At 69.3% G+C, this 55,408-nt stretch carries 62 protein-coding genes, 6 tRNA genes and 2 pseudogenes (2 of these 70 running past the window's edge); 55 read left to right on the top strand and 15 right to left on the bottom strand.

Features of this window, described 5'->3' with window-relative positions; all coding sequences use genetic code 11:
- From OP04_RS09000 to OP04_RS08975, 6 genes are all read right to left on the bottom strand, one after another.
- A protein-coding gene (locus OP04_RS09000; protein ID WP_051797293.1) for a ParB/RepB/Spo0J family partition protein crosses the window boundary here: on the bottom strand, positions 1-1,344 show its 5' portion. It extends 504 nt beyond the left edge of the window; the window shows 1,344 of its 1,848 coding nt (coding positions 1-1,344); its start codon is at positions 1,342-1,344; its stop codon lies beyond the left edge, outside the window.
- 167 nt (positions 1,345-1,511) lie between these two features.
- Complete coding sequence (locus OP04_RS08995; RefSeq protein ID WP_157239557.1) at positions 1,512-1,871, bottom strand: hypothetical protein; 360 nt, start codon at positions 1,869-1,871, stop codon at positions 1,512-1,514.
- 292 nt (positions 1,872-2,163) lie between these two features.
- Positions 2,164-2,589 carry a hypothetical protein gene (locus OP04_RS08990; RefSeq protein ID WP_033339016.1) on the bottom strand — a complete coding sequence of 142 codons (426 nt, stop codon included), beginning with the start codon at positions 2,587-2,589 and terminating at the stop codon, positions 2,164-2,166.
- Positions 2,590-3,207: 618 nt separating this feature from the next.
- Complete coding sequence (locus OP04_RS08985; RefSeq protein WP_033339015.1) at positions 3,208-3,819, bottom strand: hypothetical protein; 612 nt, start codon at positions 3,817-3,819, stop codon at positions 3,208-3,210.
- A gap of 135 nt (positions 3,820-3,954) precedes the next feature.
- Positions 3,955-4,542: a hypothetical protein gene (locus tag OP04_RS49395; RefSeq protein WP_157239555.1), complete on the bottom strand. Its 588-nt coding sequence runs from the start codon at positions 4,540-4,542 to the stop codon at positions 3,955-3,957.
- A gap of 104 nt (positions 4,543-4,646) precedes the next feature.
- Positions 4,647-5,792 (bottom strand): hypothetical protein, encoded by a 1,146-nt coding sequence (locus tag OP04_RS08975; RefSeq protein ID WP_033339014.1) that lies wholly within the window; start codon positions 5,790-5,792, stop codon positions 4,647-4,649.
- A gap of 693 nt (positions 5,793-6,485) precedes the next feature.
- Between OP04_RS08975 and OP04_RS08970 the strand changes: the two genes are divergently transcribed.
- The 6 genes from OP04_RS08970 (at position 6,486) to OP04_RS08945 (ending at position 15,087) form a co-directional block, all read left to right on the top strand.
- The gene (locus OP04_RS08970; RefSeq protein WP_157239553.1) at positions 6,486-7,457 is read left to right on the top strand and encodes a hypothetical protein; all 972 of its coding nucleotides are present in this window, start codon (positions 6,486-6,488) and stop codon (positions 7,455-7,457) included.
- Between the two features lie 160 nt (positions 7,458-7,617).
- Positions 7,618-8,844, top strand: coding sequence for an IS110 family transposase (locus tag OP04_RS08965; RefSeq protein WP_033339012.1), 1,227 nt, complete (start codon positions 7,618-7,620; stop codon positions 8,842-8,844).
- A 78-nt stretch (positions 8,845-8,922) separates the two neighbouring features.
- Positions 8,923-9,342, top strand: a complete 420-nt coding sequence (locus OP04_RS08960) for a hypothetical protein (protein ID WP_033339011.1) — start codon at positions 8,923-8,925, stop codon at positions 9,340-9,342.
- Between the two features lie 75 nt (positions 9,343-9,417).
- Positions 9,418-9,771, top strand: a complete 354-nt coding sequence (locus tag OP04_RS08955; protein ID WP_033339010.1) for a hypothetical protein — start codon at positions 9,418-9,420, stop codon at positions 9,769-9,771.
- A 482-nt stretch (positions 9,772-10,253) separates the two neighbouring features.
- Positions 10,254-13,988: a YobI family P-loop NTPase gene (locus tag OP04_RS08950; RefSeq protein WP_157239550.1), complete on the top strand. Its 3,735-nt coding sequence runs from the start codon at positions 10,254-10,256 to the stop codon at positions 13,986-13,988.
- A gap of 616 nt (positions 13,989-14,604) precedes the next feature.
- Entirely contained in the window at positions 14,605-15,087 is a 483-nt protein-coding gene (locus OP04_RS08945) for a hypothetical protein (RefSeq protein ID WP_157239548.1), read from the top strand.
- Between the two features lie 761 nt (positions 15,088-15,848).
- Here OP04_RS08945 and OP04_RS53115 read toward each other — a convergent pair.
- Together OP04_RS53115 and OP04_RS54550 are read right to left on the bottom strand one after the other, a co-directional pair.
- On the bottom strand, positions 15,849-16,373 hold the full coding sequence (locus OP04_RS53115; protein WP_157239546.1) for a hypothetical protein: 525 nt from the start codon (positions 16,371-16,373) through the stop codon (positions 15,849-15,851).
- A 63-nt stretch (positions 16,374-16,436) separates the two neighbouring features.
- Positions 16,437-17,096, bottom strand: coding sequence for a hypothetical protein (locus tag OP04_RS54550; protein WP_063746568.1), 660 nt, complete (start codon positions 17,094-17,096; stop codon positions 16,437-16,439).
- A 539-nt stretch (positions 17,097-17,635) separates the two neighbouring features.
- Between OP04_RS54550 and OP04_RS08930 the strand changes: the two genes are divergently transcribed.
- Complete coding sequence (locus tag OP04_RS08930) at positions 17,636-18,118, top strand: hypothetical protein (protein WP_157239544.1); 483 nt, start codon at positions 17,636-17,638, stop codon at positions 18,116-18,118.
- 136 nt (positions 18,119-18,254) lie between these two features.
- Here the strand turns inward: OP04_RS08930 and OP04_RS55495 are convergent, their stop codons facing one another.
- The 4 genes and pseudogenes from OP04_RS55495 to OP04_RS08915 form a co-directional block, all read right to left on the bottom strand.
- The gene (locus tag OP04_RS55495) at positions 18,255-18,443 is read right to left on the bottom strand and encodes a hypothetical protein (RefSeq protein WP_232323514.1); all 189 of its coding nucleotides are present in this window, start codon (positions 18,441-18,443) and stop codon (positions 18,255-18,257) included.
- 872 nt (positions 18,444-19,315) lie between these two features.
- Positions 19,316-20,238, bottom strand: a pseudogene (locus OP04_RS51510) (transposase); the annotation flags it as partial.
- 221 nt (positions 20,239-20,459) lie between these two features.
- Positions 20,460-21,125 carry a hypothetical protein gene (locus tag OP04_RS53110; protein ID WP_157239541.1) on the bottom strand — a complete coding sequence of 222 codons (666 nt, stop codon included), beginning with the start codon at positions 21,123-21,125 and terminating at the stop codon, positions 20,460-20,462.
- A gap of 28 nt (positions 21,126-21,153) precedes the next feature.
- A complete protein-coding gene (locus tag OP04_RS08915) occupies positions 21,154-24,990 on the bottom strand; it encodes a hypothetical protein (RefSeq protein ID WP_157239539.1) in 3,837 nt (1,278 codons plus the stop codon).
- 388 nt (positions 24,991-25,378) lie between these two features.
- Here OP04_RS08915 and OP04_RS08910 point away from each other — a divergent pair, with 388 nt between their 5' ends.
- A complete protein-coding gene (locus OP04_RS08910) occupies positions 25,379-25,582 on the top strand; it encodes a hypothetical protein (RefSeq protein ID WP_157239537.1) in 204 nt (67 codons plus the stop codon).
- A 1,387-nt stretch (positions 25,583-26,969) separates the two neighbouring features.
- On the opposite strand, the gene OP04_RS08900 is transcribed toward OP04_RS08910, so the two are convergent.
- Positions 26,970-28,502, bottom strand: a complete 1,533-nt coding sequence (locus OP04_RS08900; RefSeq protein ID WP_085066315.1) for a recombinase family protein — start codon at positions 28,500-28,502, stop codon at positions 26,970-26,972.
- Positions 28,501-28,674 (bottom strand): annotated as a pseudogene (locus OP04_RS55490) (thiamine-binding protein); the annotation flags it as partial. The gene OP04_RS08900 and the pseudogene OP04_RS55490, both read right to left, overlap by 2 nt.
- A 54-nt stretch (positions 28,675-28,728) precedes the next feature.
- Here OP04_RS55490 and OP04_RS08895 point away from each other — a divergent pair.
- Positions 28,729-29,076 (top strand): DUF6204 family protein, encoded by a 348-nt coding sequence (locus OP04_RS08895; RefSeq protein ID WP_033339001.1) that lies wholly within the window; start codon positions 28,729-28,731, stop codon positions 29,074-29,076.
- 532 nt (positions 29,077-29,608) lie between these two features.
- Positions 29,609-31,558 (top strand): Hsp70 family protein, encoded by a 1,950-nt coding sequence (locus tag OP04_RS49390; RefSeq protein WP_198153768.1) that lies wholly within the window; start codon positions 29,609-29,611, stop codon positions 31,556-31,558.
- A gap of 4 nt (positions 31,559-31,562) precedes the next feature.
- Here OP04_RS49390 and OP04_RS08885 read toward each other — a convergent pair whose 3' ends face one another.
- A complete protein-coding gene (locus OP04_RS08885) occupies positions 31,563-32,123 on the bottom strand; it encodes a hypothetical protein (protein ID WP_033339000.1) in 561 nt (186 codons plus the stop codon).
- A 306-nt stretch (positions 32,124-32,429) separates the two neighbouring features.
- Here OP04_RS08885 and OP04_RS08880 point away from each other — a divergent pair.
- The 45 genes from OP04_RS08880 to OP04_RS08660 all read left to right on the top strand — a co-directional run.
- Positions 32,430-32,502 (top strand) — tRNA-Trp (locus OP04_RS08880).
- A 68-nt stretch (positions 32,503-32,570) separates the two neighbouring features.
- A tRNA-Pro gene (locus OP04_RS08875) sits at positions 32,571-32,645 on the top strand.
- A 4-nt stretch (positions 32,646-32,649) separates the two neighbouring features.
- Positions 32,650-32,720, top strand: a tRNA-Gly gene (locus OP04_RS08870).
- Positions 32,721-32,753: 33 nt separating this feature from the next.
- On the top strand, positions 32,754-33,191 hold the full coding sequence (locus OP04_RS08865) for an HNH endonuclease (protein WP_033338999.1): 438 nt from the start codon (positions 32,754-32,756) through the stop codon (positions 33,189-33,191).
- A gap of 39 nt (positions 33,192-33,230) precedes the next feature.
- Positions 33,231-33,302: transfer RNA gene (locus OP04_RS08860), tRNA-Gln, on the top strand.
- A 17-nt stretch (positions 33,303-33,319) separates the two neighbouring features.
- Positions 33,320-33,413 (top strand) — tRNA-Ser (locus OP04_RS08855).
- 1 nt (position 33,414) lies between these two features.
- Positions 33,415-33,487, top strand: a tRNA-Arg gene (locus OP04_RS08850).
- 195 nt (positions 33,488-33,682) lie between these two features.
- Complete coding sequence (locus OP04_RS08845) at positions 33,683-33,925, top strand: helix-turn-helix domain-containing protein (protein ID WP_085066312.1); 243 nt, start codon at positions 33,683-33,685, stop codon at positions 33,923-33,925.
- A complete protein-coding gene (locus OP04_RS08840; protein WP_033338998.1) occupies positions 33,922-34,257 on the top strand; it encodes a hypothetical protein in 336 nt (111 codons plus the stop codon). Before OP04_RS08845 ends, OP04_RS08840 begins: the two co-directional genes overlap by 4 nt.
- Positions 34,258-34,328: 71 nt before the next feature.
- On the top strand, positions 34,329-34,766 hold the full coding sequence (locus OP04_RS08835) for a helix-turn-helix domain-containing protein (RefSeq protein WP_033338997.1): 438 nt from the start codon (positions 34,329-34,331) through the stop codon (positions 34,764-34,766).
- Positions 34,763-35,197 carry a hypothetical protein gene (locus tag OP04_RS08830; protein ID WP_033338996.1) on the top strand — a complete coding sequence of 145 codons (435 nt, stop codon included), beginning with the start codon at positions 34,763-34,765 and terminating at the stop codon, positions 35,195-35,197. Before OP04_RS08835 ends, OP04_RS08830 begins: the two co-directional genes overlap by 4 nt.
- Complete coding sequence (locus tag OP04_RS08825) at positions 35,194-35,556, top strand: zinc finger domain-containing protein (RefSeq protein ID WP_033338995.1); 363 nt, start codon at positions 35,194-35,196, stop codon at positions 35,554-35,556. Before OP04_RS08830 ends, OP04_RS08825 begins: the two co-directional genes overlap by 4 nt.
- On the top strand, positions 35,553-35,834 hold the full coding sequence (locus tag OP04_RS08820; protein WP_033338994.1) for a hypothetical protein: 282 nt from the start codon (positions 35,553-35,555) through the stop codon (positions 35,832-35,834). The genes OP04_RS08825 and OP04_RS08820 overlap by 4 nt, the downstream gene beginning before the upstream one ends.
- Positions 35,831-36,022, top strand: a complete 192-nt coding sequence (locus OP04_RS08815) for a hypothetical protein (protein WP_033338993.1) — start codon at positions 35,831-35,833, stop codon at positions 36,020-36,022. Before OP04_RS08820 ends, OP04_RS08815 begins: the two co-directional genes overlap by 4 nt.
- Positions 36,019-36,303: a hypothetical protein gene (locus tag OP04_RS08810; protein ID WP_033338992.1), complete on the top strand. Its 285-nt coding sequence runs from the start codon at positions 36,019-36,021 to the stop codon at positions 36,301-36,303. Before OP04_RS08815 ends, OP04_RS08810 begins: the two co-directional genes overlap by 4 nt.
- Positions 36,300-37,289, top strand: coding sequence for a YqaJ viral recombinase family nuclease (locus OP04_RS08805; RefSeq protein ID WP_033338991.1), 990 nt, complete (start codon positions 36,300-36,302; stop codon positions 37,287-37,289). Before OP04_RS08810 ends, OP04_RS08805 begins: the two co-directional genes overlap by 4 nt.
- Positions 37,286-38,353, top strand: coding sequence for a recombination protein RecT (gene recT, locus OP04_RS08800; protein WP_063746567.1), 1,068 nt, complete (start codon positions 37,286-37,288; stop codon positions 38,351-38,353). Before OP04_RS08805 ends, recT begins: the two co-directional genes overlap by 4 nt.
- Entirely contained in the window at positions 38,353-39,069 is a 717-nt protein-coding gene (locus tag OP04_RS49385; RefSeq protein ID WP_051797289.1) for a hypothetical protein, read from the top strand. The genes recT and OP04_RS49385 overlap by 1 nt, the downstream gene beginning before the upstream one ends.
- Positions 39,066-39,539 (top strand): ASCH domain-containing protein, encoded by a 474-nt coding sequence (locus tag OP04_RS08790; RefSeq protein WP_051797288.1) that lies wholly within the window; start codon positions 39,066-39,068, stop codon positions 39,537-39,539. Before OP04_RS49385 ends, OP04_RS08790 begins: the two co-directional genes overlap by 4 nt.
- Positions 39,536-40,360, top strand: a complete 825-nt coding sequence (locus OP04_RS49380; RefSeq protein ID WP_051797287.1) for a phage antirepressor N-terminal domain-containing protein — start codon at positions 39,536-39,538, stop codon at positions 40,358-40,360. Before OP04_RS08790 ends, OP04_RS49380 begins: the two co-directional genes overlap by 4 nt.
- Positions 40,357-41,169: an adenine nucleotide alpha hydrolase family protein gene (locus OP04_RS08780; protein WP_198153767.1), complete on the top strand. Its 813-nt coding sequence runs from the start codon at positions 40,357-40,359 to the stop codon at positions 41,167-41,169. Before OP04_RS49380 ends, OP04_RS08780 begins: the two co-directional genes overlap by 4 nt.
- Entirely contained in the window at positions 41,169-41,522 is a 354-nt protein-coding gene (locus OP04_RS49375; RefSeq protein WP_051797286.1) for a helix-turn-helix domain-containing protein, read from the top strand. Before OP04_RS08780 ends, OP04_RS49375 begins: the two co-directional genes overlap by 1 nt.
- 112 nt (positions 41,523-41,634) lie before the next feature.
- Positions 41,635-42,180 carry a hypothetical protein gene (locus OP04_RS08770; RefSeq protein WP_157239535.1) on the top strand — a complete coding sequence of 182 codons (546 nt, stop codon included), beginning with the start codon at positions 41,635-41,637 and terminating at the stop codon, positions 42,178-42,180.
- Complete coding sequence (locus OP04_RS08765) at positions 42,177-42,371, top strand: hypothetical protein (RefSeq protein WP_033338989.1); 195 nt, start codon at positions 42,177-42,179, stop codon at positions 42,369-42,371. Before OP04_RS08770 ends, OP04_RS08765 begins: the two co-directional genes overlap by 4 nt.
- On the top strand, positions 42,368-42,559 hold the full coding sequence (locus OP04_RS08760; RefSeq protein WP_033338988.1) for a hypothetical protein: 192 nt from the start codon (positions 42,368-42,370) through the stop codon (positions 42,557-42,559). Before OP04_RS08765 ends, OP04_RS08760 begins: the two co-directional genes overlap by 4 nt.
- A complete protein-coding gene (locus OP04_RS08755; RefSeq protein ID WP_033338987.1) occupies positions 42,556-43,065 on the top strand; it encodes a hypothetical protein in 510 nt (169 codons plus the stop codon). The genes OP04_RS08760 and OP04_RS08755 overlap by 4 nt, the downstream gene beginning before the upstream one ends.
- Entirely contained in the window at positions 43,058-44,014 is a 957-nt protein-coding gene (locus tag OP04_RS51500) for a DUF5131 family protein (RefSeq protein ID WP_051797285.1), read from the top strand. Before OP04_RS08755 ends, OP04_RS51500 begins: the two co-directional genes overlap by 8 nt.
- Positions 44,011-44,427: a hypothetical protein gene (locus OP04_RS08745; protein WP_033338986.1), complete on the top strand. Its 417-nt coding sequence runs from the start codon at positions 44,011-44,013 to the stop codon at positions 44,425-44,427. Before OP04_RS51500 ends, OP04_RS08745 begins: the two co-directional genes overlap by 4 nt.
- Positions 44,428-44,513: 86 nt before the next feature.
- Positions 44,514-45,602, top strand: a complete 1,089-nt coding sequence (locus OP04_RS49370) for a GIY-YIG nuclease family protein (protein WP_051797284.1) — start codon at positions 44,514-44,516, stop codon at positions 45,600-45,602.
- A 14-nt stretch (positions 45,603-45,616) separates the two neighbouring features.
- Positions 45,617-46,624: a hypothetical protein gene (locus OP04_RS08735; protein WP_157239532.1), complete on the top strand. Its 1,008-nt coding sequence runs from the start codon at positions 45,617-45,619 to the stop codon at positions 46,622-46,624.
- A 38-nt stretch (positions 46,625-46,662) separates the two neighbouring features.
- Positions 46,663-48,033: a replicative DNA helicase gene (locus OP04_RS08730; RefSeq protein WP_051797283.1), complete on the top strand. Its 1,371-nt coding sequence runs from the start codon at positions 46,663-46,665 to the stop codon at positions 48,031-48,033.
- Positions 48,030-48,251 (top strand): hypothetical protein, encoded by a 222-nt coding sequence (locus OP04_RS08725; protein WP_033338984.1) that lies wholly within the window; start codon positions 48,030-48,032, stop codon positions 48,249-48,251. Before OP04_RS08730 ends, OP04_RS08725 begins: the two co-directional genes overlap by 4 nt.
- A complete protein-coding gene (locus OP04_RS08720) occupies positions 48,248-48,997 on the top strand; it encodes a DNA-methyltransferase (protein WP_198153766.1) in 750 nt (249 codons plus the stop codon). Before OP04_RS08725 ends, OP04_RS08720 begins: the two co-directional genes overlap by 4 nt.
- A 209-nt stretch (positions 48,998-49,206) precedes the next feature.
- The gene (locus OP04_RS08715) at positions 49,207-49,689 is read left to right on the top strand and encodes a hypothetical protein (protein ID WP_157239530.1); all 483 of its coding nucleotides are present in this window, start codon (positions 49,207-49,209) and stop codon (positions 49,687-49,689) included.
- The gene (locus OP04_RS08710; protein ID WP_033338982.1) at positions 49,682-49,972 is read left to right on the top strand and encodes a hypothetical protein; all 291 of its coding nucleotides are present in this window, start codon (positions 49,682-49,684) and stop codon (positions 49,970-49,972) included. The genes OP04_RS08715 and OP04_RS08710 overlap by 8 nt, the downstream gene beginning before the upstream one ends.
- On the top strand, positions 49,969-50,184 hold the full coding sequence (locus OP04_RS08705; RefSeq protein WP_033338981.1) for a hypothetical protein: 216 nt from the start codon (positions 49,969-49,971) through the stop codon (positions 50,182-50,184). The genes OP04_RS08710 and OP04_RS08705 overlap by 4 nt, the downstream gene beginning before the upstream one ends.
- Position 50,185: 1 nt before the next feature.
- Positions 50,186-50,401, top strand: coding sequence for a DUF397 domain-containing protein (locus tag OP04_RS08700; RefSeq protein WP_232323517.1), 216 nt, complete (start codon positions 50,186-50,188; stop codon positions 50,399-50,401).
- A complete protein-coding gene (locus OP04_RS53105) occupies positions 50,398-50,694 on the top strand; it encodes a hypothetical protein (protein ID WP_033338979.1) in 297 nt (98 codons plus the stop codon). Before OP04_RS08700 ends, OP04_RS53105 begins: the two co-directional genes overlap by 4 nt.
- The gene (locus OP04_RS08690) at positions 50,691-51,101 is read left to right on the top strand and encodes a hypothetical protein (protein ID WP_033338978.1); all 411 of its coding nucleotides are present in this window, start codon (positions 50,691-50,693) and stop codon (positions 51,099-51,101) included. Before OP04_RS53105 ends, OP04_RS08690 begins: the two co-directional genes overlap by 4 nt.
- A gap of 52 nt (positions 51,102-51,153) precedes the next feature.
- Positions 51,154-51,939, top strand: a complete 786-nt coding sequence (locus OP04_RS08685) for a hypothetical protein (RefSeq protein ID WP_157239528.1) — start codon at positions 51,154-51,156, stop codon at positions 51,937-51,939.
- Positions 51,936-52,259 (top strand): hypothetical protein, encoded by a 324-nt coding sequence (locus OP04_RS49365; protein WP_051797282.1) that lies wholly within the window; start codon positions 51,936-51,938, stop codon positions 52,257-52,259. Before OP04_RS08685 ends, OP04_RS49365 begins: the two co-directional genes overlap by 4 nt.
- A gap of 229 nt (positions 52,260-52,488) precedes the next feature.
- On the top strand, positions 52,489-53,604 hold the full coding sequence (locus OP04_RS08675; RefSeq protein ID WP_033338975.1) for a hypothetical protein: 1,116 nt from the start codon (positions 52,489-52,491) through the stop codon (positions 53,602-53,604).
- Positions 53,601-53,876 carry a hypothetical protein gene (locus OP04_RS08670; protein ID WP_033338974.1) on the top strand — a complete coding sequence of 92 codons (276 nt, stop codon included), beginning with the start codon at positions 53,601-53,603 and terminating at the stop codon, positions 53,874-53,876. Before OP04_RS08675 ends, OP04_RS08670 begins: the two co-directional genes overlap by 4 nt.
- Positions 53,877-53,885: 9 nt before the next feature.
- Positions 53,886-54,563 (top strand): hypothetical protein, encoded by a 678-nt coding sequence (locus tag OP04_RS08665; RefSeq protein ID WP_033338973.1) that lies wholly within the window; start codon positions 53,886-53,888, stop codon positions 54,561-54,563.
- A protein-coding gene (locus OP04_RS08660; RefSeq protein WP_033338972.1) for a hypothetical protein crosses the window boundary here: on the top strand, positions 54,560-55,408 show its 5' portion. 57 nt of this gene lie beyond the right edge of the window; 849 of the gene's 906 nt are visible here — the first part of the coding sequence; its start codon is at positions 54,560-54,562; its stop codon lies off the right edge, out of view. The genes OP04_RS08665 and OP04_RS08660 overlap by 4 nt, the downstream gene beginning before the upstream one ends.

Below are 55,408 nucleotides of genomic sequence, written 5' to 3'. Positions count from 1 at the left end.
GCGCTTGGACCAGGACTCCAGCACCTCGCAGTGTGTGGTGAGCATTTGGGCGACCAGCCGTCCGACGCCCTTCGGTGCCTTCCGGGCCGCCAGCATCTGGGCGACGAACTCCCGGCGGACGGGGCTGGCGGCGTCCATGCGCCGGTTGTTCTCCTTGGTGATACGCAGGTCGGCGCGCTCGGCTTCCGACATCTTGCCGCGTCGCGCGCCGCTGATGCTGCTGTAGAGCTGGTGGCGGTGCTTGGCGTAGTCGGTGCAGTAGTAGAACTCTCGGGGCCTCGGGTCACCGGTCGTCAGGTAGATGGCGTGGCCGGGGCAGCTGCGGTGGCTGTCGGCCGTCACCGTGCGGCCGTCATGGTTGCGCAGCTCCACCAGCGGCTTGTGCGTCTTGTCGGACCAATCGGGCCGCTGAGCGAGAAGCGCCACGCCCTCGGCGCGCAGGGCGGCCCGGCGCACCTCGCATTGACGTGCGGCCTCGCGGGCGTTGTCCGCCCGCAGGGCGGCGCGGGCGAACTCGTGCGGGCCGTCTTCTGCGGCAGCGATGAGCGCCGCAGCCGCCTGCTCGTCGTCGGCGTACTCGGCGAGCTTGGCGAGCTGGGTGAGGTCGAGGCCGGTCTGGGCGGCGGAGGCGGTGAGGCTGGTGCCCATACGTGCTGCCCGGCGGCTGGCGGTGACGACCTGAGGCAGGTAGCCGGTGCTGTCGGCGATCTCGTCGTCGGACATGCCGTCCAAGGCCAGCAGCTCGAACGCGCGGGCCTGCTGCATCCCGGACGGGTCGGTGCGGTGCGACTGGCGCAGCATCGCGATGATCTGATCTCGGTCACCGGCCAGATCGTCACGGATGATCGCTTGGATCTTCTTCTGCCCTGCCTCCACGGCGGACAGGTACCGCTGTTCGCCATCGATCAGCAGGTACGTCGTGGTGTCCTCGTCTTCGCTTTCGTCTGCGTCTTTGCCCTCGCCGCCGTCGTGGTCCCCGTCGCCGCTGTCGGCCTGCGCGACGATCTCCGGGTCTGCCTCCGGGGCGTCGCTGGTGCCGAGAGAGACGACGATGACGGGCGCGAGCATGCCCTTCATGCCGCTGGTGCGCAGGTTCATCACGATGCCGGGCAGGGCGACGGCATCGGTGCGGACGTTGCGTTCGTTGACGATGACGCTCTTGACGGGGATGGACCTGTACCGGCCGGGAAGCTCCTCGTCCTGGTCCGCTTCGCCGGGCGTGTGCTGGACGGTGTCCCGGTCCTCTGTGACCGATGAATCGTGGGAGTTCGCCTCACCCTCGTCGGCGAGCAGGTCGTCATCTGCTGGCGAGGTGAGGTCATGGGGCAGTGCGGTGATGCTCACGGTGTCTCCTTGGAATCGGTTTCTTGCTGGCCGGACTCCGTCACGGGCTTGCCTCCCGATCTGGGCCGGTCGTCGTGGGGCGGTGGCGGACATAGGAGCTTCCGCCAGGAGCAGCGAGCCGAGCCGGGGGGCGTCCGGGCCGTGCTGGCTCGGACGCCCGGCCGCTGTCAGCTGGTGAGGGCGTGGATGCTGTTGGAGGCCCACCGTGCGTGCTGCGCGGTCCGCTCGGCCGCGTCCGTGACCTCGGCCCATGTTCGCCACCGGTTGTGGTGGTGCAGGACCAGGGACACCAGCGCCCGGAGGTCGGCGACGAGTCCCGCCGCGATGGGGGCCTGCGGGCAGGCGGGCTCACTGAGCCGGACGAGAAGAGTGATCGACTCGTCCGTCCAGAATCGGGTGACCCGTTCCCAGTCGGTGAGTGGGATCGCCAGGCACTCTGCCGCGAGACCGTCGCACAGCAGCTCACGGACCGCGTGCGTCACCTGCTCGCGGGCGCTCTCGATCAGCTCCAGCGACCGTGTGTCCAAGGGCCTGGGCATCGGTTGCGGCCCGCGAATCAGGTCGGCGAAACCGCGATCGCCGGAGAGGTCGGTCGCCGGGTCGTGTTCGGCGCTACCGGGAAGTAAATCGATGACCGTCAAGACGCGTTCCTTTCGGCGGTGGCTTGCCGTGTCGGCGGGGCTTGCCTCCCCGTCAATAACTAATAATATACCTTGTTTTTGATTTCGTGTCCACCTGGAATATGGAGACCCCAGGTGGATGGTCCGGTGTGGTGGGTGGTGCCGCGTCCGGGGCCCGCCCCGGACGCGGCGGCGATGATCAATGCGCCGGGCGTGAGCGGGCGCTCGCCAGGTAGACCGGTACGTGATCGGTTCCCAGGAAGACGGGGCCGTCGGGACTGTCCCAGGTGCCACGGTGCGTGTGCGGGTCCTCGCCGGTGGCCGCGATGTGTGCGGCCACGGCGTCCACGGTGCGGGCGAACTGTATCCAGGGCCCGCGACGCAGTCGTGACTTGTCCGCCAGCACCTCGTACTGCTCCCGCTCCGGGTCGGTCAGTTGGGCGTGGACGCCGCTGAGCTTCAGGCGGGCGTCAAATTCCGGAGTCACGTCGAAGTCATGAACTCCGGTCCACTCCATCTGACCATTCGGGTCCAGGCACAGCATGACCCAGCGAAAGTACGTGGACTTCGGCCACGGGTTGTTCCACGGGCTGCCGGGCTGGTGCGGGTTGGTGGTCTGCGCCATGACTCTGTGCTGCTGCCGCTTTGGGCCGCGCGTAGCGGTCTCGACCCAATACCGGATCTTGCTGACCCGGACGCCGTACCGGTGTCCGTCGATTTCGTATGCGGTGCTGCGACTGACGTGACCTCGCAGAACCCGCAATGGCGGTACGTATGCGGCGATGGAATTCGTGCCCTCGTCCATGGATGTCCTTCTCTGGTGGTCTCCTGCTGATGTCGGCTGGGCTTGCCCTCCCTGCCGAGCTGCTACTAATATACCTTGTTTGTGGGCTGAGGTCCACCTTTCTATGCCTGTTCGCCTCTTTTGTCTGAGTCGGGCGGCGTAAGGTGCCGACGAAACGCTCGCACTTGGGGCTCGTGGCCTCGCCCTTTTTCGGCCGGCGGGGGGCGAGCGTGCTCGCTCCGGTGCTGGACGGCGGCTGTCACATCCGGGACGGGGGTTTCGAGCAAAAGATCATGTGTTCTTCCGCATGATGTTTTGCTCGCCCGTCCCGGATTTGACTGACGATGGCCAGCACCCACACTTCCGGCGCAGCCGGTGGCCGAGAAAGGGTAAGGCAGCGCGGCCGAAGGCCGCTCCGGTCTACGGGACTGACTCGTTAAAGGAGCCGCGCCAGCCGGTTCATGCCGCCATGTCATCCTGCGAGGACGGGATGTCTGTCAGCGCGCCGGCCCACGTCTGCGCTGCGGCGGCGACCTCGTGCAGTGCGGCTCCAAATGGGTACGCCACGCCGATCCGCGCGGCCAGCTCGTTGCCGTCTCGGGCCATCAGCTGCGCATCGTCGAATACCCGCGCGAGCGCGCGCAGCGCGTCGGCGGTGATGCGCGCTGCGCGGGTGAAGGGGGTGAAGCAGCCGTCGAAGTGGCCGGCCCCCTGACTCCAGCCGCAGTCGGCGCACACGCCCGGGGCGTGAAGCAGCGTGTGCACCCGGGCGGCGATGGTGGAGGCGGTGTCCTGATCGGTGAACGTGATGGCGTCCTCGGTGGTGCCGTCGTTGTCGCGCATCGCGGCGACGCCCTCGCCAAGCGCGACGTATGGCGGGTCGCCGAGGTGAACTCTGCCGAGAATCACGCGGAAGTGGCCGGAGGGCGTGCGCGGGCCGATTGCCAGCATCGGACATCCCGGGGGCTGTTGCCACACCTCCATGACGTGCTCCGGAACCCCTCGCGCGGCCAGCTTCGCGATGATGTCCGGCACCGTGATGCACCTGTTCGTACCGATGACGTGCTGCATAGTGACTCTCCGAGAATCGGTCCGCCATGATGGGCGGATGAGGCATCGGCGGGCGGGGCTGCTGGCCGAGTGGAAGCGGCAAGCGGCCAGCAGCCCCTTTCGCCACTGGGGGAAGTCGGGGGCGTTCCGGGTGCCTCAGGCGGCGTCGGGTACGACCGTCAGGTGCCGCGTGGCCGGATCATCCGGCACCGGCTCGACTCTGGACTGCGATGGCGTCTCGGGGGCGGGGATCCCGCAACGGACACACCTCGACTCTGCGAACTGGTGCGCTTTTTCGGCCGCGGTGGCAGGGCAGCGCGCCTGCTGGAGGGTGCCAAGGTCGGTGCGCACCAGGCACGAGGCGCAATGACTCCAGGTCAGATCGGGCGCGGCGTCCAGCGCGGCACCGCACGCGAGGCATTCCAGACCCGCCTGCCGGACGGCCGCATCGAGCAGGCCCGCCTCGACGACGGCGCGGATGCCGACCCTGCGTACCGACCGCCAGGCTGCGGTCTTCCGCACGCGGCGCCACTGCTGCTCGCTCAGGCGATGCCGGGACTTGCTTTCCGCCGGGTGGTCGCGGTTGACGGCCAGGTGCTCTTCGACGACGCCTCGGCCAAAGAGCTGGTATGACCATCCGTAGTGTTCTGCGAGCCTGCTCACCAGGTCGACGGCGTCGGCTTCGGTCAGGGTTCGCGGTAGCTGCACGCCGTGAGGAACGGCGATGCGTAGAGATGTGGGCACGGTAACTCCGATGATCGAGGGTGGCCTGTTCAAGGCCATGCGTGACGGCGACGGGATGGGCGCGGGCCACCCCCGGAGCGCACTGGCTCCGGGGGTGGCGGCGTTCAGGCGGTCGCGGCGATCTCCATCGCCCGCACGCCCTGCATCTCCATGGCGAAGGCGGCGTCAGGATCGGTCAGTGTCTGCGCGGTGCTCGTCACCGCGTGCATGACCCCGCCGGCCGTCCGGTCTCCGCCAGCGATGAAGTGGTTGAGGATCTCCCGCTGCTCGTCGGCGGTGAACCGCAGCCGCTGGGAGACGACCTGGATCGCGGCCTGGGGGTCGCTGATCTCCCGTCCTGCCTTCCTCTCGATCTCGGTCAGCTTCCGCGTGACGTAATCCACGTCCAGGAAGCTGCGCACGGCGTCGCGGGCCTGCTTCACGATGAGCGTCAGGTTCGCCGCCCGCGTGTCCTCAGACCAGGCGATCACACCGGTATCGGCCAGCTCCGCGCCGAGATGGACAGCACCGATCATGTCCTCGTTCATGGTCATGCCGTTGGAGCAGACCCGCACCACGATCCGCGGCGTCACGGTCCATCGGCTCGCGCCGGTCTCGCCGTTGGTGAACACGAACCCGGCGAACACCGTGGGATCGTCGGCGCCGGTGGCGTCGCTGAATGGCGACCGATACCGGCGCAGCAACGCCGGGGCGAGCGCTCGGATCTCCTCCGACTGCACCCTCACAGTCATCCGCCGCTCGGTCAGGTCCGCCGTAGCGGTGACCGCCATCCCCGATTCCTTGATGCCGCGTAGCACCGCGAATAGCACATCGGTGTGATCGATGATCTTGTAGTTGGTCGAGAGGACGGCGCGGGCGACACCGACACCGTCCGGGCCGTCGGAGAAGCAGCGGACCAGGAAGCGGCGGTCTTCGAGACGGCGAAGCCACGTGTTGATGTTGGTATCGAGCAAGCCCGTGTCCTCGGCGCGCATCTTCCGCAGGTACGGCAGCGGAATCGCCAGCTTCGAGGACAAGGTGCTGTCGCAGATGCTGGTGGGCGCGTACAGGCCGCTGGTACGGGTTACGCCCTCCGGGGTGAGCAGGCTTTCAGTGTCCCGGAGCCGCAGATCGCCGTCCTCGGCGCAGATGGCGCTCGCGGGGAGCACGGCATCGATCTTGCGCTCCTGCCGGATGCGCAGGGTCTCCACGAGGGTTGGCAGCGCGGCGAGCCGCAACGGCTGCTGGAGTTCGTGCAGAAGGGCCGACATGAGGTTGCCTTTCGGTCGATGGTGTCTTGCTGGTCGCGCAGGGCTTGCCATCCCGATGCGATAACTACTAATATACCTTGTTTTGGGTCGGGCGTCAATTTGCACCACGTAGCGACCCGAGGCTGTTGATCTTGCATTCTTGTGCTGGGTGAGAGATCCATCCCGTCGGCCTGATCTTCGATCTACCGCGCCAGCGTCAGGGCTGCCGGGATCGCCGAAGGCGACCGCGAAGCGGCGCGTAGCGTCCTGGTTGCCCTGACGCTGGTGTGGTAGCCCTTTGGCGGGCCGACAGGATGGATCGTCCAGTTCGCCACCACGGACGAGGTGTGGAACGTGAAGTCGTCCATCCCGGAGGCCTGCCTCGCCGGCGAGGCGCTCCGTCGATAGGGCGGAAAGGCTGCATCTGGTCCCACGATGGCAGCTGAACGGCGTCGGACGAATCGACGGCCAGGGCGAGCGCTGACGGGTAGCGCGAGGGGCGCCGGGATCGAGGGGCGCCGGGATCGCTATGGTGGCGGCGTAGCGCGGTGGAGTCAGCCGCGAGGATATTTATGCGTGCTCTGCGGCCATGGTGCCGATAGCGGCCCAGACCCGGTGACGGTCTGACGCCGAGGATCCCTTGTCTGATCATGGTGGTGTAGCGGTGTGCTGTGCCACCAGCTCGTACGCGAGTACGCCCAAGGGGAGCAGCACGTGACCATCCTCCACCCGACCCGCCCGCCCGCCGATGCGCTGCCGGACGGGCACTGTCCGATCGTGCAGCGGGTGACGATCGCGGAGGTCCGCGATCCGGTCACCGGGCGGCCGCGCACGCTGGAAGCGGTCGACGGCAGCAGCCTGGAGATCGAGATCTTCCGGTGGCAGCTGCAGCAGCTGATGACCGGCGGCGGACCTCTACTCGGGCCGGTCCGCTACCGACAGCAGCACCGGGCACGCTGCCCACTGTGCGGATTCCGGCGCCTGCCCGGCCCGCGCGTGTTCGGCTGGTGGATCCCCGAGACCTGGCAGGCGGACACCCGCTACGACAGCGTTTCGGCCGACCGCGGCCTGGAGACGTTCGCCAATCTCGCCGAGGCCCACGCACGTACCTCCGGCCGGCTGCGGGTGATGACCCGCCAGCGCCGGATACCCGGGGCGGGTGCGGTCGTCGTGCAGGACCTGCAAGTGCCGGTCGACGGCCGCCAGCCGGACATCGGCCCGGTCTTCGTCTCCGGCACCACGCAGGTGTGGCTGTGGGACGACCTCGAGGCAGCCCGGCACCGGGACCAGCCGGATCGCATCATCCTGTCCCGCGCCGGCCGGGCCGCGCCGGTCACCGGGAGCACGGAGATCGCCCGCATCGTCGCGGCCGCGCGCCGGCCCGCCCCGTGCCCTGCCAGCACCGCGTCGGACACCTTCCGTACGACGCTGCTGGACGGGCACACGATCCGCTGGATTCCCGGCGACGGCACGCTCATGTCGATCCAGGCCCCGGACAGCACCCGGCCCGCGTACCGGCTGCGCCCCGACGGCAGCACCGAAGCACTTCCCGACGCCCCGCGTGGTCTGGTCGTGCTCGGCACCCACCGCGGCGACCGCCCGGCCCTGCACCGGCTCGGCGACTGGCTCCCCGACTACGCGCCGCTCGCCGGCCGGCTCCGTGCCAGCCACGGCACCACCATCTAACCCCTGCGGCGGCCCGCCACACCAGGAAACGGCTGCGGCGGCACCGCGGGTGGTGAGACGTGCCGGTCCGGGAGACGCCTATTGAGATCCCGAGCCCTTGAGCTCTTCCGTGAGATCGCGCGCCCGGACCGGCACCCCACACGACGACAGGACCACCATCATGAGCAGCGCACGGCAGCTGTGGGCCGGGATCGACTGGTCCACCACCCACCACGACCTCGCCGTCATCAGCCCCACCGAACCGGTCCTGCAACTGCGGGTACCGCACACCACCGACGGGCTCACCCAGCTCATCGACGCCCTCGCCGGCGTGCACCGCATGTGGCGGCGCATCCCGATCGGCATCGAGACGAACGACGGTCTCCTCGTGACCTTCCTGCGCCAGCACGGCGCCCGGATCGTCCCGATCCCACCGCAGCAGGCCCACGCCCACCGGACCCGGCACGGCAACCCGGGCCGTAAATCTGATCGCGGCGACGCCGTCCTGCTCGCCCACGTCGTCGCGACCGCCCCCTGCCGGCCGGCCCCGGACATCACACCCGCGGTCCGCGCGATCCGCACCGCAGTACGCGCCCAACGCCGCACCAGCCACAACGCACGGCTGCACACCAGCCAGCTCCGCGCCCACCTGACCACGTACTTCCCCGCCGTGGCCGTCGCCTGGCCCGGCCGCAGCGCTCTCCAACGCCCCGCACCCCGGCTCATCCTGCGGATCGCGCCCAGCCCGGCGGCGGCGCGCCGCCTCACCGTGCGCCGCCTCGAGCGCCTGCTGGAGCGCTCCGGCCGGGTCCGCGGGGTCGCTGGCGAAGCTGTCCGCCTGCACGAGGTCTTCCACGCCCCCGCCCTGCACGAGCACGCCGAGGTCACCGCGGCCAGCGCGGCGATCACCGGCGCACTCCTCGACCAGATCGCCACCGCACTCGACGCCGGCGACCGTCTCCAGCAGCACACCAACCGGCTGTTCGACAGCCACCCGCACGCGCCGATCTACACCAGCTTCCCCGGCCTCGGACCGCACCTGGCCCCACGACTCCTCGGCGAACTCGGCGACGACCTCACCCGATTCGCCACCGCCCGCGCGCTGCGCGCCTACGCCGGCGCCGCCCCGCTGACCTGGGCCAGCGGCAGCCACACGCGCATCCGCCACCGCCGCCACACCAACACGATCCTCGCCGAAACCGGCCACCTGTGGGCCTACGCCTCCCTGCGCGCCTCACCCGGCGCCCGTGCCCTCTACGACCAGCGCAAAGCCGCCGGTGACCGGCACGCCGCCGCGCTGCGCCGCGTCTACAGCCGCTTCCTCGGCCAGCTGCACCACTGCCTCGCCCACCAGATCACCTACGACGAACACGCCGCATGGTACGGCCGGGACAGCGACGCGTCGTGAACACTTCTGCTGGTCACGCGGTGGGCGGGGTCGTGCGTCACCTGGTGCGGGGACGGTCGTGTCTCGTAGGGTCGGTTCATGATCAAACCGGGGGATGAGATCGAAGGCGCCACCGAGCAACTCGCCGCGGCCGCGCTTACCACGCTGCTCGCGGATGTCCGCGCACGCGAACAGGACATGGACGTCACCGTAGTCAAGCATCGTGTGGCAGAGATCGAGGGAGATCCGGAACGGGATGCCGGCGCCGACGCGGGTGGATGGTTCGCCTGGCGGGTACGGATGTCCGACGGCCGCGACATTTTGGTGCTGATTCCCGGTGTCGAGTTGAAGCGGATGCGCGGCCCCGGACTGTCGGCTGAGGCGCCGCGCGTAGGGATCGGCACGGGGTTGTGGTGGTGGGCGGACGCCGTCGGATCACTGGCCGCTGAAGGCACGGCACTACGACCGGACCTGGTTTCACCGAAGGCCGGACCGATGAAGCCCACACTGCCGAAATGACCTGCACACCACCGTGCTCGGCGGCCACGCCGCTGCCCGACGACGGCCGGGTCAAGTACGACGACGACCCCGTACATGCACGCGACGTGGCATCCGCAGCACGTGCACCAGCTGGACGGGCAGGACCGGGCCGATCGGAGGGCGGCGGCCCGGCTGGAATCCCCACAGCGGGTCGGGATGCGCGACTGCGCGCTGCTGGCCGGTGTTCCCTCGGCGGCCACGATCCACGATGCGAAGGGCCGCTACCGATCGGGCCGCCGGATCGACCGCTGGTACGCCACCTACCACCTGCCCGGCGCCGCGGTGACCGGCCTGCCGGTCACCGGCGCAGACCACGACGGCTTCGGCGCCGGCAGGCGGGACACGGCGCCGGTCTCGGATCACCGCCCCGTGAAGGTCACCATCGGCTCGCACCAGCTCGATCTCTGAGGTGGGCAAGTAGACCGTGCGCGAGGATGGCCAGCGGCTGACCCGGTTGGTGCAGGATGCCCAGGCCGGGCATGCCGGAACGTGAAGGTTTATCGTATTGTCCGACTAGGGCGTCGGGATCTCGTTCGAGTGAAACCCGGGCGTGCCCCTCCGGTCCAGCTCTCGGTGGGCGGGCGGCGCTCGGCGCCGGGTCGAGCTGGAGCCGGGCTTCGTCCGGGTCGGGCGGTCTGGGCCGGGGCTGTTGATCGACTCGCCCCCCCCGCCGGGTCGCTATCCCGCGGGTTGGGTTAAAGGTCCTGCTGCGCGTGCTGGCCGTCCGATCGGCCGCGTCCACGACGACCGCTTGCCGAGCGCGCCATCCTCTGCGCGGGTGCTCGTGCTGGAGACCTGGCCGGCCTCCGGGGTGCGCCGGGCGCGCGGGGCCTCGTCCCGGCATGGGCTCGTGGGCACGGTCTGGGGATCACCGCGGCGGTGACAGCCGCATGTGGACGATGCCGGGGTCTCCCTTAGTCTTTGCTGGTCACGGAGGGAAAGGGGAGAAGGTGCGCGGGTGGAAACGGCTGCAGGCGTGGTGGGCCGGCTCGCCGAAGCCTGGAGAGGAGCATGTCGCCCTGCTTCCGCTGACGCCACAATTCCAGCCGGAGCAGCACGACGAGTACCTCGTACGGCTGAACGCCGCCTTGGAGCGGCCGGACGTGCGCAACATCGCGCTGACCGGCCGGTACGGCGCGGGCAAGTCCAGCATCCTGAAGAAGTTCACCGACCAGCATTCGCGACGCGCTCTCAACCTCTCGCTGTCGACCCTCGGCCCTTCCTCGAAGGGGGAGGAGAAAACGGAGGGGGAGGAGGAGTCGACCACCAACCGGATCGAGCGAGAGCTCGTCAAGCAGCTCCTGCACAGCCAGCCGCAGCGGGTGCTACCCCGGTCGCGCTTCCGGCGCATCGACAAGCCGCACCTTCTCCGGGGCGTCATCGTCGCGACGGCACAGGTCACGGCGGTCGGGCTGATCCTGTTCCTCCTCGGCGACTTCCCCCGTCTGACGGGCGCCACCAAGAACCATCCGTGGCCGGTGAGGGCCGGTGCGGTCCTGCTGTTCGGGCTGCTGATCGTGGCCGCGCTGACGTGGGTCAGGCAGGCCCTGCACAACCGGGTCCTATCCTCGGTGTCCGCCGCCGGCGCGACCATCGCGCTGGGGGCGCAAGAGGTCAGCTACTTCGACAAGTACCTCGACGAGATCATCTACTTCTTCGAGTCGACGACGTACGACGTAGTCGTCTTCGAGGACCTCGACCGGTTCGACGACCCGCACATCTTCGAGGCGCTGCGCGAGCTGAACACACTACTCAACACCTCGCACGCGGCGCGGCGCCGGACGTTCCGGTTCATCTACGCGCTGAAGGACAGCATCTTCGAGGGCCTGGGCGCCGACACTACGGGGCCGGACGACGCCGCCTCGGCGGAGGCGGTGCGGGCGAACCGGACGAAGTTCTTCGACCTGGTCGTGCCGGTGGTGCCGTTCATCACGCACCGCACGTCACGGGATCTGCTCACCGGTCTGCTGGCCGCGCAGGGCGTCGTTCCGGTGGCTCCGGACCTGGTCGACCTGGTCGGCCGGCACATCGTCGACATGCGGCTGCTGACGAATGTTCGTAACGAGTACGTGGTGTTCGCCGCCCGCCTGATCACCGCGAAGCAGGGCGTGCCCCAGCTGCGCGCCGACGCGGTCTTCGCGATGATGGTCTACAAGAACATCCACCTCGGCGACTTCGAGCAGATCGCGTTGGGCCGCAGCGACCTCGACATGCTCTACTTCCTCAGCCGCGCCCTGGTGAATCAGTCCATTGCGAAACGGCGCACCCGCCTCAGCGAGATCGCCGGCTCCGAGACGCTCGCCCGCGCCCTCCAGGACAAGCCTGAACAGCTCGGCCGGCGCCTGAACTGGTACGTCGACGCCCTCCGGCGCTCCACCCCCTATAGCCACTACACCCGCGCTGACTATGCGATCGGCACTCAGGCTTTCACTCCCGCCCAGGCCGGCACCGCGTCATTCTGGCGGGCGGTGATCGCCGACGGAAACGGGCTGACCGTGACCCTCACGCATCATTACGGCTCGCCTCAGCAGGTGCACATCCCGGTGACCGACATCCGCGAGCTCCTCCTGCCCGAGGTTGACCTGGACGACTGGGACTCCCGCGAGCGTCAGGAACTGGACGCCGAACGTGAGCAGGTGAACGCCGAGATCGCGGAGCTGCGGAAGGCCGACTTCGCCGACCTCGCCGCGAACCCCGCCTTCACCCTTGTCCGCGGCGACGTCGAGGTCCCCTTCCAGGGACTCCTCAAGAAGACGATCGGCTCCGAAGTCGCCCGTGACCTGATCCGGCGCGGCTTCATCGACCAGAACTTCGCACTCTACGTGGCCCACTACTACGGTGAGCGCGTCTCCGCCCGCGCCCTGAACTTCATCGTGCAGCACGTCCAGCCCAACGTCCCCGACACCTACTACGCCTTCGGCGGAATGGCCAACGTCGCAGGCGTTCTGCGGGAGACCAAGGCGGACTTCCTCGACCTGCACAGCGCCTACAACATCGAAATCCTGGACTATCTGCTGGCCAACCAGGACTCCGGCGCCCGGACCGTCCTCGGCCGCCTGACCGGGATCGACGGCCCAGCCGAGCGCGACTTCCTCCAGGCCTACCTGAGCGGCGGAGAGCAGGCCGCGGAGGCCGTCCGGTACCTGTCCGGCACATGGTCGCCGATCCTGAGCCGGATCCTGGAGGCGGCGGATCTGCCGCCGGACCGCCGTCTCGATCTGGTTGACGTGGCCGTCGCGCACGCCGGCCCGGACCTCGGCTGGCAGATCGATGCGCCTGTGACCACCTACCTTCAGGACAACTACACCCGCCTGCCCTGCCTGACCCAGCCCGTTGACCCGACCTCGGCAGGCAACGCGGTCGCGCTGCTCGGGCAGGCCCGGGTGGTGATCGACGACCTGGCCGTCCTCGACGATGGCGTTCGAGCGTTGGTCGTCGCCGACAGCATGTACACCATCACCAGCGGAAACCTGCGTAGCGCGCTGCACGATCCGCCGACTCTGAGCCTGGACACCATCAAAGCGATCGACTCCACCGTCTACGACTACTGCGTCGCCCAGCCCGCCGACTACCTCGACGCGGTCGACACCGACGCGCCCACGACGGTCACGGTCGCGGACCCCGGCACGTTCGCAGAGATCGTCACCGACATCTCCGACTGGGAGACCGGCCTGACGGAGCGTGCCTGCCGCCAGGCGGCGCAGACGTGCCGGATCGAGGACATCGCCGACGTACCCGCGCAGGTCTGGCCCGCGCTGGCCCGCTCCCGGCGGTTCCCCGCGACGGTGACCAACACCGCCGCCTACATCGACCAGACCGGTGAGGTCGACACCGACCTTGCCGGGCTGCTCGTCGACGCGGGCGCGATCACGGCTCGCGCCGGTGAGCCCGATACCGTCGGCGCGCAGGAGATGCAGGTCGCGGTCGCGATCCTTCGCAGCCGCAAGACGATCCCCGACCCCGGGACCCGAGCCGCGCTGGTCGCCTCGCTCGACCTGACCGAGTGGGTCGCCGCGAGCGACATCGAGCAGGAGAACGGCCCGCTGCTCGGCGAACTGCTCCGCCAACGGATCTGCAACGACACCGCCGGGGTGTTCCAGCGATTCGCCACCAGCGACTGGGAGACCATCCGGCACGGCATCGAGTCCTCGGCGAACTTCGCCGACTTCGTCACGCCCGCCCTGCTCGACCCAGACATGACGGCCCGGTTGCTGGGCAGCACCTCTATCAGCAAGACGCTCCGGCAGACCGTCCTGTCCCGGCTGGACGAGTTCGTCCCGACCGGCCACCACGATGCGCTGCGGGCCGCCGGGCGCTTCGCCGCGACAGCCCAGGTGCCGGTGACGCCCGCCCACCTGGAGCGGATCGCCCAGGCAACCCACGATGCGCAGCTGGTGGTTCCGCTGGTCGACCAGCCCGAGAACACCTTCTCGGCCGATGAGATCCTCACCGTCCTCGCGCACCTCGGCGGCCCGTACGCCGACCTGTCCACCCCTGACGCGACACCGACGTTCCCCAATGATGCCCACCACCTGCGGATCCTCAAACGGCTCGAACAGGATGGACGGCTGTCGAAGGTGACCCAGCGTCGGGTCAAGCCCCAGATCGACGTCACGGTCGCCTGAACGCTCGCCCGACGGGAGACTAGGTGCCCGAGAACACGGGCGAGGACCTGAACGGGGCGCTGCATCCGCCGTGCGGCACACGCGCTCACCGACATCGATCACGATAAAGATGCTGTCAGGAACAGAGCGGCGGAACACGTCATGTGGGATCGAATGCCGCGATGCGTTAATCTGCCGCGTGGATGCGCGGCGATTGGCCACTTGTGCCGCGAAGGATCACGTCGGCAGGACGTGCGTCAGCCTGTCGGCAGGCAATGTGTCGCCAACCTTATGCGCTCTGGCGATTGTCTATCCGGGCTAATTATTCTAGAACGGCCCAAATCCGACACCGAAACGTACGAGTGAGCAAATTTATGCTCTCCGCGATGCGATCGTGACAGATTGTGTGCGCAGGGAGCTGATGCGGAAAACGGGCGTAGTGCCGCGCGGTATCCGACTGTCGGTCATGGCGTGTCGGGATCTACCGTGAATCCGGAGACCTGAGAATGTCGATGGGGTGAGAGCGATGCCTGCCGGGTATGAGCCGACGACGAGCCAGGCGGCGTCTCCACGCGACCGCGGACCGACTCCCCGCCCGCCCGCGCCGAGTACCGGTGGCTGCGCATGTGGTGGCGCGTTGATCGGTGTGCCGGTGCTGTACGAGCGCAGCCGGCTCGCCTACTCCTCCCGGACCTCCTCCGTGAGCGCCACCGGCATGAGCTGGCAGCACACGCAGACCGGCGTGGCGATCACGGACCTCGGCGCGCGGCTCGCACCGCCACGAGCCCCCGGATCATGGGTGCTGCCGGCGATCGTCGCGCTCGTGGGCGTCAGCGGGCTCGCGCTGGCCGCAGTCGTCTCTGCCCTGTCGGTGCTGACGGGTGAACACACGGGTGGCGTCGGCCTGCTGGTCTGTATGTCTCTTGGGCTCGTCCTGCCGTGCGGCGCGATAGGCGCCCTTCTGTGGCGAACGGAGCGCGGGATCGGGCCGACGATGATCGCCGCGCGGCGGCTGTGGGCAGCCAGCCACTTCTGCGAGAAATGCGGTTGTACGACTCTTCCCGACGGCCGCAGAATCGGACCCGGTCGCATTGCGCCCGCGCTCATCCGTGCCGTGTGAACACCGGCCTGACTGGGCCGGCGAGAGCGGGCCCGCCGCAACCGTGCAAGCCGTTCGGACGGAAGGACGGTTTCGCGCTCGTTCCGGGATACGGCCGCGTCACGTAAATACAGCCGGCACCGCGGGAACGACGCTCGCCACACGAACAGTCGGGCGACGGCGACGTTCTCGACCGCGAGTAGCCCGCGAATCAGACACGGTAATATTGCACAGGGGCGGCGCCCTTTACTCAGTCTCCCGCAAAGACGTCGGCGCCGTCCCGCCACCGCACCAATCTGGCGCTCAAGACCACTCACCGTGCGGTGAGCGTTACACCCATATACGTCTCCGTCATGTGGTCAACGTATCGTTGACCACATGGCAGATCCGACAGGTCCGGTCCGCGTCGGCCGACGGGTGCGTATAGAACCTGACGGCCGGCGCGGCTCCGTCGCCGGCGCGATCCCCGGCACGGAAGATGCCGAGATCATGGTTCTCCTAGATGCCGGCACGATAGTCGCCGTGCCGGCATCTGAGCTGTCATCGCCCGAGCACCTGGTCACCAACCCCGCCGACACCGCGGGTAGTAGGAGCGATTGTCGGAGGGCCGAAGGACCGCATCGATTCTTTCGCCGCGCGGCTCCCGCGATCCTCGCAAGCAGGCTAGCGGCATGATCACGGCGGTGATCGGCACTATCTCCGACGTGCTGCCCCCGATTCCCTTGCGAGATCGAGGATGTGTGGCTGCTGGCTCCTGGTCACCAGGGTCTCCCGGTAGGGGACTACGGCGAGCGGATCGCGCGGTCGACGGACATAACACGATCGAGTATCGTCTGCGCGCCGCTGTTGGCCCGGCAGCCGGGCATGACCGGCCCATCCGGATAGAGGATCGCGGCCCGACCCGGCACGGCGGTCCATGCTGATGTTCCTTGCCGCCAGCGCCGCAGACCTGAAGGGACCATGGCGACGGGGTAGGCGACGAGCGTGCCCAGGTTCGCGTGGACGCGGTGTTGCAGGACAGGGTCTCCGATGGCGAGATCGCTGATGCGGACCACCGGACGGACGCTTCGAATGTGGGCGTCGGCGCGATCGTCACGCTGCTGTGGTGGTAGGAGAACTCCTGCACCACGGCTCGGACTCGTCCGAGGTCGCCGGTGCGGATCGAGACCGCCTGCGGCGGCCGCGCGGACATCCACGATCGGCAACGGCCGCAACGGCTCGACTTGCCTCCACCCGATGTATGCCCGCACGTCGACACCGGGGCCGGCCAGGCGCGGCCCGAGTGGTGAGTGCAGCAGCATGGCCATGTGTCGCACCCCGGTCGCCAGCCCAGTGTCCTGGCCGGTGACCGATCGAGGCGAGGCGACGGTTCAGTTGGTCGGGCTGGTGCTCGGCGTCGCACTCGGGTCGCTGTCCGGCGTGCCCTGCTCCGGGCCGTGGCCCTTGCCCGGCCAGGCCGTCTGCGAGGTGACGGTGCCGAGGTCGGCGGAGACCTCGAACATGACCTTGTCGCTGTTTTTGGTGCCGAAGACGTCGTAGGAGCCGTCTGGGTCCTTGCGGACGCTGGTGACGGTGACCGTGGAGTCCTTCGCGGTGACCGCTGCGGTGACCTTGGTGGCCTCGTCGCCGGTCACCGCCGTGTCCGTCGATCCGTCCCGGCCGCCGCCCCCGCCGCCGTGGCCACGGCCGGTGCCCTGCGTGACCGTGCTGAGGTCGGCGGAGACCTCGAACATGGCCTTGTCGCTGTTTTTGGTGCCGAAGACGTCGTAGGAGCCGTCTGGGTCCTTGCGGACGCTGGTGACGGTGACCGTGGAGTCCTTCGCCGTGACCGCGGCCGTGACCTTCGTGGCCTCGTCGCCGGTCACGTCGGTGTGCTCGTGACCCTGGCCGGGCGTGCCGTTCGACGAGTCCGCGGACGCGGACGGGGTGGGCGTCGCGGTCGCGGCGCTGGCCAGGGTGGCCCCGCCGAACACGAGGATTCCGGCCGCGGCGGTGCTGGCGGCGACGAGACCGATCTTCTTGAGCTTCAAAAGGTGCCTGCTTCCCTCAGCCTGGGACCGGCACCGTGCCGGTCGAGCTGATACCCAGATTCGCGGCTCATCCTGTGCCTGAGCTGTCACGGCGGTGCCGTTGACCTGGAAGAACAGGTGCGATTCGGGTGCCGGGGACTTGAGACCGTGCTTCGGCCACGGTCGACGCGGACATCCACGGTGCGGCCGAACGCCGCGCAGAGCGCGCGACGGGGCTGGGCCGTGGGTCACGAAGAGCATCTTGGACGACCCCATTGCCCGCTGGGCCGACCGCCGCCGCGGGTGAGCTGCATCCGGTTCACCCGCCCGGTGCGGAGCCGCGCCTGCCACGGTATGTGGCCGGCAAGCGGCGGGAGTCGTGGCTGTGTGCTGTGGGCCGAGACGGTAGGGCAGCGGTTTCGCCGACCGGGTCGTCGACGCCTCAGCGCGTCCTGGCGGCATGGAATACCGCGTCGGGTGACTGTTCGCTCTTCTTGGCCAGGGCACGGTGCCGTCCGGGCCGATGCCAGGGTGCAGGGTCCGGGTGCTCTGCTGTGGACATGGACCAGGCTGGTGTGAAGCGCGCGCTGCTCTTCCTCTTCGCCGGTGGCGCCTGCGTGGTGGGTGTCGTCTTCGCGGTGCGGCATCCTGATCAACTCGCCTGGGAGCTCGTACCCGGCGTCCTCGTCGCGGCGTTCTGGCTTTTCCTCCGGGTGGTGGCCCCGCCCCGGCTGTCCTGCCCGCAGTGCGGCGACCACACGAAGATCGTGCGGGGAACCTCGGCGGCGGGTCATTGGCGCAACTTCGCCGGCGTCATGCTGGTGATCTTCTCCTCCCTGTTCGGGCCGATCGTCACCATCGGCGGCTGCACCGATCTCCAGCAGGGCAATCATGACAATCTGCCGCTGCTCTTCACGCTCGGCCCGACCGTTGTTCTCGGCTTCCTCCTCGGCCTGCACTGGGTCCGCCACTACCGCCGTCAGCCGCCGGTACGGTGCAACGCATGCGGATACCAGTGGCCGGCTCTGCGCCGTACCAGGTAGCGCTCTCACCCACGGGCCGAGCTTCTCCGCCCGCCTCCGGCGAGCTGCGACAGGCTATGGCTTCGCGGACGGCGCGCGGACAGGCCGGAGGGTGCGTGCTACGAGCGGATGCGGTGTGTGGGCACGCTGGCCGCGGTCAGCATCGACGCGAGCGGCCGGAGGTATGCGTGTAGAAGACCGCGACGTGGTGCACGTCGGCGAGGGCACAGACTGCGGCGAGGGTGCCGATGCTGATCGAGTCGATGGTGCCGATGTCGGCCAGCGCGACCTCCAGCCGTAGCGGGCGTGTCCTGCGTACCGCGTGGACAAGAGTCTGCCGGAGCACGCCGCGTCATCGGCGCCGACGTCGCCGTGCGGGGCGATGACGAGGGTGCCGTCCGCGGCTGTTGTCACGTCGAGGGCGGTGTCCACGGGTAGTTCCGCCTTCCGACGCCGGACGTCCACAAGGGTTCAGGCTAGGGGCTCGGCATCGACGCGTCGACCGGCCCGGCCGTCGAGTGTCATACCGGATCGGTCACGGCACACGCCGTCCCGCTCGCCCGACGCGGTCTGCAGCCCGAGGTCGGCCGCGGGTACGGTCGCCCATCGTTTGTGGGTTGGCGGATAGTCGTTCGGCCTACACGATGGTCGATTTTGCCTACGCTGTGGCCGAACCCCTCCTTGGATGTCCTCGCCTGCATCCCCCTGCACGCCGAGGGCGTCCAGCTGTGGCCCCTCCACCAGATTCGGCGGAGGGACCACAGCGCAAGGCCGCATCCACAGTGGGACCGGCCGACAGCCCGCAGGCGGATAAATCCCGCACGGTGGGCACTTGCATCGGAACTCGCGCTGCTCACGGGACTGAATGGGCCGCGGCGGCAGAACCGGCCCGGCGGCCGTCGGTGACGGCGTCATCGTGCAGGACGCGGTACCAGCGGTGGTCGCCGCGGGAGGCGGCGTGGACCTGCCAGCGCCCGTCCGGCTACATGTGCTGAGGGCCAGGCTGGATCTGGAACCAGCGGTGCCGTTATGGGCGCTCCACCACGGCTCCGTTGCCTGACCGCTGAACGCGAGACAAGCCCAGACTGGATGCATCGAGCCCGGCAGCACCAGCGACGCGGCATCGCTGCTGGATTGACCCTTCGCAGGTACCTCACCCGAATCGTGGGGTCCCGCGACTGCTGTAACAGGTCCTGCCCTGGCCGGATGACAACCCGGTCTGGTGCCCTCAGGCCAGCCATCCGGATCGAGGAGGCCGGTGATCTCGCAGACCTCGGCGTGTTCACGCATGTCATCGTCGGTATCGATGGTGGGAACCCAGTCGGTGGCGGCCTGGATCGCTTCCCGGACGGGGACGGTGATCGCGGCACCGACGCTGAACCGAATGTCATGATGCTCCTGGCGCAGCGACCGGGTGTGGGCGAGGAGCCGTGCGTGGACCCGGCCGCATCCGAGCGCAGCAGGATCGGGGTCCCGTGCCGGACGTCATCGGGTATCTGGGCTAGGGCCTGGTCCAGGACGGTGATGTGGTCGGTGGTGTTCGATCCGGCCCGGCCCTCACATAGCAGGCTGGCGAGGGCTTCACCGGTGTTGTCCAGGAAACATAGCAATGGATGGAACCCGAACGCCTCCTTCCAGGTCTGGGTCGCTGCTTCCTTCTCGGAGTGACAGATGACCATCGTCGCGTCGATATCCAGGACCAGCCAGTCAACCTGCCGCCCGGCGACCGCAGCCTGGGGCAGGTCACCGCGGACGTCGGCGTGCTGGGCCCAGGTAAGTTTACGAGCCTGGGCACGGGCGGCCCGCAGCGCGGCCAGGGAGGTCTCGTCGAGCCGGGACAGCAGCCGCCACGCGGCCGGATCCGACGCGACCGGCCCGAACAAGGCCCGCTGATCCCGCAGCACCGTCAGGTCCGCGATCGCCTTACCGCCATCGGCGAGCGTCACGGCGAGATCGACAGCGATCCGGCCTGGGTCATGCCCGCCCTGCCGCTGCCGCAACCCGGCGAGAGCATCACCGAACGCGCTGGCCAGACCGGTCGCGTCCGCCAGATCGGTGAGCAGCCGGGCACCTGCATGACCGACCACACCCCGGCCGCCGCCGGTCACCGTAACCTTCGGACGCGTTGCGGTAGTCTGCACCCTGCAAGTGCCTTTCGTGACAGAACAATGTGGACCCTCAGCAAGCCCTATTGCCTGATCGGAATGCACTTCTTCATTTCTGCCCGGCCCTTGGATAAACCCTTAACGAAGGGGCCGAGGCTAGCCCTCGTTTTCTGGTCATGATCAAGAATGGCGGCCGTGCTACTAAGTTCGATGCAGGCCGGGGTGCGCGAGCGTGGGCCGGCCTGCATCGTCAATCGTTAGTCGGGTGGTTTCAACGTTCCGCCGCTGATATTCCTCCATGATTCAGACGACCACTCGCGCAGCAATACCTTTGCGAGGTCCGGGCTCGATTCGGCAAGAGACATTACGCGCGACATGCGTTTCTTTAGCTTGTTTGCGGCTTCTGGCCACCGATTTGTTGCGGGACTGTTGACCGCCCGCAGGAAAGCCTCTCTTGCACCGGTGACATCATCTTTTAGGAGTAAGATGTAGCAGATCTTTTCTAGATGGTAAAAATTGGCAGGAGCGGAGTGGCTTCTCTCCCAAATTTCTGTTAGATATCCGTCGATTGTGGCGATTGACTTGAAGTAGGGCATGGCCTCGGCTTGGACAATGTTCAGCACTCGGGTCATGACTGGTGCCGCTAGTTCGACGTTTTCTGGAACTACTAGTGGCTCATTTTCTGGGCCATTCGTGAGGGTATGAAAGAATGGCCCTTCGAGTTGTGTTGCCGGAATCGGCAGAAGTTGTACTAGGCGCTCGACGGTGAACCAATTCGCCTTGCTGTATTGGCTCACGTACAGCGCGCAGATGATCCATTCGTTCTGGCTGTGGTGGAGCAGGCTGCCAGATACCGTCCAGCTTCCGGGTAGGTGTGGGGCGAGGTACTGCTGTGCGCAGGCGCGCCACAGGTCGGTGCGCAAACGAGTCTCCGAAATTCCGATTCTCATGTTACGGGCAGTAGAGTCTTACCACGGGAATGTCGTCGAATCCGAACGGCAACTCCCTGAACAGGTCCCTGACCCACTCCCTGCGGATAAGCCCAAGGCCGGATTTCAGATCAAACACAACCTCTGGCGTGTCCTCCGTGGCACCGAATATGGCATCTGGATACCTGTGGTCGTACTGGCGGGGGCCTGGTGGTTTGGGAATCCCTTTACCGCTGAAGTAGGCGGTTTCGCCGAACAACTTAGGGTTTGTCTTTCTGGCAATCTGCACGAGGTCCTCGAACTCTTCGTGAACGAGTTCACCCCAGGCTGATTTGGACAGCGATCCGCGCGGTACCGATCTGCAGGCCTTGGCGGCCAATCCTTGGAGCCGGAACTTCATGGCGAGCTGCTCTTCGTTGAGCATCGGTTGGCGCCCACCTGGGAGGGTGTGCAGAAATTGCAGGATGGACGTCGTTATGTCAACATACTTGAGTACGGTCTCCGCGGCGGACTCTGTCTTGGCCGTGTCGCAGTCGTTGATGTCCCTGGCATTCTCGACGCAATATGCCTCGATGTAGGATGCGGTGAAGTCTTTCCTGACGGTCCCGTCAAGATTGAATATTCGCTGCCAGTCGACAATAGTCTTGACAAGATCGGCCTCGAAATATTCCGGCGTCCGTCCGGTTATTTCGCTGCGCAGGGCGTGCCACCAAGTGTAGCCCCCGCCCTCATTCTCGTAGAGGCGGTGCGACAAAGTGTATATTTCGCCGCAATTGGAGGTGCAGAGCTGTGTTTGCGGGTCCCATGTCAGAACCTTGCCGGAGGGGCCGGGTACGTACGCCGCCTCGAAGCCCTCCGGTATCAAATCCATCGGATTTCCCTCGGGTACCAGGGTGTAGTTGTTCCTGATGTCGATGGAATTCATCGGGGCATCTGGCTGGGTAGGGCCGCCTATATCGATGGACCGTGTGCCGGCTTTCGGTACCGAGTTGGTTGGAGGAGTTAAAAGGCGATCGATTGCAGTGAACGGATCCTGTGCGCGCCGGATCACTGTCTTGGCTTCAGTGGAGTCGGCAATCAGTAGGGTGTCGCCCGCAGTAGTTAGGCCAACAATGCTGGAGAAGCCGGCGTGGTCTGCGCCTCCATCTTGCTGCACGGACTGTTGAGTGCCGGCAACCTCATTGACGATTAGGCTGCTCTTGCCAATCTCGACGAGAGTGGTGAAGCCATAGGGGGCGGATGCACTTCTGATTCCTGCGTACAGCGAGTTTCCTGCCGAGACGAGGACAGAGGGCGGCCGGTATCTGCCAGGTCCGTCGCAGGCCCAGTATCCCCTGCAGACGGGAAGCCTGGCGGCAGTGGTCTGCGCCCGGAGGGTGTCGAGGGCGATGCTGTAGAGCGTGCCGCCACGGCCGTCCAGATGCCAGACGTATTCGCTGTCAGCGGCGATCGGTCCGGGATAGGGCGTCGTGCCGATCTCGGTGCGCTGATTGGGGCTGCGTAGGTCGTGCCGGTAGATCGTTCCGCTGTTTGAGATCGCGTACAGGAACTCGCCGGCTACCGTTCCGTAGTCGTACCTGTCGGGTGCGATGTAGGTGGTGGCACCGGTGGTGGAGTCGATTCTGCGGGGCCCGCATTCGGTGTCGACGATGTAGATGTAGACGCCGTCGGTGCCCATCATTCTGAGGAAGTGGCTTCCGAACCGGACGGCGGAGCCGGTGGAACTATTGGTGCAGCCGGTGGCTGCTTGGTCGCCGGCAATTGGTGTCACCGCGCCGGTGGCGGGGTCTACCCGGACTACCCGGCGGCCGTCGATGGCGACCACGCTTTTACCGAGCATGGCGATACCGCCGGTCTGCAGCGACAGGTATGGAGACGGCAGTAGTGAAATCCCTCCCACGGTGGACACGACCGCTGCGTCGAGCTCAGGCCCTGCGGCCGGGGGCGCGAAGGTGCGGATATCGGTGGGCGTGATGACCTTCAGATGCGTGACCGTCGGCTGGCTGTCGACGATGTAAAGCTTGCGGCCGTCGGCGGCAATGCCGGCGATCTTGTTGAAGTTGAAGCCGTCCTGGCCTCGGTCGCCGCCATCGATGTGCTGCACCTTGCCGTCGGCTTTGGCGATCCGGACGAGCTGGTGCGGGCTGGAGGAGTCGCGGGCGAAGTGCAGGTTGGCGTAGAGGTAGTCGCCGATCGACTGCAGGCGGTTCAGCCCGCCGGGGAACGCGGACGGGATGGTTACGTCCTGGCCGGTGGCGATGTTGAGGCGGTGGAGGCCGTCGGCTAGCAGGTACCAGATGCTGTCGGTGTCCGCGGTGATCGCGGTGATCGGGAAGCCGGTGCTGAGGCGGCGGCGGTTGGCGATGTGTCGTAGGTCGTGTTGGAAGAGTTCGTTCCGGGTGGTCATGCCATACAGGTAGTGCCCGGCTACGGTCGCGTACCGGTAGCCGCCGGCGAAGGTGCTGGTGGCTCCGGTCCCCGGGTCGACGCGGTGGAGCCCGCACGGGCCGGTGAGGTAGATGTAGGCGCCGTCGGTGCCGGCCATGCGGAGTTCCTGCGCGTTGGTGAGCCGCACGTCGCCACCAGTGGCGCTGTCTCGGCAGCCTTGCTCAGCAGCCGATCCGGCGGCGGTGGTGACCTCGCCGGTGGTCAGGTTGACCCGCGCGAGGCGGTGGCGGTCGATGACGTAGGCGGCGCCGCCGGCCACGGCCACGCCACCGGATGATTCCCAGGTCTCGGTGCCGGCGAGGTCTCCGGAGCGGGTGAGGGTTTCCGCGATACCGGCACCGAGCTGCGGGCCCGAGATGTTGGCGAAGGTACGCACTCCGGTAGGCGTGATCGTCTTGAGGTGGGTGGCCGTGGGCGCGCTGTCGACGAGGTAAAGCTTCTGGCCGTCGGCGGCGATACCGGTGATCTTAGTGAAGTTGAAGCCGCGCTGGCCCTCGTTGCCGCCCTCGATCTGCTGGGGTTCGCCGTCGGTCTTCGAGATTCGGACCAGCTGGTACAGGCCAGCGTAAGACTGCATGACAGCGGCGTAGAGGTAACCGCCGATTGTCTGGATGCGGTGTACCTGGCCCGGCAGCCCCGTGCGGGTGGTGACGGTGACGTCCTCGCCGGTGGCGATGTCGACGCGGCGCAGCAGGGTGCCTTGGGAGTACCAGACGCTGTCGTTGTCCGCCGCGATGGGGGTGATCGCGTTGACCTGGCCGATCTGGCGCCGGTTGGGGAAGTCCTGAAGGTCGTGCTGGAAAAGCTGACCAGAGTTGTTGACCGCGTAGAGGTAACGCCCGGCCACCGAGGCGTGCTTGTAGTACTGGGGGAAGGTGACGGTCGCGCCGGTGTCGGGATCGACACGCTGCAGGCCGCAGTAGCCGACGGTGTAGATGAATGTGCCGTCGGTGCCGGCCATGCGGAATTCGCCCTGGTTGTAGAACCGGACATCCGCGCCCGTGGCGGCGTCGCGGCAGTCTTCCTGGGCGGCGACGCCCGCCGTTGTCGTGACCTGCCCGGAAGTGAGATTCACGCGCGCGATGCGGCCTCGGTCGATCACGTATGCCGCGCCCTTGACGACAGTCACGCCGCCGGACCAGTCATAAGTGCCCGTGCCGGGGAGATCTCCGGAGCCAGTGACAGTCTCCGCGATGCCGGCCTCGAGTTGCGGCTCCGAAGCCGGCGTCGGGAACACCTGGGTGACCGTCGCGCGCGCAGGTGTTGCCAGCAGCGTGGCGAGCAGGGCCGCTGATGTCAGCGCGGCGATCGACATCGCGAAGCGCCGGCGGCTGCTGGGGGGCAGCAGCTTTCTGGTGGATGCCGATATGTCGGCATGTGTAATCCGCGGCATTTCCGCAGTACCTCCCATGATCGCCGGTGATACTACGGTCTTCTATCGTAAATCCGACATAAACGATTGATCGGATGTACTGCCCATTCACCCGATGGCTTTCACATCCGCACCGCTGACCCCAAGGCGGGCGCAGGTGGGGGGACGGCAGTAGGCAAGACCGCATCGACGCGGTGCGTAACGCCCTGCAGACGGCGTCCCTGCGGGATGCCGCTTTCGTGTCCCAGTTGGCCCATCTGTGGGAGGCCGCGTGGTGGCCGCGGGTCGGCAGGCGGCGAGGTGCACAACATACGTCGGTGGACATCTCGCCTACGCCTATACGTCGCCGGGCGGTCCCGCCGACGCTCGCTGAGGTCGGCTACCTGACCGGGTGCGATGGGGCGGCCGCGCCGACGCTGCCGAGATCATGCGGCGGGTCGACGGCCACGGCGAGGTGGTCAGAAGGCCGTGGGAGACCGTGCTGGCGATCGCCGCGCTCGTACGGTGCGCGCCGCTGCTTGCCGTGCGCGGGCTGCTCTTCGGAGCCTTCACCGACCTGCTCAACCGTGAGTTCCCCCTCCCCGCCGCGCTGCTCGGCACGGCCGCGCGATCGGGCTCATCGCCACGGTGATCACCCTGGTGCTCCTCGCCCACGTCGAGTCGAAGAGCGGTGACGGCGGCCCACGGGCGAGGCCCTTGATCACGATGGACTCGCCCGGCATCGAGATCAGCTACCAAGGTTGTCGGGCAGCCAGGCGGTGATCGCGCCAGTGGCACCGGCGAGAAGGCCCGTGAGCGCGGCCAAGGCGGCACATCCTTTCTTGACGTTCGGTCCGTCCGGGCGCCGCAGGGCTGGGGCCATCAGGATGCTCCGCCCGGTGTCTGAGCCGAGATACGGAAGCCGACGCCAGCTTCTATCGCAGGCGGACCCAGCGCTCCAGGTCCCCGAGGGCCGGCACCTCTGACGTGTCGTACCAGACGGCCAGGCTCATCCGCTGGACGTAGTCGAGGCGGTGGTAACCACCCTCCGCCCCAGTCTCACCCAGCCGCAGACACGCCCGGCGGCACCTCGCCCAGGTGAGTGACGTGCGGTCATCGAGACCAAGAACCCCGCGCGCCAACGGGCCACCAGCTCCGGACCGCCCTGCGCGATCCCGACCTGCCAAATCCGACATCATCCGGCAGGCGCTCGGTCTGCTTGCGCCAGACCGCCGTACGTTTCTTCTGCCGGTAAAAGTCGACTGACTACCACCTCGTGCCGGATCCGGGCGGTGATCTCGAGCGGGCCGCGGTTGACGTCCCCGATAGACGGAGCGGCTGAACTGCGAAAGGTAGCCCAGATGGCGCGCTTGTCCGCCATCTATCCATTTACCACGGGCCGGAGGCGGGAACCAAAATTCGTTCCATTTGATTTGCACCGCTGGTCTTCTTTTGTGGCCCTGTGTTTAGCTCGGTGTATAGCGGCGTGGAACTGAGGCTTGCTGCGGGGGTGGAGAAAGATAGTGGACTAGCCTCCTAGGAGGCTCTAGGCATGATGCCCGGGACGACTCGACGGGCATAGGGGCCCCTGCGGACCGTGCCATGGCGAGGAAAACGCCGGAGATGCCGTAGGGCGCCTTACCAAACAATTGAAATTGGGGAATCAAACTGCACTACGCGTACTTTCAGGTCAACACCCTGCTCGGAGGGTTGAGGACGCGCCGAAATCAAATGACCAAGTGTTCCAAATTCAAAGAGTCGCCCATGTTGAAGGACGCAAAGTCGAACCGTTCCAGCCGGCCATCTGGAGAAGATCGCCGACGGCGAGCCCTGCCTGACGCAGGCCGCGCCGATCCGAAAAATCCCCACAAGACCCGGGAGCAGGCTGTAGCCGATTTCTGGAGAATCGCCGCTCATGCCCACCTAGAGACCTGCTTACGCGAGGCTCATGCTGCCCAGAATTTGGCGACGCGCCGCAGGGGCGCCGACGCCGCCTGAACGGCATCGGTCACAGATATCGTGGCGGCAAATTGGAATAACTATCCCACCTCGCCGGTTCTATCCCATATTGGAACAACGACGAGTCGCTTAGATTCGTTCGCACTCTTCGGGAGAACCGTCACACTACCCACCAACTGAAGCAATGCCTCCCGCCGCTTATCCGGTTCCCAAAGATCCCACTCCTGAGCCAGTGTCGAAAAGGCCCGGACATAACTTACCCCCGAACGCCGCTCATCCTCTCGCGCCTCAGCGAGGGCAGCCTGCACCACCTCCAACTCCACCAGAAGCGATGCACGCCTCTCCTCAAACTCCTCGCGCGTCACCAAATCATCGGAGTACAGGTCGATCAGCTTCGCTCGCCGCCCCTTGATCTTCTTGTCCTGCTCGGACAGCCGGGCCACGCGGTCACGTGCCACACGACCTCGCTCCAGCCGACGAGCCTCCTCCGTTACCGCCCCACTAGACTTCTCCGGCACATTGGACAACAACCAGTCCAAAGCCTCTTGACTTGCCCGGACGTCCGAAATGTAGTTCGGCTCGTGGTGCCGGGACGCTCGTGCCTTCGAACACGACCACTGACGCCCGTTCCTTCCATGCATCACTGTCATCGACGCTCCGCACAGTGCACACCGCATGACAGACGACAAGGCGTACTTCGGCGACCGAGACCTCGGAGGAAGCTTCGCCTGTTGCTTGCGGCGTTCGAGATACCGAACCCAGACCGGCTCTGAAATCAACGGCTCATGTGCGCCTACGCGCCAGATATCGTACGAGTCGAGCGTGCGCCTGGTGGCCTTGCCCTCACGGCGACGCTGTTGGGAAGACTTCTCTCGAATCAGCCCAGCCGCGAAACCCGTATCCATGAGAACCGAGAGCGCCGTCTGACTCCAAACATCCGTCTGGGGCGGCTGGATGCCGCTGCGGTTCAACTCCAGGACGAGCTTGTAGAAGGACTCCCCGGCAACATACCGCTCATAGAAGCTCGCCAGCAGTGGCCCGGTTTCAGGATGAGGGGTATAGCCGGTCTTCCGGCTGTACTCGTACCCGAACCGAGGCCGACCGTTATGAGGTAGGCCATTGCGGCGACGACGGTCCTGGGTATCACGCCAACTGTCACCGATCATGTCCGATTGCAGTTGCGCGAAGGACAGCATCTGGTCTCGGCTGAAGCGGCCGATAGTTGTTCCCGGGTCGAAATCCTCCGTCGCTGCGCGTACGACGCCGCCAGCGTCCTCAGCCCGACCCAGGTACAGCTGAGACTGGCGCATGTTGCGGCCCCAGCGGGACCACTTCCAGAGCAGGACGTACTGCCACTTGCCGTTCCGGATTCCGTCGATGATCTCCTCGACGCGACGTTTGGTGAAGTCGCGTCCGGACCGGTCTAGATCCTGCATCTCCTCGACGATCTTGATCCCTTCGCGCCGGGCAAGCTCATCGATCTGGAATCGCTGCAACTCCGGAGAGATGAGGTCATCGTCCCGTCCGCCCACCCGGGACACCCGTATGTAGGCCACGGCGTACTTGGGAGAGCCGCTGTCAGTGCTACCTGCCCAATCCGAGGGATTTCGCATCACACGATTCGCTCTCTATCTGGGGAAACATGAGATGCAGTTTAGGCGGCATTGCGTCGGTCCGGTTCGGCAGCCCGGAGGCGCGCACCACGCGTACCGCCTCCGCCACGATCGTCCCGACCTCTTCGCCCGCTCCGAGCGGCGACACACTGAAAGCCACGAGCACAGACATGCCGACGACGATAATCGGATGCGACCGGCCTCCGGGGCTCGATAGGGTCGCGCCATGAGCCGTGGCATCCGAGTGACCGTGCGTGGCGCCTTCGACCGACTGACCCCGGAGCAGACCGCGGCCCTGACCGCCGACGCCGCCGGCCGTGACTTCCTCACCACGGCCTACACGCCCGAGGGCCACCTCGCCTACGACCTGGCCGCCCGCCCGTTCTTCACGTTCCGCTACCTCGTCGAGGCCGACGACGACGAGGACCTCGACGTCACCGCCACCCGCGCCGAACTCCTCGCCGACGAGTGGCTGACCTCCCGCGGCTACGCCTACAAGAACCTGACCTCGGTCGCCGTCGACCCCGCTCAGATTCCATTGGGCGCCCGAGGCCGCAAGATCCAGACCCGATAGGCCGCTTTCCCGCTTCCGGCGTGGTCCGGCAGCGTTGCTCCCGCGGGCGCTGTGTTTCCCCGGGGCCCGAGCCCCGGACCCCACGACGTGCCCGCTTCCGGCGTGGTCCCGCAGCGTTGCTCCCGCGGGCCAACCTCCGGGGTTCGGAAGACTCCGCTGGCGCTCCGCTTCCGATCCCCGATCGGAGCCGGTGCCGCCGCTGGTCACCGAAGAGCACGCGACTCCCGCCGCCGCTCACGTTTGCTGCCGCGCGTGCCGGTGCGCGGCGGGATGTCGTACCCCCTGGTCAGGGCTCTGGTCCGTGCTTGAAGATCTTGACGGGGTGGACCGGGCGAGGCCGACCCACGCCTACGGCACCGCGGACACCGTGCCGGACCGGCGGTCCGCGATCACCGAGGGCATGCCCGCTGGATGCTGCCGCCGTCGCAGCAGGTCAGCGACGAGTCGATCGTGGGTGCAGGACCTGCGGGACGGCCGGGGAGGGCGGTCCACCTGGGACGCGCGTGGGGCGAGGGGCCGCTATCTTGGTTCGGTGACGCACCTCTGCATAGATTTCGGCACCTCCAGCACGGTGGCAGTGTTCGATGGTCCGCTGGGGGTACGCCCGGTGCTGTTCGACGGCGCGCCGTCGCTGCCGTCGGGGGTCTGTGCGGATCCGGGCGGCCGGCTGCTGGTGGGGCCGGATGCGGCGCACGCGGCCCGGACGGCGCCGGAGAGCTATGAGCCGTACCCGAAGCAGCGCATCGACGAGCAGTCCGTGCTGCTCGGGGGCGTCGAGGTGGCGGTGCCGGACATGTTCGCGGCCGTGCTGCGGCGGGTGGCGGACCAGGTGCAGGGCACGCCGGACCGGGTGACGATCACGCACCCGGCGGCCTGGGGCAAGCGGCGGCGGGACGTGCTGCTGGACTCGGCGGCGCGTGCGGGCCTGCGCAACGTGCGGCTGGTCAGCGAGCCGGTCGCGGCGGCGGCGTACTTCGCGAGCACGGCCGGGACCACGATCCCGGTCGGCGGCAGCGTGGTCGTCTGTGACCTGGGCGCGGGCACGTACGACGCGTCGGTGATCCGGCGGACCGGGGACGGTTTCGCACTGCTGGCCACGTCGGGGCTGTCCGACGGCGGTGGCCTGGACCTGGACGCGGCGATCGTCGCGCACCTCGGCGCGGTGTACGCGCCGAAGGACCCGGCGGCCTGGGCGCGCCTGACCGCGCCGGCCGACGCGGCGGACCGGCGGGCCTCGCGTGCACTGTGGGCGGACGTGCGTACCGGCAAGGAGATGCTGTCCCGGTCCTCGGCCACCCACATCCACCTGCCGCTGCTGGAGGTGGAGGCGCCGCTCGGCCGCGAGCAGTTCGAGGCGCTGGCCCGGCCGGTGATCGACCGTACGGTGGCGACCACGCGCCTGGTGCTGCGCGAGGCCGGCGTGGAGGCGTCCGCGCTGAAGGGTGTGCTGCTGGTCGGCGGCGCGAGCCGGGTGCCGCTGGTCGCGTCCATGCTGCACCGCGCGCTGAGCGTGGCGCCGGCCGTGATCGAGCAGCCGGAGCTGGCGGTGGCGAACGGCGCGGTCACGGCCGAGACCGTGGGTGGCCTGGACGCGGACCGGACCGCGCGCGTGACGCGGGAGCAGGTGGCCGCGGCGCTCGCGGGCCAGGTCTCCGCGCCGCCGGCCTATCCGGCGTCGCCGTCCGGTCCGGGCCTGGCGAACGTGCTGCACGCCCCGCCGGTCACTATGGCGCCGTTGACACCCCCGCGCGGTGCGCCGGCCCAGCCGGTGCCGTCGCGGGCCCCGCAGGCCGACGACGGGCTCGCGCCGACGCGGCCGTACTCGCAGTTCGAGGTGCCGGGCAGGCCGGGGCGCAGGGCGACCGGGGCCGCGGCGGTGCCGGCCGGTCCGCCGCCGAGGAAGAAGCGCCGCTGGCCGGTCGCGCTGGTGATCCTGCTGGTGCTGGCCGCGGCGGGCGCCGGATATGTCGCCTACGGGAACCGTGGCGACGAGAAGATCGGGTCGCCGCAGAACGGCCCGACCAGCGGCGCTCCGTCGAACACGCCCGCCGCCACCCCCAGCGCCACGCCGGTCGGCACCGGCCCGCGGAACAACCGGGGCGAGCCGCTCGACCCGCGCGTGGTGCAGGCCGTCAAGGAGGCCAACCCGGACGACCCGGACGCGTACCTGGAGCTGCCCGGCACCGACTACAGCGGGCCCGGCCCGTTCCTGATGGTCGTCGACTCCGCGAGCACGGCCGGCGGCCACCTCAAGCTCCGGATCCGCGAGGCGGCGGACAAGAACGCGGGCAACAGCGACGGGCTGGGTCCGCTGTGGATCGCGCCCGCGGAGGAGGCCGAGATCCGCACGATCAACGGCGGCCCCTACGCGCTCAACGACTTCGCGGCCGACATGGCCGATCCGTCGGATGCCGAGCGGTCTCAGGTGTGGTCGGTCACGTTCGGTAACGGTCTCGCGATCGCCACCATGGATCAGCAGTAGCGGCTCACCCGGCCACGACGAGCGGTAACACGGCACCACGGAGGCCCGGGGCGGCGGTCGCGACGACGCGGCCGCCCTCGGAGCCGGGCAGGATGTCGTGCCGGGCCGGGTCGAGCGCGACGCCCCCGGCCGGCCAGAGCCACTCGTGCACGGCGACGGCGTCGCGCAGCGGTGTGGCGCCGTCACGAGCCTCGATGAGGGTACGGACGAGCGCCGCGTCGTTGCGCCACGAGGTGTCGCCCAGCAGGTCGGTGACGGTGTCGCCGACCAGGCGGTGCCGGGTCTCCGCGTCGGTGGCCGGGGTCAGGAGCACCCGGCAGAGCGCGTGCATCGCGGCGCCGCGGGCCGGTGCGGGCGCGTCGGACCCGGCGCGGCGGGTGAGCACCTTCGCGAGCCGGAGCAGCGGGCCGTCCCGCCAGGTGCGGTAATCCTGTGCGAGGTCGTCGGCGGGCGGCGGCGGGGACGGGCGGAGCGCCGCCACCTCGGCGCGGAGCGCGGCGACCTCGGCGCGCAGGGCCGCGAGCTCACTGCTCCGGCGGGCGCGCATCTGCTTCCCGAGCCGCATGATCACGCACCCTACCAGCGATTGTCGGGTGCTCCCGCGGGCGTACCGTGGGAATCGCGTTTAATTGGTTGTGCGTGTTGTGCGGGGTCACTAACGTGTATTCCAGCACCGAGCGAGACGGACGAAACGAAGGAGGCGATGGCGATGTCGAAGAACGTAGTAATGGCGAAGAGTGTTGCCTGGCGCCTGCAGCCGAGTTCATCCGTCCGAGGTCCCGACAAGCGGCGCCGCCTGGGGTAGTACGCCTACCCGGCTAGACGCGCCGCCTGAGTCCGACATCGGACCGGGCGGTTTTTCGTATCCCATACGGGTGTAGCTCAACTGGTAGAGCAACGGCCTCCAAAACCGTAGGTTGCGGGTTCGACTCCTGCCGCCCGTGCGCTTTGTCCTGCGCATTTTATGCGCACGGAAATGATGATTGAGAATTCCATAGCGGATGGTTAAGTACGGGATGTGGCGCAGCTTGGTCAGCGCGTCCGCTTTGGGAGCGGAAGGCCCCCGGTTCGAATCCGGGCATCCCGACGATGCGGTTGTAGCACAACGGCAGTGCGGCTGCTTGCCATGCAGCAGACCGGGGTTCGACTCCCCGTAACCGCTCTCACCTCGACAAACCCATGAAAGGAGGATCCGGTGGACGTGCTGGTGCTGAACGCCGACCTCGGCCCGTTGCACCGGGTCAGTCTCCGCCACGCGGTGCGGATGCTGGTGCGCCGCGTGGCGGAGGTTCACGAGTCGCACCCCGACTCGCAGATAGGCGTCTGGCCGGTGCCGACCGTGGTGCGGCTGGTCAGCTACGTGGTGACGCGCTGGCGGCACTCGCGTGGCCCCGGCTGGTCGCGGGCCGGCGTGCTGGTCCGGGACGGCCGTCGCTGCGTCTACTGCGGCGGCCACGCCTCGACGATCGACCACGTGATGCCCCGCTCGCGCGGCGGCCGCAACTCATGGGCGAACACGGCCGCCGCGTGCGGCGCCTGTAACCAGCGCAAGGGTGACCGCACGCCTGTCGAGGCGCGCATGCCCCTGCGATTCCGGCCGGTCGCCCCCACCTGGGCGGCAATGGCCCTGTGACGTCCCGGGCCGTGTCGATCACGGCCCGGGACGCCCCGGTGCGGGCTGGTGCAACCGGCAGCACATCCGGCTCTGACCCGGACGATGGAGGTTCGAATCCTCCGCCCGCAGCGTTTCTCGCAATGCAAGGAGAGTTGGCCGAGCGGTCCAAGGCAGCGGTTTGCTACACCGTAGCGGGGGCGAACACCTCCGCCGAGGGTTCGAATCCCTCACTCTCCTCCACGCCTCTGTAGCTCAGCGGATAGAGCACCGGATTACGGATCCGGGTGTCGGGAGTTCGAATCTCTCCAGAGGCACCTGCTAAAACGCCGTGCCCTCATGGGGCTCCTAGAAACTCTAGGGGCACCGTGGGGGCACGGCGTTTTTTGCTGCCCTGGTTTCTGCTGCGCAGAGCTGCCTGACTGCAGCGCGCGGCCGGCCGCAACACGCTCGGGCGACAGGCTGGCGACAAGTGCTGCTCAATCCTGCTCAATCCTGTACGCTTCTGCTTCATGGAGCCCATGCACGCCAGCCCCCGCGTCGACGGGGCGAAGATGCGCCAACAGCGCCAGCGGAAGCGCCTCACGATCACCCAGCTCGCCGACACGATCGGCCTGTCCGTCTCCTACGTCGCGCAGATCGAACGCGGCCAGCGGCCCACCGTGAAGCCCGCGACCTACGGCCGCATCACCGACGCCCTCGGCGTCAGCTACGACGACCTCCTCAAGGCCGGGCCGACGGCGGCCGCGGCATGACCGACGTCATCGAGCAGCCGCTATTCATCCCCGGCGCCCCGGACCCGTTCGTCTACACCCTGGAACAGGTCGAGTACCTAACCGGCTGGACCGTCCGCTCCGTCATGGACGAGTGCAAGGCCGGCCGCATCGACCACGTAAACCGCAAGGGCACGTACGGCATGACCCGCGAGCAGATCTACAAGGCTGCCGAGGCCTACACCCGGCAGGCGACCGAAGCGGCCAACGCCGCGGAAGCGAAGCGGATCGCGGACAGCAACACCATGCGCCAGGTCGCCGCCGGCATGCGCACCCGCGGCCGTAGCCGCGCCAAGCGCGTCGCCACGGCTTAACGCAAGGAAGCCCCGGCCGTCCGACCGGCCAGGGCTTCACAGCTCAACCGTCCACCTGAGAGGACGCCGAGATGCTCGCTGAGCAGACTACACCGACAACCACCAATATCACCGGGCCCGACCCGCTCTGGCGCCTCGTCGCCGAGCAGCGCGAAGCCCGCGGCCTGTCCATCAACAAGTTCGCCGCGATGATCGGCAAGCTCGCCCCGACGCACCGCTCCCACGAGGCCGGCGAGCGCCGCGCCTCCATCCAGGACCTACGGGCCGCACTCGCCGCCGTCGGCCTGCAGCTGTCCGCGATCCCGAAGGGCTGGGCCGCGACGCCCACCCCGAACGGCTCGACCACCCAGGTCGAGTGGGCGGCCATCTTCCCGAACGGCGTCGTTCGGCCGCAGCAGGACGAGCGGGCCGCACGTGACTTGGCCGTTCTGATCCCGGGCGTGGTCGCCGTGTCTCGCAGTGTGCACGCCGGCCCGTGGACCGCCGACACCCAGGAGGTGGCGGCATGACCGCCCCGAAGCACGCCCGCCGTCCCGCCACCCCGGTCGAGGTCCGGTGTGTCGCCTGGCACCCGAACCCGGAGATCGCCGCGGACCTCGCCGCCCGCCCGGCCGGGACGATGATCGTGTTCGCCGACGACCTCTGCCAGTGCGGCCGCCAATTCCTGGACGCGACCGACGCCGACCTGTCCGGGCACGACGGGCGGACCGTGTTCGAAGACCCGGCCGGGATGCTGTTCGGGTCGCCGAAGTGCGCCGGCGCCTACTTCGACGGCGGCCCGGACGACCGCGGCGAGCCCGCCCCGGTGCCGTCGGCGCGCGAGCTGGCGTTGGAGGGTATCGTCCGCGAGTTCGTCGCGGCCCGGTCCGGTCCGACGTCGTGGGCTGACGACGAGGTGCTGTTCGTCCGCGCGCAGATGCTCGTCGGCGGTGCGGCATGACGATCGCCCCGGAGCGCCCGAGCGCCGCATTCCTCCTCTACCGCCGCGTGGCCGCGGCAGCGCTGGCCCCGATCACCGAGACGTGCAAGACCTGCAACGCCAGGCCGGGTATCCACTGCCGCAGCCGCACCGGCTATCAGGTGCAGTTCCACAAGCCCCGCCGTGACGCGGTTGCGCACCTGAACGAGGACGAGCGGGCTGCCGCCGTCGAGACGCTGCAGGCCGGGCAGGCAAAGCGGCGCGCCGACGCCGAGCAGGCCCGCGCCGAGCTGGCCGCGGACCCGGCCCGGTCGGCGGCGCAGGCTGCCTCGCACGCCCGGATCCAGGCCGCGTGGGACGCGACGGCGGTGGCGCTGTGACCGTCGAGCTGAAGAACCCCGCCACCGCGCAGGACGCCGCGGACGCGTTCAACGAGATGGCGCCGGTCGGCATGCTGGTCCGCTACTGGCGGAGTGGCCGCCAGGGCCCGCCGTCCGGCGTTGGTCGGGTCTACCACCCGTCCACGGTCCTCGGTGGGCACACCGCGGTCGCCTGGATCTCGGGCTGCTCCGGCGCGGTCAGCCTCACCCACGTCGAGGTGCTGGACCGGGCCGCCCTGGTCGAGGAGACCGCTGCCGCGCTGGTGGTGGCGCTGTGACCGCGCTGACCACGGCCGTCACCGGCCTGATCGAGCGGGTCCGGACCGCGCGCGCCGCCCAGCAGTCGGTCACCTGCCCGTACTGCCAGCGGCCCGTCGCCGGCCTGCTGTCCGGGTGTGAGCAGCCCGCGTGCGTCAGCGCCGAGATCGCCGCCGACGCGCGCTTCCAGCGGGCGGTGGACCTGTGACCCGCCTGCCGTCCCTCGCCGAACGAAAGCCCGTCCGTACCGACACCGTCACGTTCTCGGACGGCTCGACCAGCGACTACACGCCGCCGGTCAACACCCTGGACCCGCGCTACACGGCGTGCGCCGACCACCGCGTCGGCTGTGACTGCCGCGAGGCGGACCTGCGCGAGGACATCGCCGACCTGCGGATCGAGGTCGAGTCGCTGCGCGCTGAGAACCGCCGGCTTCGGGCGCTCATGGTGTCCGTCGCCGACGGTCTGAACCAGGAGGCTCGGCGATGACCGCGACCATGCCCGCCCTCGCAGTCCCGGTCTCCAGCTGGGACGCCACCGACGACGAATGGCGCCTGGCCCGCACCCGCGGGCTCGGCGGCTCGGACATCTCCGCGGTGCTCGGCTTCTCCAGCTACCGGACGCCGTGGGACGTGTGGGCGGAGAAGACCGGCGTCCGGTCCTGGGCCGACGACGACGCGACCGCCGCATCGGATCTCGGGACCGCGCTGGAGCCGTGGATCGTCGACCAGGCCGCCCGGCTCATCGGCGCCCCCGTCGGCCGGACCGGCCATCGCATGTACGCGCACCCGGTCCACGGGTGGCGGCTGTGTTCTCCTGACGCCGAGGTCGCCGACGGCCGGCTCGTCGAGGCGAAGACCGCCGGGCTCGCCTCGGGCTGGGGTGCGGCGAAGGGCTGGGACGACGGCGGGATTCCGCTCGGCTACGAGTTCCAGTGCCGCTGGTCCATGCACGTCCTCGACCGGCCCGCCGTCGAACTGATCGCGCTCGCTGCCGGCCACGGCCTGATCCGGCGCACGGTCGTCCGGGACCTGGACGTCGAGGCGGACATGGTCGAGCAGGTCGCCGCGTGGCGTGACGAGCACATCGTCGACGGGATCGAGCCGCCGCTCGGCGCGGTCGACAACAAGGCACTCGCCGCGCTCTACCCGGTCCCGAACGGCAAGCAGGTCGACCTCGACGGCACCGATGCCGAGGAACTCCACGCCGCCTACCTCGCCGGCCTTGAGGCCGAGAAGGCGGGCAAGGCCGCGAAGGAGACCGCGGGCGCCGGGCTGAAGAAGCTCCTCGCCGAGAACGAGAAAGGCCAGCTCGGCGGCCGGGTCGCCGTCGCCTGGTCGAGCAAGACCGGGCACGTCGACTGGCCGCGTCTCGCCGCCGACCTGGCCGAGGCCGCCGGCGTGCCGATGCCGAACCCCGAGCTTTACCGCAAATCCCCCAGCCGCTCCCTCTCCGTAAAGGATCTCGCCAAATGACCAACGCTGCTGCTGCCGCCCTTGCTACCCGCCGTGAGAACGGTGGTGTCGCCACCAGCTCGATCTCCGACCGGATCCGGTCGATGGAGTCCCAGTTCCAGGCCGCGATGCCGAAGGGCGCAGAGGCCGTCCAGCTCGTCCGGGACGCCCTGACGGCGATGCGGATGACGAAGAACCTCGCCAGGTGCGAGGAGACCTCGGTCCTCGGGTCGCTGATGACGTGCGCCCAGCTGGGGCTCCGGCCGGGTGTGCTCGGGCACGCGTGGCTGCTGCCGTTCTGGGACGGCAAGAACAAGGGCTACAAGGCGCAGCTCGTGATCGGCTACCAGGGCCTGATCGAGCTGGCCCACCGCTCCGGGAAGATCCAGTCGCTGATCGCCCGGACCGTGTACGCGAACGACGAGTTCGACGTCGAGTACGGGCTCGCCGACACCCTGAAGCACAAGCCGAACCTGTTCGAGGACCGCGGCGACCCGATCGCCTACTACGCGGTCGTGAAGTTCGTCGGCGGCGGGCACGCGTTCTTCGTCATGTCCCACCGCGACATGCTCAAGTACCGGGACAAGAACGCGACCGCGAAGAACAAGGACGGCAAGGTCTTCGGCCCGTGGGTCGACCACTTCGAGGGCATGGCCCACAAGTCCGTCGTCCGGCAGCTCGCGAAGTACATGCCGAAGTCGACCGAGCTGGCGGTTGCCCTCGCTGCCGACGACGGTGTCCGTGTCGACATCAACCCCGGCACCGACCCGGCCGAGGCCACCGACCACCCGGTCTTCGAGGGTGAGGTCATCGACCCGGTGTCCGGACCGCCCGCGGCAGACCGGCCGGTGTCGGGCCCGCCGGCCGCGCCGGGACCGATCCAGCCGCAGCAGAAGGCCGCCCTGACCCGCCTGTGGACGAAGCTCGGCTACGCGGGCGACGACAACCACGCCGCCCGGATGGCGATCGTCGCGAAGGAGCTCGGCGGGCTGTCGGTGGAGTCGACCGACGAGCTGACCCAGGCCGACGCCGACCAGCTCATCCGTGCCCTGAACCGGGCTAGCGAGCAGCAGGCCGACGCCTGATGAGTATTGAGACGGGGTCCGCGCACCACGGCGCGGCCCCGCGCACCTGGACCATCACCGTCAACGACCCCGGCTGCGGGTTCCTGACCGCGAACGTCCGCGGGCACTCGCGCGAGAAGGCCCGCGTGACGAAGGCCTGGCGGGACGTGACCTACCAGCTCGCCCAGTACGCGAAGCTCCCGACCGGGCTGCACCGCATCCGGGTCGACGCGATCATCCGGCCGACGACGAACCGCGGCCGGGACATCCTCGGGAACTGGACCGATGCCGCCAAGCCGTCCGTGGACGCGCTCGGGCCGGCGTTCGTCCGCGGCGGGAAGAAGCCCGCCCACGCGCCCGGCATCGGCATGATCCCGGACGACAACCCAACTCACCTCGACGGGCCGTACCCGCATCTTGGGTCGATCTCCAAGCCGGTCGGGTCGCTGACCCTCGTCATCGTCGACCTGTCGCAGCTCCACCCGACCCGCACCTGGTCCCCGGACCTGCCCGTTGATGTAGCCGAGGACCGGCGGATCACCGCCAAGCGCGCCTGCAACGGCTGCGGCCTGCCCGTCGGTGACGTCCTCAACGCCGAGGTCGAGGCCGCGCTCGCCGGACGGCCGCTCCCAGACGTACGCCGGCACTGCCTCGTCTGCAAGGTCCCGACCGCAGGCGCGCACCGCGACGAGCAACTCCCGCACGGGGCCGACGTAATCACGGTCGGTGCCCTGTGAAGGCGCTGACGGTCAAGAAGCCTTGGGCGGACTGCATCATCCGCGGCGAAAAGAACATCGAGAACCGCAGCAGGTCCACCAGCCACCGCGGGCTGATCGCGATCCACGCCAGCCTGCGCATCGACCGCGACGGCATCCGCGACCCGCACGTCTCCGCCCTGTTCGGCGACGACCTGACGCCGGGCGTGCCCGTCGGGCACGTCATCGCCGTCGCCGAGATCGTCGGCGTGTGCTCGGCGTCCCGCGCCGATCGGTACGTCGTCTGCCGGTGCGGCATGTGGGCCCGCCCGGGCGCGCACCACTGGCAGATCGCCAACACCCGGCCGCTCCCGGAGCCGATCGCCGCCCGCGGCGCGCTCGGCCTGTGGACGCTGCCCGCCGACATCGAGCACCAGGTGCTCGCACAGCTCGGCGCCACCGACACCAGCTCCGCCGGCCAGCCCGGCGACCTCACCGAGGAGACCTCATGACCACGCCCACCGCCGAGATCGTCCTGATCCCATTCCACGGCGCCCAGATCCACAGCGTCATGTTCGACGGCGAGCCGCACGTCGTACTCAAGCCGACGCTCGAAGAGATCGGCATCGACTACTCCACCCAGCTCCGCAAGATTCGCGGCCGGTCGTGGGCAACTGTGGGCCAGTGCCCCACGGTTGCCGAGGACGGCAAGGTCCGGGACATGGCCGTCATCGGCCTCGACGCCTGGGCCATGCTCCTCGCCAACATCCACGAGGACCGCGTCGCCGCCGAGGTGAAGCCGCTTCTCGTCGAGTACCAGAGCAAGAGTGCGAAGGCTCTGCGCGAGTTCTGGACCAAGGGCGGCGCGATCAACGAGGCGGCCAGCGACGAGCAGCTCGCCGACCTCGCCGACGAGATCGAGGCGAAGCGCGCCGACCGCGCCCGCCGTCGGCTGGAACTGCTCGCGCTCATGGGCGGGATCGCCGACCCGGTGTGGCTCGACGGCCGCGCCCGCCACGAGTACGCGCTCGTCGTCGGCGAGAAGCCCGACATCGCCCCCGAGGACCGACTACTGACGGTCGACGGCTACCTGGTCGACCGCGGTGTGCCGAAGGCCGACCTGGTATCGATCCGGTCGACGTTCGGCAAGAAGCTCAAGGGTGCGTACGTGCTCGAGCACGGCGAGAACCCGGGCGAGGTCCTGGCGCTGGTCAACGGCCGCGAGCGGTCCGTGAAGGCGTACTACGAGCGTGACCGGCACCTGTTCGACCAGGTCTTCGACGCGGGCTACGCGCACCTCGCGCCGGCGATGCTCCCAGGGGTGGCGGCGTGACGCGGCACGTCGTGCAGATGTCGGGCGGCATGGGCAGCTGGGCGACCGCCCGCAGGGTCGCCGACCGGTACGGCACCGCCGATCTGACGCTCCTGTTCGCCGACACCCTCGCCGAGGACACCGACCTGTACCGGTTCCTTGACCAGGCTGCCGCCGACATCGGCGTGCCGGTCACCCGTGTCTGCGACGGACGTACTCCTGAGCGGGTCGACGTCGACCGCCGGTGGCTGTCGAACTCTCGGGTTGCGCAGTGCTCCCTCGAATTGAAGATCAAGCCGTGTCGTAGGTGGCTGGAGGCGAACTGCGACCCGGCCAGCACCGTCCTCTACGTCGGCATCGACTGGACCGAGATGCACCGCATTCCTGGTATCGCCGCCGGGTGGAAGCCGTGGACGGTCCAGACCCCGATGTGTGAGCCGCCGTACGTCGACAAGCGGCAGATCGAGGACCAACTGCGGCGGCGCGATATCGAACCGCCGCTGCTGAACCGGATCGGCTTCCCGCACAACAACTGCGGCGGGGCGTGCGTACGGGGCGGACAGGCCCAGTGGGCGCACCTATTGCGCACCTTTCCCGACCGTTTCGCGGCAAAGGAAGCCCACGAGGAGGAGATGCGGGCGGAACTTGGCACCGACGTGTCGATTCTGAAGGACCGTTCGGGCGGCGAGTCACGGCCGCTGCCGCTTCGTCTCTTCCGGTCCCGGGTCGAGGCGCAGGACGCCGCGCTGGCGCAGCAGGGCGACCTGTTTGACGAACTGGACTGGGGTGGCTGCGGCTGCCTCACCAACTTCGAGGCGGTGGCCGCCTGATGGCCACCACGACGACGGTGAGCGGGTCCACGTCCGGCGTGCTCACCTCCCGCCAGCACGAGATCCTCGTCCTAATCGCGGACGGCTGCGACAACGCGGAGATCGGACGGCGGCTTCACCTGTCCGAGGGCACGGTCAAGAACTACAGCCGGGTGGCGTTCGGCCGGCTCGGCGCCGTGAACCGTGCGCACGCGGTCGCGATCTGGGGGAGGCGGCAGCTGCAGCTTGCGGCGGCCGCGCGGCGCCGGTACGCCGACAACCTCGACCCGGCCAGCGCGGTCGGGCAGCACGCCGACCGTGAAGCGGACGCGCTCGAGCTGGCCGTCCGGATCCTCGCGGGCGGTGAGTTGTGATCACCGACCTGATGCTCGGCGCCGCAGCCGCGCCTGCATGGATCGCCCCGACCCTTCTCACCGCCGGCGTCGTCGCAATGGTCGCGCTGGCTGCGTCCCGGCGGTGGTGGCCGTGACCACCGGAATCGACCTCCACCCCGACGATCTGGAAGCCCGCCTCCGGCTCCGCGACGCACTCGTCTCTCGACGCCTCGACGCCGGGCTGACGACCAGGCAGCTCGGCAGCCGGCTTCACATCAGCGCCCGATGCGTGTGGACGATGGAACGCCGCACCAGCAGCCGAGCAGGCCTGTACCTGGCGTGGGCGAGGGCCCTGGACGCCACGGTCGGCCTGCGGCTGCGCGGCCTGCCCGCCGTGCCCGACGACGCGTACATGAACGGGCTCCGGAAGCTCACCCCGATCACCCCCGGGCACGCGGACCGGATCCGGCTCAAGCTCCTCGCCGCCGAACTCCGCCTGGCCCGCGTACAGGCCGGGCTGCGCGCCGAGGACGTCGGCGCCCGGATCGGGGTGTCCGCGTCGGCGGTCGTCCAGAACGAAAACTTCGACCCGGCCCAGATGCGGCTCGCGATCTACCAGCGGACCGCGCGCGCCATCGGCGGCCGGCTCGACATTCGCGTGCACGCGGGACGCCGCCACCTCGAGGTGGCGGCGTGAAGTCCCTGAACGAGTGCGAGCGCCTCATCGCCGTCGGCCGGATCCGGCGGACCGAGGTCACAGCCGCCCGCGCGCTGATCGAACACGTCGCCACCTGGCGGCACGGCGGCGGCGACCCCGGTTACGACGCCGCTGACGCGCTCATCCAGGCGTACGACGAGTACCCGCACCAGGCGGAGGACGGCCGATGAGCCGCCGCGTCAACCGGTCCTGGGCCGCGAAGAACCGCCGCTACCGGCGGGCCGTCCTCCGCCAAGACGACCTGATCACCAACCACCGGCACGTCCCGTGGTTCTACGCCGACGTCGACGAGTTCCTCCGCCGCGGCGACAGCCTGGCCGACGTGCGCGCCGCCCACCGAACGGAGCCCATCCGATGACCGTCGACCTGGACGCCATCCGCAACACCTGGCTCGGCCAGTGCGGGCCGTGCGACGCCAGCCTGCCCGGCGCGTGTACCTGCGTTCAGGGCGACCCGCGCACCGTCATCCTCGACCTGGTCCGCGAGATCGAGCGGCTCGACGCCGAGGCCGGCGACCTGCGCGCGCTGTTCGAGCTCCAGTGGACCCGGACGAGGGAAGCGGACGCACGCTGGCGCGCCGAAGACCCGACCGCCCGCGCCCACATCATGCCGGACCTCGGCGAGCTGCTGCGCTGGCTCATGGACGACGCCGACCAGGTGCGCTCCGAGGTCATCGACATGCAGCCCATCTGCCGGGCCGCCGACCAGGTCGTGCAGGCGATGCAGCGGGAGGCGATCCGGCCCGTCGACCGGACCGCCGAGCTGGCCCTCGCCAAGCTCGACGCCGCCGTCCGCGACTGGCCGCGCGCCACCAACAGCACCGCCACCGTGTCCGCGACCAGCGAGGAGAACGCCCGTGGCTGAGACTTCGATCGAGTGGACCGAGCGCGTTTGGAACGCCACCACCGGCTGCGACCGCATCACCGCCGGCTGCGACAACTGCTACGCGCTGACCATGGCGAAGCGCCTCAAGGGCATGGGTTCCGCGAAGTACCAGAACGACGGCGACCCGCGCACCAGCGGGCCCGGGTTCGGCGTCACCGTCCACCCGGATGCGCTCACCGAACCGCTCCGCTGGCGCAAGCCGGGCATGATCTTCGTCAACTCCATGAGCGACCTCTTCCACGCGAGGGTGCCGCGCGAGTTCGTCGTCCGGGTCTTTGCCGTCATGGCGTCCACCCCGCACCTGACCTACCAGATCCTCACGAAGCGGCCCGAGCGCGCCGCCAGAATGCTCACCGACCTGTGCGACTGCGGGTCCGGGCACGCCCCGGGCGTTCACTTCCGCTCCGACATGGAGTGGGCCGCCACGCCGCACAGCCCGACGTACGTGCCCGGCCTGGAGTCTGGCATCTACCACCGCACCGTCTGGCCGCTCCCTAACGTGTGGATCGGCACGTCGATCGAGTCCGACCAGCACGTACGCCGCGCCGACGCACTCCGCAACACGCCCGCCGCGGTCCGGTTCATCTCCGCCGAACCGCTCCTCGGGCCGCTCCCGTCGCTCGACCTGGCCGGCATCGACTGGCTCATCGCCGGCGGCGAGAGCGGCCCCCGATCCCGGTCGATGGACCTGAGCTGGGTGCGGGACCTCGTCGGTCGATGCCGTACCGCCGGGACCGCCCCGTTCGTCAAGCAGCTCGGCTCCGTCTGGGCCGCCCGATCGCCGCAGGTCGTCGTCGACTCCTGCTCGGTGTCCGCGTCGGACACGCCCGTCTCCAGGGTTGACAAGAAGGGCGGCGACTGGCAGTTCTGGCCGCCCGACCTGCGCGTCCGCGAGTTCCCGCGCGTCGCCGAGGCGGTGAGCGCGTGAACGGCGGTACCGGCATGGACAAGACCACCATGATGCCCACGCAGACACCCGACGGCGAGGCCGTCCAGCTCACCCGCGAGAACGGCGCCGCCGTCTGGGAATGGGCCGACTCCAAACCGCACTACGACCCCGCGGCCGGCGGCGGCCTGCACATCACCGGCCTGAACGTCTACACGGCGGCCGGGCGGGTCAAGGCCGAGTTCGGCGACTGGATCGTCCACACGCGCGGCGGGGACTGGCGGGTCGTGGCCGTCGCCGACGCCTACCGGTGGTGCGCCTGCCACCACTACCCGGTCGGCGAAGACGACGGCGCCGAACGCGAACCCGTTGAAGGCTGCCCGATCCACCACGACGACGACCGGTGGGACGACCCGCCCGCGGCGCCGCTCGCGCCCGGCGAGAACCCGTTCTAGCTGACCCGCCCTGCCCGGCCGGACCTCACCCGGCCGGGCGCACCACCTGCTCCAGCACCAGCACCGCCACATAGAAGGAGGAACCGATGACCGTACGGGTCAGCGCCGCACTGCTCGACCTCGCAGACCGGCCCCACGTGCTCTACCGGTTCTTCGACAGAGCCGACGTGCTCCTCTACGTCGGCATCACCGCGAACTTCGGCGCCCGCATCGCCAAGCACGCCCGCGACAAGCCCTGGTTTGACCAGGTCGTTGACATCCGCAGGGAGCACTACTCCAACCGCGCCGACGCGCTCACCGCGGAGAAGGCCGCCATCCAGACGGAGAAGCCGCTCTACAACGACCAGCACAACGAGATGACGACCATCCCCGGCCTCACTGTCGACGAGGAGTGGCTACGGCTGAACTGGCACGACCTGCCCGCCGAGACCCGCCGCACAGTCGAAGGGCCCGCCGCCGCAGACGCCCGCGAGGCGCTCGCCGAGGAGATCCTGCACCTGCTGGAACCGCCGTCCTCCAGCGGCGCCAGCAGGGTGCTGGCCTTCTACCAGTCCGAGATGGCCGGCGGCGCCGCGTCGTGGGCGTACGGGGCGGTTATGCGCCTGCAGATGCAGCTCGGGCACGCGGACCGCGTCATCCGGGAACTCCTCGAATCGATCCCGCGCAGGGACGCAAAGATCTGTCTCGACTGGGCCGACGAGCAGTCCGAGTTCGAGGTGCCGGACCTGCCGCCGGAGAGCCGGTTCAGGTCCGCGATTGAGGAGTACACGCGCCTCCTGAACGTGCGGTACCTGACGGCCCTTCCCGAGCGGGAGCGGGAGTGCTGGACCTGCCTCGCCCGGGACATGAACCCGCACAGTTCCAGCGTGCAGATCGACGGCATCGCCGCCAGATACGCCCGCGCCTTCAAGGAAGCCGACGAGCTGCCGGACGGCGCCTGCAACAGCCGCTACGAGGACCAGCAGTTCTGCCCGTTCCGGCCGATGACCCCGGTCCACCTCGACGAATGCACGGAGTGTGAGGACGTGTGCGGAGGTCACGACCTGTGGTGCGACGACCACCTCATCGACATCGTGCGCGCCGCCCGCCGTACCGGGGTTTCCGAGTGGCCGGACCGGCACGGCAAGCCGATCAAGTTCCGCCTCACCTACCTGCTTGAGGACGTGCTGCTCTGATGGGCTGGGGCCGGATGGACGACAACTTCGACGACCACCCCAAGGTGCTCGCGATCCTCGACGAGATGGAGGGCGCCGCGACCGCCATCGGGCTGTGGGCGCTGTGCTTCGCCTACGTCAACAGGAACCGCCGTAAGGGCAAGGGTGCGCCCGGGTTCGTGCCCTCAGGCCTCCCGCGCCGCTACTTCGGGTCGGAGGCCGGCGTCGGCGTGAAGCTGCTCGTGCAGCACGGGCTGTGGGATGTAAGCCCGGCCGACGACGGCTGGTTCTTCCACGACTTTGGCGACTACCTGCCGACGGAGAAGACCCGAGAGGCCCGGTCAGAGGCTGGCAAGCGCGGCGCAGAGAAGCGGTGGGCAGCGAAGCGTGAGGCCGAGGCTAGCGCTCAGGAGATCGCTGAGGATGGCAATTTGCCATCGGCTTGCCATGACGTTGATAGCAACGCCGTAGCAAACGATGGCTCGCGCACGCCTGCGCGCCGGGATCCCACTCCCACTCCCAACCCCGAAGGTCAAGAGCACATGGTCACCGCTGCGCGGCGACCGCCTGCTGATGACCTCTTCGACGGGTTCGACGGCATGGCGGTGCTGCACGAGCAGTCGATCGCCCAGACGAAGGCCGCCAAGGCCGCAGCCGAGGCGGCTGCCTTGGCGCGAGCGGACGCCGAGTTTGACGCCTGGTGGTCCGGCTACCCCAAGAAGGTTGCCCGCCAGCCGGCACGCAAGGCGTGGACCGGGGCACGCAAGAAGGTGTCGGCCGAGGTGCTGACGGATGGGCTCGCCAGGTACGTGGCGCACCTCCGCGCCGAGGCCACCCCGCCCCGCGCGATCGCCCACGGGGCGACGTGGCTGAACGAGAGCCGGTGGCTGGACGACTACCGGCCCACCGTCGCCCCCGTCAGCCCGATCCCGCGCCGCGTTCCGCCGAACGAACGCTGCCCCGAACACCCCACGTTCAACGCAGCGACCTGCGGCCCGTGCCGCGCCGACCGGCTTTCCTCTGGCGGGCGGCAGTCCGCATGACGGCCCACACCTGCATCCCGACTCCCGGAGGTCAGTAGATGAGCACCGCCACCGAGACCCGGCACCTGCACGCCGTCGAGCTCGCCGACCCCGGCTACGCGGAGAGCGGGCTCGCCGACCCGGCCGCCGAGCAGGTCGTTCTCGGCATGATGATGGGGCTGCCCCGCATCGTTGATGATGTCGTCGACATCCTCCAGGCCGGCCATTTCAACAGCCCGAAGCACGGCCGGATCTTCGGCGCGATCACCGGCCTGTGGGCGTCCGGCGAGCCCACCGACGCGGTTGCCGTCGCCCGCGCCCTGGACGAGTCCGGCGACCTGAAGCGGATCGGCGGCGGCCCGTACCTGCACACCCTCCTCGCCCGTGCGACAACATCCGGGACGGCCGGTTACCACGCTGGCATCGTTCTCGACTGGGCCCAGCGCCGCCAGCTCTACGAGGCCGGCCTGCGGATCGTCCAGGTGTCGCAGTCGCTGCAAACCCCGACCAGCGAGGTCATCGACGACGCGCAGCGCGCCGTACATGAGGCGACCGTCGAACGGACCTCGGGCAGCCTCGCCGCATTCTCGGAGTTCGGCGACGACGAGCTCGCGCACCTGGAGCGGATCATCGCGGGTGAGATCCCGCGCGGCCTGTCGAGCGGCCTCGCTGCCCTCGACGACCTCCTCGGAGGGTTCCTGCCCGGCCAGCTCATCATCCCGGCCGGCAGGCCCGGCTCCGGGAAGTCGACCCTCGGGCTGCAGTTCGCGGTCGCCGCGGCACGGGCCGGACACCCGGCGATCGTGTTCACGCTGGAGATGTCCCGGCGGGAGCTGACCTGGCGGCTGCTGTCGTCGGTCGCCGGGATCAACCTGTCCGCGTTCACGTCCGGGCACCTGAACTCCGACCAGATGGCGAAGGCCCGCGCCGCCAGCCAGATGATCGCGAAGTGGCCGCTGCACATCGACGACCGCACGAACACCGTCGCCGGGATCCGGACCGAGACCCGCCGGTTCCGGCAGCGGCACGGCGCCCTCGGCCTCGTCTATGCCGACTACCTGCAGCGGTTCGTCCCGACCCGGAAGTTCGACCGCAAGGACTTGGAGGTCGGCACCCACGCGAAGGAGCTGAAGACCCTCGGCCAGGAGCTGGAGGTGCCGATGATCGTGCCGTCGCAGCTCAACCGCGGCTCCGAGTCCCGGACGGACAAGATCCCGCAGCTCTCGGACATGCGCGACTCGGGCGAGGTCGAGCAGGAAGCCGACGTGGTGATCCTGATCCACCGGCCGGACTACTACGACGCCGAGTCCCCGCGCGCCGGCGAGGCGGACCTGATCGTGGCGAAGAACCGGAACGGGCCGAAGGAGACCGTCACGGTCGCGTCGAAGCTGCACGTGGCCCAGTTCGCGGACATGGGGATGTTCCCGTGACCGCCGTGTGCATGTCGTGGCTGACCGTCGACTTCTTCGCCCGCCACGGCTGGCAGTTGGCCACCGCGCCGGACGGAACGAGGACGGCGACCCGGCCGGAGAACCCCGGCCTGGTCCTGCCGGTCCCGGCGCCGTGCGGGCACGCCGACTGCCCGACGACCCACACCGCGCCCGTGTCGGTCAACGTGCCGGACGACCTGGGCGGGATGCCGTGGTGACGCCGACCCCGTTCTACGCCGACGCGACCGTGACGCTGTACTGCGGCGACATGCGCGAGATCGTGCCCGGCCTCGGCCGCGTCGACCTGGTGCTGGCCGATCCGCCGTACGCCGAGACGACCCTGGCCTGGGACCGGTGGCCGGACGGCTGGCCCACGATCGCCGCACAGGCCACGGACTCGATGTGGTGCTTCGGCAGCATGCGGATGTTCCTCGAGCGCGCGCTCGAGTTCTCCACCTGGACCATGTCGCAGGACGTCGTCTGGGAGAAGCACAACGGCAGCGGGTTCGCCGCCGACCGGTTCCGGCGCGTCCACGAGCACGCCCTGCACTGGTATCGCGGCGCATGGTCGGCGATCCGGCACGAGGTGCCGCGCGTCGCCCGCCCCGGCCCCGCGAAGTCGGTCCGCAACCGTACGGCCGTACCGCACACCGGGAAGATCTCCGGCGGGTCGTACGTCGACGACGGGCAGCGCCTGCAGCGGTCCGTCATCCAGGCCGCGTCCGCGCACGGCCGGGCGATCCACCCGACCGAGAAGCCGACGGCGATCATGGCGCCACTTATCGAATACGGGTGCCCGCCGGGCGGTGTGGTGCTCGACCCGTTCGCCGGGTCCGGCTCCACCGCGGTCGCCGCCCGGCTCCTCGGCCGGCGCGCGGTGCTGGTCGAGGCGGACGAGCGCTACTGCGAGGCGATCGTGGCACGGCTCGCCCAGGGCGACCTGTTCGCGGAGCTGACCGCGTGACCGCGCTCCTGCCCTTCGCTGGCCTTACGCCGGTCCCGTGCCGTGGCGGCTGCGGCCAGCTCCTCACGGACTCGGTGTCGCGCGCGGTCGGCTACGGCCCGGACTGCGCGGCCAGGTACGGCATCCCGCACCCCCGAAACGCGACCAGCCCTCGTTTGCCAGTTGCGCGGCAGGCAGGGCCGACGTTGCTCGACCTGATTGGAGACCCGATGACCGAACCAGAGACTGCCGTCCGGCATGCTGAGCGCCCCGCAGGAGGCTCGAACCCACCCGCCGCATACCCCGGTAACCCCCAAGTCGCCCTGGACGCTCTCAGCGGGCCGAACGGCGACGCGCCCCTCACCGAGGAACGCATCCGGGCCGCGATCGGCGCCGTCATCGTCCAGTCCGGCTGCTACGACGCCGACGACAACGACCCGAACGCCCCCGACTACCTCCAATGGCACCACTGCCACGACGAGCCCGCCTGCCCCGGCGCGACCCGGCCGTGCGCGTGCTCCGGCGTCCCGTACGTCAGCGACGCCCTCTGGGCACACCTCCAGCCGATCGTTGACCGGCTCCGGCACGCCGAGCGCGACCGTGACCGCCTCCACCAGGCGATCGACGACTGGCTCAACAGACGGACCAGCGTGGACGACCTGTACGCGGCCCGCGACCAGCAGACACCCGGCGAGGAGACGCGCCATGGCTGAGCCCGTCATTCTCCGCGCGCAGATGGACGCCCCGCCGCTCACCGACGGCCAGGCTGCGCAGATCGCCGTCGCGCTTGGGTCCGGCGCCGCCGGGATCTGCTGGACCAGGTGCTACCCGTGCCAGTTCAGGGAGTGCCCGGCAGACCCGCACACGTGGATGGACGCCGACGAGGCCGCCCACGCCGGCGCGACCACCGACGAGCAGCGGGCCGCGCTCACCCAGGCCAAGCCGTGCGGGTGCGCCTGCATGGACCAGCACCGAACCCCGAAGGAGACCCCGTGAGCAGCAGCTCCACCTCGTCCAACAGTGGCGGAGGCAGCATCGGATTCGCCGGCCTGCTCGCCGTCCTGTTCATCGGCCTCAAGCTCACCGGCTACATCGACTGGAGCTGGTGGTGGGTCCTGTCGCCGCTGTGGATCAGCGCGCTGTTCGCGCTCGCCGTGCTGCTCGTGCTCGGCGGCCTCTACCTGGCGTTCGGGAAGCGACGTGGCTGACATGGCCTGGCGGAAGTCGTCCCGCTGCGAGTCGCACACCTGCGTCGAGGTCGGGATCGCCCCCAAGGAGCGCCGCGTGCTCGTCTACGCCTCGGAAGAGGAATGGGACCCGTTCCCGCCCATGCTCGAATTCGACTTCCTCGCCTGGGCGGCGTTCCTCGACCTGGTCCGGAGGAGAGCGTTCCTTCTTGACCTTGTCCGGAGTGGCACCGCATGACCACCGCCGTCGCCCCGGGCCGGACCCGCGTCCTCGACGAAGCCGTGCACACCGGACTCACCTGCGCCGCCGACTGCGGCTGGCCGCTCCACCCCGCGGCGGCGGCCGGCGGATTCTCCACTCACCCCGGCTGCGACCTGCCGGACGACATCCCGCAGGCGGACGGCTGGCGGTGCATCCGCGAGAGCTGCCCCGGCGCCGGGCCGGCCGCAGGAGACCACGACGCGATCCTGCGCATCCGGCAGCACGAACGCACCCAGCACCCGACACCGAGACGAGGACGACGACGATGACCGAACCCGACCTGCAGCTGCGCATCATCCGCGCGCTCCGCTGGGTGCGCCAGCACGGCTGGACGAAGCGCTACCCGCGCACCGGCCGAGACGGACTCCACACCTGGCAGTCCGCCCGCGGCGAATGGCCAGCCCACCGAATCCAGATGAACGGCGACACGCTCACCGTCCAGGAATGCGACGGGGAATGGACCGGGTGGATGACCCGCCTCGTCGTGCGTCTCCGCCAGCCGGGCGAAGCGCTCGACGCACTCGCCACGATCGGGCTCCTGCCCGACGTCCACAGCGCGTCGTGGGGGAGCGGCTACCGGGCGGGCGTTGCCGCCGGGGCCGCGATCGACCCGCCCAAAACCTGGAGCGAACAGATCCGCGACCACGCACAGCCGCAGGCCGCGAGTGGTAGATGACGCGACAACCTGATACAAGGTTGAGGTCCGAGACGAGACGGAGGTGAAGGTCATGCGGAACGACAACGCCATGGGGCCACCGCCCACCGACCCGAAGAAATGCGGCCACCACCGGCACAAGAACAACCGCGGCGGCTGGTGCGGCCAATGGGTCACCCCCGGCACCACCGGCTGCCTCCGGCACGCCGGCGTCGCCCCGGCCGAGCACGCCGCGAAAGGCCAGATTCGTCTCCAGCTCAACGAATGGACCCTCGACGGGCACGACGGGGCCAGCATCGACCCGCGCGTCGAAATCCTGCGCCTGATCGCGTTCTGGAAGTGGCGCTGCAACCTGTACGGCTCCCTGATCGGGCAGGCGTACGAGGCCGCCGAGCGCCTCCAGCGCGCGCACGCCGCGGAGCAGATCGTCCTCATCGACGAGCAGATCGAGGTCGACGAGCAGGGCCGGCGGCAGCACGAACACCCCGAGCTCCAGACCGCGCGCGCCGACCTGAACCGGGTCTTCGCCCAGGGCGGTGTGACCGCGCTCGTCGGCCACAAGTACGACGCGGACCGCGGCCTGGTCTACGCCGTCGACGAGGGTGTGCGGGCGCTGACGGAGCTGGAGCGGAAGGCGCACGAGATGGTCGGCAAGTTCTGCGCGCTGGCGGTCTCGGCGAACGTCGCTCAAGCCAAGATCGACCTGGCGAAGCAGGTCGGTGTCCTCATCCAGGTCGTCATCGTCGGAGTCCTCAGCGAGCTCGGCGTCCAGACGGCGGAGGAGCGGGTGTGGGAGTCGATCGTTCGTCACATCGACCTGGCGACGGCCGAGCCGACGATGAAGGGGATCGCCGCATGACCGACACCGACGACGTGATCGAGGCGATGGAGCGCGCCATGGACGCCGCGGACCCGGAGTGGGTGGCCGCGGTCCGCGCCGAGGTTAACGCCGGGCTGCCGTGGTGGCACCGATACAACGAGGACGCGGTTGCGGACATGCTCGGCGCCCTGCAGATCGTGGTGGCGATGGGGGAGCCGTACGACGCGGACAGCCCGTGGCTGCTCGCGGCCCTGGTGCGGCTATCTGGCCGGCGGCCGACCGCGCGCACGGTGCGGCTGGCCCATCGGACCGTGAGAGCGGTCGCCGCGATACAGGACTGGGGCTCCCGGCCCAGATAAGCCGAACGGCCCGAGCGCGTCCGAAGTCGCCCGAGCCGTTCCCGCAGCTAGAACCGCTCCCCAGCAGCCCCGTTGCATCGCGTCTCGCACCGTAGCCGATCACGGGAGCACCACGATGACGCGCAACGTTGAAACGCCCGATATCGTCCGAACGCCTGACCTCCCGTGCCCGTGCTGCGGACACCGCCGCCCACACGAAGGCGCGGCTTGCCCCGTCTGCCGGGTCCGCATGTCCGACTGGCTGACCGCCATGCCCGGCCAGATCGCCCGGCTCGCCCTCTGCCTCCTGCCCGGGTCGACGCCGCAGGGGGAGCGCGTCACCACCTCCCGGACCGGCAGCCCAACCCCGGCCCGGCTCGACGTCCTGTCACTCCTCGGGCCCGGCGCGGCGACCGTCATCCGTGACCACCGGGCCCTGCAGCCGCTCGTCCGCAAGACGGCCGTACTCTCCACCGTCACCGTCGCCGGGACCGTGCGGCTCGCCGGAGGCGGGACCATGGCCACCGCCCGCGAGCAGCAGATCGTCACCTGGACCCAGGAGCCCGTCACCGGCCCCGACGGACGGCAGCTCTACGCCCTCCCGGACGACCAGGTCGGCTCCATCCCGCCGGTCGAGTGGCTGCGCGCGACCGTCGCAGCGTGGCGGCGCGAGGCGGGCCTGTCCGTCCCCGGCCGCGAACCGACCGGGATCGCCGCCGACCAGGACGACGCCGAGCCGCGCATGTCCGTCGGCTGGATGCTGCTCGGGCCCGGCCCCGGCCAGCACGCCGACACCGCCGCAGGTGAGTGGGGTGCCCGGTTCGGGGCCGTCCGGACCGTCGCCGCCGCCGACCGGGACGTGCGCTGGCTGCTCCGCTGGCTCGACGAAGCCTGCGACCGGAACCTCGGCGGCATCCCCCGCCTGCACGCCGAGCTGCGCGCCCTGCACTCCGAACTCGAGCGCGCCCTGGGCGAGACCCGCGATGAAACGTATCTGGGCCGGTGCCCGACGCTGCTCACCGACCGCGACAGCGGCGCCGAGCAGCCGTGCGGTTTCTCGCTGTGGCAGGACCCGCACACGACCATGGTCGACTGCGGGCGCTGCCGCTCGTCATGGGCGCAGGGGCGCGGCTGGCTCGACCTCGCCGTCCAGATCCAACGCCACTGGCCGGTCGACAAGCGGCGCCGGTACTCGACCGAGGATGCCGAGCGCGCGCAGGCCTCGCCGTGGGCGCCGGCGTGCAGCGACTGTGGCGGCAGGCTCCCGGTCGGCTGGCACGACGTCACCGAACCGCGCGACTCGAAGCGCATGTTCCGGCCCGAGATCGGCCGCTGCATCGCCGTCCACGAGCAGGTGGCGGCGTGACCCGCGCGCCCTGGGCCCCACCGCCGACCCGCCGTGAACTGTGGGCCCGGATCGGCCGGCACCTGCTCGTCGGCGCCGCCGCCGTAGCCGAACTCCTCACCCCGCCGCCGCCCGTCCACCGGATCTCCGGCCGTCACGCCGAACGCGGAGCCGTCTACGGGCGGCCTCTACGCGGGTGGAAGCGGCTCGCCCGTCTCCGGCTCGCGGCCGCGGTCGGGCTCGTCCTGCTCGTCACGTACGCGCTGTGCGGCGCGTGCACCGTCATCCTCTGAGGAGCCCGCATGAACAACCTGGCACTGATGTACACCCTGCCGCGCGAGACGGCCGCCCAACTCACCTCGCACGCCCTGTCCTCGCTGTGGTCGGCCACCGAAGACCCCGAGGTCGGCGGCTGCTGCCCGATCTGCTGCGCCCCGTGCGCAGCCCTCAAGCGGCTCCTGGAGGAGCGGGTCCTCGACGACCTCGCCCGCAACACCGAGCGCGGCTCGCACTTCTGGGACCCGATGCACGACCAGGTCGACCGCGGCTGGCTCGAACGCGCCTGGGCCGTCGACCTCGGCTGCCACGAGCGCGACGAGCCGCCGGCCAGTACGCAGCCGCCCGCCGCCGCGTGCTGCGACATGCGTAACCGCAACTGCGAAGCGCCCGCTGACCTGTGCTGCCACGCCTGCACCGAGGCCAGCCACTGGGAACTCCTGCCACCCCACGGCGGAACCCAGTGCATCACCCAGCACGTGACCTCGGTCCGCCGCGTCGAGACCGTCGAGATCAAGAACGAGCACGGCCGGACCGTCGGCCGAGAGCAGCGCAGCTACGGGGGCAGCCCGGCCCCGATCCGGGTGGCGACGATGCTGCCCGCCAAAACCGAGGTGGTCATGGTCTACACCGACCGGCCCGACCCTGACCTTGCCCGCGCCGTCCGCGACGCCGTCGCACGCCACCAAGGAGAGATCGCATGACCACGATTACCGGTACGACCAACACCGGCCAGCCCGCCACCGTCACGATCACCTACCCGCCGGCGGCCATGCTCGTCGGCATCACCTGCGACCCCAAGGACTACGGCACCCGCCTCGCCCGCTGGCCCGCCGCCCGCATGACCCGGATCTTCGGCGGCCCCGGCAAGGGCATCCCGCCCCGCACCGTCCTCGACGACAGGCAGCGCCCCCACGACGACCAGCGCATCAACGAGGTCCAGCAGCTCTGCCCAGGTGTGATCCCACACGTCAGCTTCAAGGACTGGGGAGACGACGACACCGCCCGGAAGATGCTCCGCGCCTGGCTACCGCCTGCGAACATGGCGCCGCGCCGCGACGGGCTCCCGCACTACCTGATCTCCCACATGCACGAGCCCGGGCCGAAGGACGCGGACCCGCGCGAGTACCGGCGGCGCCAGTTCGTCCTCGCGAACATGCTGGCCGAGTTCGGCCAGGGCGGCATCGTCGAGCTGGTCCACATCGACGCGAACATCTGGGTCGAGGACAAGGGCGGCCGGGACCTTTCGATTTACCTGCCGGGCGTGGGCGCCCCGGCCGTTGACACGTACGCGCGCTCGTGGAAGCCGTACCCGACTGTTGCCGAGTTGCTGTGGGCGCCGCTCACCCTCGCTGAGGTGACCGGGACCGCCCCGTTCCTGCCGGAGTTCGGCATCGCCAAGCGGCCGGACGACCCGACCGGCGGCCGGCGCGCAGAGCTGATGGTGGCGTGCGTGGCCAGGCTGCGCGCCGAGGGCTGCCGGGGCGTCTCGTGGTGGGACGACCTCGGCACGGCACCGAAGAACGGCGGGCCCGCGCCGGACTTCCGG

Source organism: Catenuloplanes japonicus (assembly GCF_000717135.1).
GTDB lineage: Bacteria > Actinomycetota > Actinomycetes > Mycobacteriales > Micromonosporaceae > Catenuloplanes > Catenuloplanes japonicus.
The sequence above is the reverse complement of the archived record's forward strand: the minus strand, read 5'-3'. Positions and strand labels throughout refer to the sequence as shown.

What these genes read in the sequence shown, in the direction of transcription:
- OP04_RS08990 (WP_033339016.1), bottom strand. Translation starts at nt 2,589, where the DNA reads ATGGCGCAGACCACCAACCCGCACCAGCCCGGCAGCCCGTGGAACAAC.
- OP04_RS08985 (WP_033339015.1), bottom strand. Translation starts at nt 3,819, where the DNA reads ATGCAGCACGTCATCGGTACGAACAGGTGCATCACGGTGCCGGACATC.
- OP04_RS08975 (WP_033339014.1), bottom strand. Translation starts at nt 5,792, where the DNA reads ATGTCGGCCCTTCTGCACGAACTCCAGCAGCCGTTGCGGCTCGCCGCG.
- OP04_RS08965 (WP_033339012.1), top strand. Translation starts at nt 7,618, where the DNA reads ATGAGCAGCGCACGGCAGCTGTGGGCCGGGATCGACTGGTCCACCACC.
- OP04_RS08960 (WP_033339011.1), top strand. Translation starts at nt 8,923, where the DNA reads ATGATCAAACCGGGGGATGAGATCGAAGGCGCCACCGAGCAACTCGCC.
- OP04_RS08955 (WP_033339010.1), top strand. Translation starts at nt 9,418, where the DNA reads ATGCACGCGACGTGGCATCCGCAGCACGTGCACCAGCTGGACGGGCAG.
- OP04_RS08950 (WP_157239550.1), top strand. Translation starts at nt 10,254, where the DNA reads ATGTGGACGATGCCGGGGTCTCCCTTAGTCTTTGCTGGTCACGGAGGG.
- OP04_RS53115 (WP_157239546.1), bottom strand. Translation starts at nt 16,373, where the DNA reads ATGGCCATGCTGCTGCACTCACCACTCGGGCCGCGCCTGGCCGGCCCC.
- OP04_RS08930 (WP_157239544.1), top strand. Translation starts at nt 17,636, where the DNA reads ATGGACCAGGCTGGTGTGAAGCGCGCGCTGCTCTTCCTCTTCGCCGGT.
- OP04_RS08915 (WP_157239539.1), bottom strand. Translation starts at nt 24,990, where the DNA reads ATGGGAGGTACTGCGGAAATGCCGCGGATTACACATGCCGACATATCG.
- OP04_RS08910 (WP_157239537.1), top strand. Translation starts at nt 25,379, where the DNA reads ATGCGGCGGGTCGACGGCCACGGCGAGGTGGTCAGAAGGCCGTGGGAG.
- OP04_RS08900 (WP_085066315.1), bottom strand. Translation starts at nt 28,502, where the DNA reads ATGCGAAATCCCTCGGATTGGGCAGGTAGCACTGACAGCGGCTCTCCC.
- OP04_RS08895 (WP_033339001.1), top strand. Translation starts at nt 28,729, where the DNA reads ATGAGCCGTGGCATCCGAGTGACCGTGCGTGGCGCCTTCGACCGACTG.
- OP04_RS08885 (WP_033339000.1), bottom strand. Translation starts at nt 32,123, where the DNA reads ATGCGGCTCGGGAAGCAGATGCGCGCCCGCCGGAGCAGTGAGCTCGCG.
- OP04_RS08845 (WP_085066312.1), top strand. Translation starts at nt 33,683, where the DNA reads ATGGAGCCCATGCACGCCAGCCCCCGCGTCGACGGGGCGAAGATGCGC.
- OP04_RS08840 (WP_033338998.1), top strand. Translation starts at nt 33,922, where the DNA reads ATGACCGACGTCATCGAGCAGCCGCTATTCATCCCCGGCGCCCCGGAC.
- OP04_RS08835 (WP_033338997.1), top strand. Translation starts at nt 34,329, where the DNA reads ATGCTCGCTGAGCAGACTACACCGACAACCACCAATATCACCGGGCCC.
- OP04_RS08830 (WP_033338996.1), top strand. Translation starts at nt 34,763, where the DNA reads ATGACCGCCCCGAAGCACGCCCGCCGTCCCGCCACCCCGGTCGAGGTC.
- OP04_RS08825 (WP_033338995.1), top strand. Translation starts at nt 35,194, where the DNA reads ATGACGATCGCCCCGGAGCGCCCGAGCGCCGCATTCCTCCTCTACCGC.
- OP04_RS08805 (WP_033338991.1), top strand. Translation starts at nt 36,300, where the DNA reads ATGACCGCGACCATGCCCGCCCTCGCAGTCCCGGTCTCCAGCTGGGAC.
- recT (WP_063746567.1), top strand. Translation starts at nt 37,286, where the DNA reads ATGACCAACGCTGCTGCTGCCGCCCTTGCTACCCGCCGTGAGAACGGT.
- OP04_RS49385 (WP_051797289.1), top strand. Translation starts at nt 38,353, where the DNA reads ATGAGTATTGAGACGGGGTCCGCGCACCACGGCGCGGCCCCGCGCACC.
- OP04_RS49380 (WP_051797287.1), top strand. Translation starts at nt 39,536, where the DNA reads ATGACCACGCCCACCGCCGAGATCGTCCTGATCCCATTCCACGGCGCC.
- OP04_RS49375 (WP_051797286.1), top strand. Translation starts at nt 41,169, where the DNA reads ATGGCCACCACGACGACGGTGAGCGGGTCCACGTCCGGCGTGCTCACC.
- OP04_RS08760 (WP_033338988.1), top strand. Translation starts at nt 42,368, where the DNA reads ATGAGCCGCCGCGTCAACCGGTCCTGGGCCGCGAAGAACCGCCGCTAC.
- OP04_RS08755 (WP_033338987.1), top strand. Translation starts at nt 42,556, where the DNA reads ATGACCGTCGACCTGGACGCCATCCGCAACACCTGGCTCGGCCAGTGC.
- OP04_RS49370 (WP_051797284.1), top strand. Translation starts at nt 44,514, where the DNA reads ATGACCGTACGGGTCAGCGCCGCACTGCTCGACCTCGCAGACCGGCCC.
- OP04_RS08735 (WP_157239532.1), top strand. Translation starts at nt 45,617, where the DNA reads ATGGACGACAACTTCGACGACCACCCCAAGGTGCTCGCGATCCTCGAC.
- OP04_RS08730 (WP_051797283.1), top strand. Translation starts at nt 46,663, where the DNA reads ATGAGCACCGCCACCGAGACCCGGCACCTGCACGCCGTCGAGCTCGCC.
- OP04_RS08715 (WP_157239530.1), top strand. Translation starts at nt 49,207, where the DNA reads ATGACCGAACCAGAGACTGCCGTCCGGCATGCTGAGCGCCCCGCAGGA.
- OP04_RS08710 (WP_033338982.1), top strand. Translation starts at nt 49,682, where the DNA reads ATGGCTGAGCCCGTCATTCTCCGCGCGCAGATGGACGCCCCGCCGCTC.
- OP04_RS08700 (WP_232323517.1), top strand. Translation starts at nt 50,186, where the DNA reads ATGGCCTGGCGGAAGTCGTCCCGCTGCGAGTCGCACACCTGCGTCGAG.
- OP04_RS53105 (WP_033338979.1), top strand. Translation starts at nt 50,398, where the DNA reads ATGACCACCGCCGTCGCCCCGGGCCGGACCCGCGTCCTCGACGAAGCC.
- OP04_RS08690 (WP_033338978.1), top strand. Translation starts at nt 50,691, where the DNA reads ATGACCGAACCCGACCTGCAGCTGCGCATCATCCGCGCGCTCCGCTGG.
- OP04_RS08685 (WP_157239528.1), top strand. Translation starts at nt 51,154, where the DNA reads ATGCGGAACGACAACGCCATGGGGCCACCGCCCACCGACCCGAAGAAA.
- OP04_RS49365 (WP_051797282.1), top strand. Translation starts at nt 51,936, where the DNA reads ATGACCGACACCGACGACGTGATCGAGGCGATGGAGCGCGCCATGGAC.
- OP04_RS08675 (WP_033338975.1), top strand. Translation starts at nt 52,489, where the DNA reads ATGTCCGACTGGCTGACCGCCATGCCCGGCCAGATCGCCCGGCTCGCC.
- OP04_RS08665 (WP_033338973.1), top strand. Translation starts at nt 53,886, where the DNA reads ATGAACAACCTGGCACTGATGTACACCCTGCCGCGCGAGACGGCCGCC.